The 55992-nt window shown below is 46.5% G+C and carries 71 protein-coding genes and 1 tRNA gene (2 of these 72 cut by a window edge); 6 read left to right on the top strand and 66 right to left on the bottom strand.

Annotation, left to right across the window (positions count from 1 at the left end; all coding sequences use genetic code 11):
* On the top strand, positions 1–1147 hold the 3' portion of the coding sequence (locus tag AC4E8D_RS10175) for an S-layer homology domain-containing protein (RefSeq protein ID WP_490206194.1). It extends 2474 nt beyond the left edge of the window; 1147 of the gene's 3621 nt are visible here — the last part of the coding sequence; its start codon lies beyond the left edge, outside the window; its stop codon occupies positions 1145–1147.
* Between the two features lie 235 nt (positions 1148–1382).
* On the opposite strand, the gene AC4E8D_RS10170 is transcribed toward AC4E8D_RS10175, so the two are convergent.
* Both AC4E8D_RS10170 and nrdR read right to left on the bottom strand, forming a co-directional pair.
* Positions 1383–1455: transfer RNA gene (locus AC4E8D_RS10170), tRNA-Ala, on the bottom strand.
* A gap of 184 nt (positions 1456–1639) precedes the next feature.
* Positions 1640–2107 carry a transcriptional regulator NrdR gene (gene nrdR / locus AC4E8D_RS10165; RefSeq protein WP_036609807.1) on the bottom strand — a complete coding sequence of 156 codons (468 nt, stop codon included), beginning with the start codon at positions 2105–2107 and terminating at the stop codon, positions 1640–1642.
* 116 nt (positions 2108–2223) lie between these two features.
* Here nrdR and AC4E8D_RS10160 point away from each other — a divergent pair, with 116 nt between their 5' ends.
* The gene (locus AC4E8D_RS10160) at positions 2224–2445 is read left to right on the top strand and encodes an alpha/beta-type small acid-soluble spore protein (protein ID WP_017689472.1); all 222 of its coding nucleotides are present in this window, start codon (positions 2224–2226) and stop codon (positions 2443–2445) included.
* 82 nt (positions 2446–2527) lie between these two features.
* On the opposite strand, the gene AC4E8D_RS10155 is transcribed toward AC4E8D_RS10160, so the two are convergent.
* The 12 genes from AC4E8D_RS10155 to AC4E8D_RS10100 all read right to left on the bottom strand — a co-directional run bounded on the left by AC4E8D_RS10155 (position 2528) and on the right by AC4E8D_RS10100 (position 15713).
* Positions 2528–3091 (bottom strand): lytic transglycosylase domain-containing protein, encoded by a 564-nt coding sequence (locus tag AC4E8D_RS10155; RefSeq protein WP_036609809.1) that lies wholly within the window; start codon positions 3089–3091, stop codon positions 2528–2530.
* Positions 3088–3684: a dephospho-CoA kinase gene (gene coaE / locus AC4E8D_RS10150; protein WP_339307715.1), complete on the bottom strand. Its 597-nt coding sequence runs from the start codon at positions 3682–3684 to the stop codon at positions 3088–3090. The genes AC4E8D_RS10155 and coaE overlap by 4 nt, the downstream gene beginning before the upstream one ends.
* Before the next feature lie 9 nt (positions 3685–3693).
* On the bottom strand, positions 3694–4467 hold the full coding sequence (locus AC4E8D_RS10145; protein WP_405131930.1) for a manganese efflux pump: 774 nt from the start codon (positions 4465–4467) through the stop codon (positions 3694–3696).
* Between the two features lie 142 nt (positions 4468–4609).
* Complete coding sequence (mutM, locus tag AC4E8D_RS10140) at positions 4610–5437, bottom strand: DNA-formamidopyrimidine glycosylase (protein WP_036669994.1); 828 nt, start codon at positions 5435–5437, stop codon at positions 4610–4612.
* A 118-nt stretch (positions 5438–5555) separates the two neighbouring features.
* Positions 5556–8210 (bottom strand): DNA polymerase I, encoded by a 2655-nt coding sequence (gene polA, locus AC4E8D_RS10135; RefSeq protein ID WP_405131929.1) that lies wholly within the window; start codon positions 8208–8210, stop codon positions 5556–5558.
* A gap of 236 nt (positions 8211–8446) precedes the next feature.
* Positions 8447–9106 carry a phosphate signaling complex protein PhoU gene (gene phoU, locus AC4E8D_RS10130; protein ID WP_101313351.1) on the bottom strand — a complete coding sequence of 220 codons (660 nt, stop codon included), beginning with the start codon at positions 9104–9106 and terminating at the stop codon, positions 8447–8449.
* 63 nt (positions 9107–9169) lie between these two features.
* Entirely contained in the window at positions 9170–9925 is a 756-nt protein-coding gene (pstB, locus tag AC4E8D_RS10125; protein ID WP_221823161.1) for a phosphate ABC transporter ATP-binding protein PstB, read from the bottom strand.
* Between the two features lie 229 nt (positions 9926–10154).
* A complete protein-coding gene (locus AC4E8D_RS10120; protein ID WP_405131928.1) occupies positions 10155–11336 on the bottom strand; it encodes a methyl-accepting chemotaxis protein in 1182 nt (393 codons plus the stop codon).
* A gap of 152 nt (positions 11337–11488) precedes the next feature.
* Positions 11489–12217: a response regulator transcription factor gene (locus tag AC4E8D_RS10115; protein ID WP_036609823.1), complete on the bottom strand. Its 729-nt coding sequence runs from the start codon at positions 12215–12217 to the stop codon at positions 11489–11491.
* Between the two features lie 116 nt (positions 12218–12333).
* Complete coding sequence (gene pnpS / locus AC4E8D_RS10110; RefSeq protein ID WP_405131927.1) at positions 12334–14154, bottom strand: two-component system histidine kinase PnpS; 1821 nt, start codon at positions 14152–14154, stop codon at positions 12334–12336.
* A gap of 43 nt (positions 14155–14197) precedes the next feature.
* Positions 14198–14545 carry a cupin domain-containing protein gene (locus tag AC4E8D_RS10105; RefSeq protein WP_237176126.1) on the bottom strand — a complete coding sequence of 116 codons (348 nt, stop codon included), beginning with the start codon at positions 14543–14545 and terminating at the stop codon, positions 14198–14200.
* 298 nt (positions 14546–14843) lie between these two features.
* Complete coding sequence (locus AC4E8D_RS10100) at positions 14844–15713, bottom strand: SDR family oxidoreductase (RefSeq protein ID WP_339307705.1); 870 nt, start codon at positions 15711–15713, stop codon at positions 14844–14846.
* A 389-nt stretch (positions 15714–16102) separates the two neighbouring features.
* Here AC4E8D_RS10100 and AC4E8D_RS10095 point away from each other — a divergent pair, with 389 nt between their 5' ends.
* On the top strand, positions 16103–17662 hold the full coding sequence (locus AC4E8D_RS10095) for a histidine kinase N-terminal 7TM domain-containing diguanylate cyclase (RefSeq protein WP_490206193.1): 1560 nt from the start codon (positions 16103–16105) through the stop codon (positions 17660–17662).
* A 262-nt stretch (positions 17663–17924) separates the two neighbouring features.
* Here AC4E8D_RS10095 and AC4E8D_RS10090 read toward each other — a convergent pair whose 3' ends face one another.
* From AC4E8D_RS10090 to AC4E8D_RS10070, 5 genes are all read right to left on the bottom strand, one after another.
* On the bottom strand, positions 17925–18350 hold the full coding sequence (locus AC4E8D_RS10090; RefSeq protein ID WP_017689485.1) for a hypothetical protein: 426 nt from the start codon (positions 18348–18350) through the stop codon (positions 17925–17927).
* Positions 18351–18485: 135 nt separating this feature from the next.
* Positions 18486–19427 carry a malate dehydrogenase gene (mdh, locus tag AC4E8D_RS10085; RefSeq protein WP_076318370.1) on the bottom strand — a complete coding sequence of 314 codons (942 nt, stop codon included), beginning with the start codon at positions 19425–19427 and terminating at the stop codon, positions 18486–18488.
* A 15-nt stretch (positions 19428–19442) separates the two neighbouring features.
* Positions 19443–20735, bottom strand: coding sequence for an NADP-dependent isocitrate dehydrogenase (gene icd, locus AC4E8D_RS10080; RefSeq protein ID WP_036609828.1), 1293 nt, complete (start codon positions 20733–20735; stop codon positions 19443–19445).
* A gap of 147 nt (positions 20736–20882) precedes the next feature.
* On the bottom strand, positions 20883–21995 hold the full coding sequence (gene citZ, locus AC4E8D_RS10075; RefSeq protein ID WP_017689488.1) for a citrate synthase: 1113 nt from the start codon (positions 21993–21995) through the stop codon (positions 20883–20885).
* A 440-nt stretch (positions 21996–22435) separates the two neighbouring features.
* Positions 22436–22657, bottom strand: coding sequence for a helix-turn-helix domain-containing protein (locus AC4E8D_RS10070; protein ID WP_490206192.1), 222 nt, complete (start codon positions 22655–22657; stop codon positions 22436–22438).
* A gap of 178 nt (positions 22658–22835) precedes the next feature.
* Between AC4E8D_RS10070 and AC4E8D_RS10065 the strand changes: the two genes are divergently transcribed.
* The gene (locus AC4E8D_RS10065; protein WP_490206191.1) at positions 22836–23048 is read left to right on the top strand and encodes a helix-turn-helix domain-containing protein; all 213 of its coding nucleotides are present in this window, start codon (positions 22836–22838) and stop codon (positions 23046–23048) included.
* A gap of 360 nt (positions 23049–23408) precedes the next feature.
* On the top strand, positions 23409–23672 hold the full coding sequence (locus tag AC4E8D_RS10060; RefSeq protein ID WP_490206190.1) for a hypothetical protein: 264 nt from the start codon (positions 23409–23411) through the stop codon (positions 23670–23672).
* A gap of 18 nt (positions 23673–23690) precedes the next feature.
* Here the strand turns inward: AC4E8D_RS10060 and AC4E8D_RS10055 are convergent, their stop codons facing one another.
* The 32 genes from AC4E8D_RS10055 to AC4E8D_RS09900 all read right to left on the bottom strand — a co-directional run bounded on the left by AC4E8D_RS10055 (position 23691) and on the right by AC4E8D_RS09900 (position 47774).
* Positions 23691–23918 (bottom strand): helix-turn-helix domain-containing protein, encoded by a 228-nt coding sequence (locus AC4E8D_RS10055; RefSeq protein ID WP_490206189.1) that lies wholly within the window; start codon positions 23916–23918, stop codon positions 23691–23693.
* A 466-nt stretch (positions 23919–24384) separates the two neighbouring features.
* Entirely contained in the window at positions 24385–25068 is a 684-nt protein-coding gene (locus tag AC4E8D_RS10050; protein WP_490206188.1) for an N-acetylmuramoyl-L-alanine amidase, read from the bottom strand.
* The gene (locus tag AC4E8D_RS10045; RefSeq protein WP_490206187.1) at positions 25055–25333 is read right to left on the bottom strand and encodes a phage holin family protein; all 279 of its coding nucleotides are present in this window, start codon (positions 25331–25333) and stop codon (positions 25055–25057) included. Before AC4E8D_RS10045 ends, AC4E8D_RS10050 begins: the two co-directional genes overlap by 14 nt.
* Before the next feature lies 1 nt (position 25334).
* Positions 25335–25730, bottom strand: coding sequence for a hypothetical protein (locus tag AC4E8D_RS10040; protein ID WP_336759453.1), 396 nt, complete (start codon positions 25728–25730; stop codon positions 25335–25337).
* A gap of 88 nt (positions 25731–25818) precedes the next feature.
* Positions 25819–25950 carry a hypothetical protein gene (locus tag AC4E8D_RS10035; protein ID WP_490206186.1) on the bottom strand — a complete coding sequence of 44 codons (132 nt, stop codon included), beginning with the start codon at positions 25948–25950 and terminating at the stop codon, positions 25819–25821.
* Between the two features lie 55 nt (positions 25951–26005).
* Positions 26006–26524, bottom strand: coding sequence for a hypothetical protein (locus tag AC4E8D_RS10030; RefSeq protein WP_490206185.1), 519 nt, complete (start codon positions 26522–26524; stop codon positions 26006–26008).
* A 12-nt stretch (positions 26525–26536) separates the two neighbouring features.
* The gene (locus AC4E8D_RS10025) at positions 26537–29311 is read right to left on the bottom strand and encodes a hypothetical protein (RefSeq protein ID WP_490206184.1); all 2775 of its coding nucleotides are present in this window, start codon (positions 29309–29311) and stop codon (positions 26537–26539) included.
* Positions 29265–29483 carry a hypothetical protein gene (locus tag AC4E8D_RS10020; protein WP_490206183.1) on the bottom strand — a complete coding sequence of 73 codons (219 nt, stop codon included), beginning with the start codon at positions 29481–29483 and terminating at the stop codon, positions 29265–29267. The genes AC4E8D_RS10025 and AC4E8D_RS10020 overlap by 47 nt, the downstream gene beginning before the upstream one ends.
* Complete coding sequence (locus tag AC4E8D_RS10015; protein WP_179198447.1) at positions 29473–29634, bottom strand: hypothetical protein; 162 nt, start codon at positions 29632–29634, stop codon at positions 29473–29475. The genes AC4E8D_RS10020 and AC4E8D_RS10015 overlap by 11 nt, the downstream gene beginning before the upstream one ends.
* Before the next feature lie 66 nt (positions 29635–29700).
* Positions 29701–30474 (bottom strand): DUF4352 domain-containing protein, encoded by a 774-nt coding sequence (locus AC4E8D_RS10010; protein WP_490206182.1) that lies wholly within the window; start codon positions 30472–30474, stop codon positions 29701–29703.
* Entirely contained in the window at positions 30471–31034 is a 564-nt protein-coding gene (locus AC4E8D_RS10005; RefSeq protein WP_490206181.1) for a stalk domain-containing protein, read from the bottom strand. The genes AC4E8D_RS10010 and AC4E8D_RS10005 overlap by 4 nt, the downstream gene beginning before the upstream one ends.
* A gap of 42 nt (positions 31035–31076) precedes the next feature.
* Entirely contained in the window at positions 31077–33155 is a 2079-nt protein-coding gene (locus AC4E8D_RS10000; protein ID WP_490206180.1) for a hypothetical protein, read from the bottom strand.
* A gap of 4 nt (positions 33156–33159) precedes the next feature.
* The gene (locus AC4E8D_RS09995) at positions 33160–33519 is read right to left on the bottom strand and encodes a DUF6711 family protein (RefSeq protein ID WP_490206179.1); all 360 of its coding nucleotides are present in this window, start codon (positions 33517–33519) and stop codon (positions 33160–33162) included.
* A gap of 12 nt (positions 33520–33531) precedes the next feature.
* The gene (locus tag AC4E8D_RS09990; RefSeq protein WP_490206178.1) at positions 33532–36552 is read right to left on the bottom strand and encodes a phage tail protein; all 3021 of its coding nucleotides are present in this window, start codon (positions 36550–36552) and stop codon (positions 33532–33534) included.
* Positions 36553–36954 carry a Gp15 family bacteriophage protein gene (locus AC4E8D_RS09985; RefSeq protein WP_490206177.1) on the bottom strand — a complete coding sequence of 134 codons (402 nt, stop codon included), beginning with the start codon at positions 36952–36954 and terminating at the stop codon, positions 36553–36555.
* Positions 36899–37204 carry a hypothetical protein gene (locus AC4E8D_RS09980; RefSeq protein ID WP_024632383.1) on the bottom strand — a complete coding sequence of 102 codons (306 nt, stop codon included), beginning with the start codon at positions 37202–37204 and terminating at the stop codon, positions 36899–36901. The genes AC4E8D_RS09985 and AC4E8D_RS09980 overlap by 56 nt, the downstream gene beginning before the upstream one ends.
* Before the next feature lie 23 nt (positions 37205–37227).
* Complete coding sequence (locus tag AC4E8D_RS09975) at positions 37228–37704, bottom strand: phage tail tube protein (RefSeq protein ID WP_477533677.1); 477 nt, start codon at positions 37702–37704, stop codon at positions 37228–37230.
* Positions 37705–37713: 9 nt separating this feature from the next.
* Complete coding sequence (locus AC4E8D_RS09970; protein ID WP_490206176.1) at positions 37714–38103, bottom strand: minor capsid protein; 390 nt, start codon at positions 38101–38103, stop codon at positions 37714–37716.
* Positions 38100–38489: a hypothetical protein gene (locus tag AC4E8D_RS09965; protein ID WP_490206175.1), complete on the bottom strand. Its 390-nt coding sequence runs from the start codon at positions 38487–38489 to the stop codon at positions 38100–38102. Before AC4E8D_RS09965 ends, AC4E8D_RS09970 begins: the two co-directional genes overlap by 4 nt.
* Entirely contained in the window at positions 38489–38815 is a 327-nt protein-coding gene (locus AC4E8D_RS09960; RefSeq protein ID WP_490206174.1) for a hypothetical protein, read from the bottom strand. Before AC4E8D_RS09960 ends, AC4E8D_RS09965 begins: the two co-directional genes overlap by 1 nt.
* Positions 38815–39180: a head-tail connector protein gene (locus AC4E8D_RS09955; RefSeq protein ID WP_490206173.1), complete on the bottom strand. Its 366-nt coding sequence runs from the start codon at positions 39178–39180 to the stop codon at positions 38815–38817. Before AC4E8D_RS09955 ends, AC4E8D_RS09960 begins: the two co-directional genes overlap by 1 nt.
* Positions 39181–39188: 8 nt before the next feature.
* On the bottom strand, positions 39189–39512 hold the full coding sequence (locus AC4E8D_RS09950; protein ID WP_490206172.1) for a hypothetical protein: 324 nt from the start codon (positions 39510–39512) through the stop codon (positions 39189–39191).
* A 30-nt stretch (positions 39513–39542) separates the two neighbouring features.
* Positions 39543–40418, bottom strand: coding sequence for a capsid protein (locus AC4E8D_RS09945; protein ID WP_490206171.1), 876 nt, complete (start codon positions 40416–40418; stop codon positions 39543–39545).
* Positions 40419–40454: 36 nt separating this feature from the next.
* Positions 40455–41048 carry a phage scaffolding protein gene (locus tag AC4E8D_RS09940; protein ID WP_490206170.1) on the bottom strand — a complete coding sequence of 198 codons (594 nt, stop codon included), beginning with the start codon at positions 41046–41048 and terminating at the stop codon, positions 40455–40457.
* 137 nt (positions 41049–41185) lie between these two features.
* Positions 41186–42310: a phage minor capsid protein gene (locus AC4E8D_RS09935; protein ID WP_490206169.1), complete on the bottom strand. Its 1125-nt coding sequence runs from the start codon at positions 42308–42310 to the stop codon at positions 41186–41188.
* Positions 42307–43803: a capsid protein gene (locus AC4E8D_RS09930; RefSeq protein WP_490206168.1), complete on the bottom strand. Its 1497-nt coding sequence runs from the start codon at positions 43801–43803 to the stop codon at positions 42307–42309. Before AC4E8D_RS09930 ends, AC4E8D_RS09935 begins: the two co-directional genes overlap by 4 nt.
* A 2-nt stretch (positions 43804–43805) precedes the next feature.
* Positions 43806–45140 (bottom strand): PBSX family phage terminase large subunit, encoded by a 1335-nt coding sequence (locus AC4E8D_RS09925; protein WP_490206167.1) that lies wholly within the window; start codon positions 45138–45140, stop codon positions 43806–43808.
* Complete coding sequence (terS, locus tag AC4E8D_RS09920) at positions 45133–45930, bottom strand: phage terminase small subunit (protein ID WP_490206166.1); 798 nt, start codon at positions 45928–45930, stop codon at positions 45133–45135. The genes AC4E8D_RS09925 and terS overlap by 8 nt, the downstream gene beginning before the upstream one ends.
* A gap of 518 nt (positions 45931–46448) precedes the next feature.
* Positions 46449–47009, bottom strand: a complete 561-nt coding sequence (locus AC4E8D_RS09915; protein ID WP_490206165.1) for a tyrosine-type recombinase/integrase — start codon at positions 47007–47009, stop codon at positions 46449–46451.
* A gap of 17 nt (positions 47010–47026) precedes the next feature.
* Positions 47027–47317, bottom strand: a complete 291-nt coding sequence (locus AC4E8D_RS09910) for a hypothetical protein (protein WP_490206164.1) — start codon at positions 47315–47317, stop codon at positions 47027–47029.
* Positions 47304–47483: a DUF3797 domain-containing protein gene (locus AC4E8D_RS09905; protein WP_301878333.1), complete on the bottom strand. Its 180-nt coding sequence runs from the start codon at positions 47481–47483 to the stop codon at positions 47304–47306. The genes AC4E8D_RS09910 and AC4E8D_RS09905 overlap by 14 nt, the downstream gene beginning before the upstream one ends.
* A gap of 69 nt (positions 47484–47552) precedes the next feature.
* On the bottom strand, positions 47553–47774 hold the full coding sequence (locus AC4E8D_RS09900) for a hypothetical protein (protein ID WP_490206163.1): 222 nt from the start codon (positions 47772–47774) through the stop codon (positions 47553–47555).
* A gap of 199 nt (positions 47775–47973) precedes the next feature.
* Here AC4E8D_RS09900 and AC4E8D_RS09895 point away from each other — a divergent pair, with 199 nt between their 5' ends.
* A complete protein-coding gene (locus AC4E8D_RS09895) occupies positions 47974–48312 on the top strand; it encodes a hypothetical protein (protein ID WP_490206162.1) in 339 nt (112 codons plus the stop codon).
* Positions 48313–48630: 318 nt separating this feature from the next.
* Here the strand turns inward: AC4E8D_RS09895 and AC4E8D_RS09890 are convergent, their stop codons facing one another.
* The 15 genes from AC4E8D_RS09890 to AC4E8D_RS09820 all read right to left on the bottom strand — a co-directional run.
* On the bottom strand, positions 48631–49011 hold the full coding sequence (locus AC4E8D_RS09890; RefSeq protein WP_079694211.1) for a hypothetical protein: 381 nt from the start codon (positions 49009–49011) through the stop codon (positions 48631–48633).
* A 22-nt stretch (positions 49012–49033) separates the two neighbouring features.
* Positions 49034–49240 (bottom strand): hypothetical protein, encoded by a 207-nt coding sequence (locus AC4E8D_RS09885; RefSeq protein WP_490206161.1) that lies wholly within the window; start codon positions 49238–49240, stop codon positions 49034–49036.
* Positions 49233–49523, bottom strand: a complete 291-nt coding sequence (locus AC4E8D_RS09880; RefSeq protein ID WP_490206160.1) for a hypothetical protein — start codon at positions 49521–49523, stop codon at positions 49233–49235. Before AC4E8D_RS09880 ends, AC4E8D_RS09885 begins: the two co-directional genes overlap by 8 nt.
* Positions 49524–49641: 118 nt before the next feature.
* Positions 49642–50076 carry a hypothetical protein gene (locus AC4E8D_RS09875; protein WP_490206159.1) on the bottom strand — a complete coding sequence of 145 codons (435 nt, stop codon included), beginning with the start codon at positions 50074–50076 and terminating at the stop codon, positions 49642–49644.
* Positions 50048–50428 carry a hypothetical protein gene (locus tag AC4E8D_RS09870; protein ID WP_490206158.1) on the bottom strand — a complete coding sequence of 127 codons (381 nt, stop codon included), beginning with the start codon at positions 50426–50428 and terminating at the stop codon, positions 50048–50050. Before AC4E8D_RS09870 ends, AC4E8D_RS09875 begins: the two co-directional genes overlap by 29 nt.
* A 19-nt stretch (positions 50429–50447) precedes the next feature.
* A complete protein-coding gene (gene dnaB, locus AC4E8D_RS09865; protein ID WP_490206157.1) occupies positions 50448–51761 on the bottom strand; it encodes a replicative DNA helicase in 1314 nt (437 codons plus the stop codon).
* On the bottom strand, positions 51754–52062 hold the full coding sequence (locus AC4E8D_RS09860; RefSeq protein WP_490206156.1) for a replicative helicase loader/inhibitor: 309 nt from the start codon (positions 52060–52062) through the stop codon (positions 51754–51756). Before AC4E8D_RS09860 ends, dnaB begins: the two co-directional genes overlap by 8 nt.
* Positions 51992–52963 carry a DUF4373 domain-containing protein gene (locus tag AC4E8D_RS09855; RefSeq protein ID WP_490206155.1) on the bottom strand — a complete coding sequence of 324 codons (972 nt, stop codon included), beginning with the start codon at positions 52961–52963 and terminating at the stop codon, positions 51992–51994. The genes AC4E8D_RS09860 and AC4E8D_RS09855 overlap by 71 nt, the downstream gene beginning before the upstream one ends.
* 9 nt (positions 52964–52972) lie before the next feature.
* Entirely contained in the window at positions 52973–53296 is a 324-nt protein-coding gene (locus AC4E8D_RS09850; protein ID WP_490206154.1) for a hypothetical protein, read from the bottom strand.
* Positions 53286–53672 carry a hypothetical protein gene (locus AC4E8D_RS09845; protein ID WP_490206153.1) on the bottom strand — a complete coding sequence of 129 codons (387 nt, stop codon included), beginning with the start codon at positions 53670–53672 and terminating at the stop codon, positions 53286–53288. Before AC4E8D_RS09845 ends, AC4E8D_RS09850 begins: the two co-directional genes overlap by 11 nt.
* A 140-nt stretch (positions 53673–53812) precedes the next feature.
* The gene (locus tag AC4E8D_RS09840) at positions 53813–54028 is read right to left on the bottom strand and encodes a hypothetical protein (protein ID WP_490206152.1); all 216 of its coding nucleotides are present in this window, start codon (positions 54026–54028) and stop codon (positions 53813–53815) included.
* On the bottom strand, positions 54025–54495 hold the full coding sequence (locus AC4E8D_RS09835) for a helix-turn-helix domain-containing protein (RefSeq protein WP_490206151.1): 471 nt from the start codon (positions 54493–54495) through the stop codon (positions 54025–54027). The genes AC4E8D_RS09840 and AC4E8D_RS09835 overlap by 4 nt, the downstream gene beginning before the upstream one ends.
* On the bottom strand, positions 54492–54773 hold the full coding sequence (locus AC4E8D_RS09830) for a hypothetical protein (protein WP_490206150.1): 282 nt from the start codon (positions 54771–54773) through the stop codon (positions 54492–54494). Before AC4E8D_RS09830 ends, AC4E8D_RS09835 begins: the two co-directional genes overlap by 4 nt.
* Before the next feature lie 102 nt (positions 54774–54875).
* The gene (locus AC4E8D_RS09825; protein WP_490206149.1) at positions 54876–55823 is read right to left on the bottom strand and encodes a hypothetical protein; all 948 of its coding nucleotides are present in this window, start codon (positions 55821–55823) and stop codon (positions 54876–54878) included.
* Between the two features lie 23 nt (positions 55824–55846).
* Positions 55847–55992, bottom strand: partial view of a phage antirepressor KilAC domain-containing protein gene (locus AC4E8D_RS09820; RefSeq protein WP_490206148.1) — the 3' end only. The gene runs 643 nt beyond the window's last position; only the last 146 of its 789 coding nucleotides appear in the window; its start codon lies off the right edge, out of view — the gene reads right to left on this strand; its stop codon occupies positions 55847–55849.

Genomic DNA, 55992 nt, shown 5'->3' with positions numbered 1-55992 from the left:
GATGAAGACGACGACTCCCACTGTGCCTGATTCTGGCGGCAATACGGGCAACACCGGAAATACCGGCAACATCGGTAATACGGGCAACACCGACAATACGGGCACCGGGACAGACGCTGGAACATCGAAGTTGGCCTACACAGTGAATACACCGAAGGATAAGCCCGCGGTCACAGACAAAAACGGCAACACCACCCTCCCCGGAGGCGGCGAGCTTACGACCAAAGGCGGGACGAAGATTAAAGTACCCGAAGGCACAACGATAGACTCAAACGGTAAGGTAACCATTCCAGCAGACAAGAGCGCCGAAGTGACACTACCCGGCGGCAACAGCACAGTGACCATTTCGGGCGGCTCGACGATCGCGAGCGACGGTACGGTTACAGTAGGCGGCAAAGAAGCGCATGTGAACCTGCCAAACGGCAACCAGGTGCATATCCACGACGGATCGAAGATACGGAGCGGCGGAACGGTTGTGGTAGGATCAAGCGGCGCAAGAGTTGGCTTAGACAACGGCATGTCGCTGAACATCCGTGAGGCTACGGAGCTGGCGTTTGATGACGCCACCCCACTGGGCTTCCACGTGCTATCGGGCAATCCTTTCAGGGATGCCAATATGGACGACTGGTTCTACAACGATATAAATTTCGCCTACACATACAATCTTTTCAACGGCACGACGTCCACAACATTCTCACCTGGAAGCGCAATGACGCGTGCAATGTTCGTGCAGGTACTGGCCAATCTTGAGGACGTAAACCTCTCCAGCTACACGGGTTCCCGCTTTAGCGACGTGACGAACGGACAGTGGTACACGGCGGCAGCCGAGTGGGCGGCCGAAAAAGGCATAGTCAACGGTACAAACGCAGACCTGTTTGACCCCAATTCACCGATGACGCGCGAGCAGATGCTGGTGATCCTGTACAACTACATGAAGTACAAGGGCTATGAGCTACCTGAAAGCCACTCTAAGTCCTTCACGGATGAGAGTGAGATCAGCTCCTGGGCGTTGGAGGCCGTTCAGACGCTACGGGGCATCGGCATTGTATTAGGCAAGCCGGACAACTTTTTTGCTCCCAAAGCCACCGCCACCCGCGCCGAAGTAGCCACGATCTTTGTAAGATTCGTCGAATATCTGGCTAACTGAAAGCGTATACAGAAAAATGCAGACCCTTCCGGTTGGACAATATCCAGCCGGAAGGGTCTCCTGTTTTCAAACTGTACTTTTTTTGACAACTCCACAGTCAGGACTTTAAACCCTCTATTTTTTCATCTAGAATATTCGTCCCCAAGTCCAAAAAATTCTAATTAATTAATGCATGTTCTGATTTATTTCACCACAAAAAAATGCCATCACAATAATGTGATGGCATTCTTGATTATGGAGCCTAGGGGGATCGAACCCCTGACCTCATCGCTGCCAGCGATGCGCTCTCCCAGCTGAGCTAAGGCCCCAGGATATGAAGTAGATAACTTGTCCAGCGCTGCTACGTTCCACAGGCGACTCCTATATCATATAAAATCCAGCTTTCGCTGTCAATCACTTTTTAAGATCCAAAGTGATTGGAGAAGAACAACCGATTTCTCTGGTACACACGGACTGGAACTCCAGACTGCTCTTCTCCCTTTACCAACTTCACTAATCCTCCAGATCGTCTTTGGACAACAGGGATTTCAGTTCTTTCATGAACATATTGATATCTTTGAACTGGCGGTATACCGACGCAAAACGGACATACGCCACTTCATCGACTGGAAACAACTGTTCCATCAACAACTCACCAATCTGGCGACTCTCCACTTCAGCATCAGCTGTATTACGCAGAGATTTCTCTACTTCAGATACCATCATCTCCAGGGTCTCTACGGAGACTGGACGTTTCTCACAGGCACGAATAAGCCCGCGGAGAATCTTGTCCCGGCTGAACTCTTCCCGGCTGCCATCTTTCTTAATGACAATCAGTGGAGTCTCCTCAATCATCTCAAACGTTGTAAATCTTCGGGCACACTGCTCACACTCACGGCGACGACGAATCGATTTTGCTTCGTTGGCCGGACGCGAATCAAGCACTTTGGTACCCATATAACCGCAATAAGGACACTTCAACTCAGATCACTTCCCACGTTTTACTTTTTACCACATATTCCCTGTCTTGATTTTGTAATGAAAAATGCATTGCCGACACATAATACTTTTACCAACCCGCGAGGAGGTGAACAGCAATGGCACAAAGCAATGGTAACTCCAACAACTTGGTGGTAACTAAAGCTTCCGCAGCACTCGAGCAAATGAAATATGAAGTTGCTCAAGAACTCGGAATCAGCATCCCACAAGACGGATACCAAGGTAACATGACTTCTTACGAGAACGGTTCGATCGGTGGATACATCACGAAGCGTCTGGTAACAATTGCAGAACAGCAATTGGCAGGTCAATACCAATAATATCTGCATCGTAATACGCTACACAGAGGAGCATGGAGCGGCCGGTGAATAACCGGCCTGCTCTGTGCTTCTACTTATATACTTAGAACGTATTATAGATCTTTACATACTGATTATAATAGTAAATGACTCTTTGTACATAGTGACGCGTCTCACCAAACGGAATATCTTTCACCGTATCGAACGAGCCATCCCACACACCATCTCTGAGCCAACTGTTCACTTTGCCTGGACCCGCATTATAGGCAGCGATCATGACCGCTTCATTGCCATCGAATTGATCGGATAGATTCCGCAGATACCATGTGCCTAATTGAATATTTCGTTCAGGCTCGTGCTTCAATTCCTCCAGCGAAGTGTCGGGAATTTTGGCTTGTTCCAGTATCCAATTCGCCGTGTCCGGCATCAGTTGCATGAGCCCAATGGCACCTCGCTTGGATTCCTTGCTTGTCTTAAAATTAGTCTCCACCTTGATAATGGAAGCAATCAGAAACGGATCAACCTCATAACTCTGAGATTGGGCACGGATCTCTTCCTTATAATGTATGGGATAGAACCATGCCATCCAGTTTGTATTCAGAAATAACACCAGTACAAAGGACACAAACATCAACAGCAGTACACGTTTCTTACGCAATATTCTCATAACAAACCCTTAGGCCGTAGATATGAGTCAATTTGCTGCTCCGTCGCAGACCATAAGCCACTGTTATCGATGACAATGTCTGCCAGCTGTTTTTTGCGCTCAATATCCATCTGTACATCCATTCGAGCCTCGGCCTGTGCTGCAGTCATTCCATCCCGACTCATCAAGCGATCTCGTTGTACCGATCTCGGGACATATACAACCATGACTTCCTCGAAACCGTCCTCCAGACCTGATTCGTAGAGCAAAGGAATATCAGATACCACAAGTTTATCCGGATACTGCAACGCGTATGCAGCAGCCCGTTCACGCATCTCTCTTCGGATCGCCGGATGTGTGATCGCCTCCAATGCCTTTCGTTCCTCTGGTTGTTGAAAAACAATACTTCCAAGCTTTTTCCGATCCAGTGTTCCATCTTCGTTCAGTATGGCTTGTCCAAACCGCTTAACAGCGGCGGCCAACACGGGATGCCCGGGCATCATAACTTCCCGGGCAATAACGTCTGCATCGATGAGCAACGCTCCCTTACTGGCGAGATAGGCGGAAACACTGCTTTTGCCTGTCGCGATCCCGCCGGTTAAGCCTATATTCATCGTTTCACCTCATAACAGCTTCATTATTCCCATAATCATTAACATTAGCGCTGGCAATACAGACAGTCTTCGCATCCAGCGCAGAGCTGAGAATCGTAGGCCAACCTTCATGCCGAGTGACAGAAACGCTCCACTAAACAGCGCAATAATGAGTGCCGTCCACAGTGTAGGGAATCCTAGAAGTGCCGCTCCCAATCCTGCCCCAAACGCATCCAGAGACAAGGCAATACCAAGCCACATCGCTTCCTGGGCAGATATACTTCCCGAGTTATCCATATCCGCCTTGGAGGGACTGCGAAGGATCTGAATGACAACGCCCAGCTTGCGCAGCTCCAGTGTAAATACCATTCGTTCCAGTGATCCACTTGAAGCCGACTGCTCCAGATCCAGTGCGAGCACCTGATTCCTGCCCTTTGAATCCGACAGTCTCTCTTGTGCTTCTCCCACCCCAGTTACCGTTGCTTCTGTTTCCCCACTCGTTCCAGTGTCTGTTTCCTGCTGTTCTTTGCCTTGCTTTCGAATAAGTTGCAATAGTGACCATGCACCAATACCTATCAATATAACGGCTCCCACAATCGAAGCGATATCCGGTGACACCACATGGGACAACAACACACCTACTTGCATCGACAAGGCAATAACCAATCCCGAACAGATCGAAATAACAGCGATAGATAACAGGGGAATCTTAGTCCTCCGTAACCCATATGTAATCCCGACTCCAAAACCATCTAAACTAAGCGCCAAAGCAAGCGCCAGCAATGAAATAAAATGATGCAGCACCCCGGACTCCTCCTCTGTGCGGTACTCGTGCCAACTGAAGATGCCAGTATGGGTATACGCCCGCTTATTTCTGCCATATCAGTATATGGAGGGAGGAATCCAAGGGTGCTATGATTTCATCATTTCGTTCATTCAGTTCATGTTACAGCAGCTGACAGTTCGGACAAAAATGCGTTCCACGGCCACCAACCACCGTTTTTTCAATTAACGTACCACAAGTTGTACAAGGTTCTGATTTGCGTCCATAGATTTTCAGTTGATGCTGGAACATCCCCATCTCACCCTGTCCATTCACATAGGACTTGATGGAAGATCCACCTGCATTCACTGCATCTTGCAACGTAGCCACAATCGCTTCATGGAGCACCGTTAACTGAGCTTCGGTCAGTGTCTTGGCAATGGTCTCGGGATGGATACCTGCGCGAAATAGAGCCTCGTCCACATAAATATTCCCGATACCGACCACATATGCCTGATTTAAAAGTACAGCCTTGATTTTGGTTGTACGCTTGCCAACCGCCTCGCGGAATGCAGTTACCGTAAAGGCTGGATCAAGCGGCTCCAGTCCCAGCTTCAGCAAAGGTTTGGACACCAGTTCCTCACCTGCATTAAACAGATGCATCGTACCAAACTGACGCACGTCCTTATAACGCAATTCCGTACCATCGTTAAAATGGAAGATCACATGTGTGTGTTTCTCCACATCTTCATGCTGCTCATACACACCGTACCTTCCTTCCATCCGCAGATGGGAGACAAGCACCAGCCCGTCCAGCAAAATACGCAAAAACTTGCCGCGGCGCTCCACCCCAATGACGGTATGTCCCGCGAGTTCCATTGCAAATGCATCTATGTCGTCCGGCCGCTGAATAATCCGCGGCAAGCTAACGGTAACATGATCAATCGTTTTGCCCACAATAAGTTGATTCAATGTTCTTCTGACTGTTTCGACTTCCGGTAATTCCGGCATGATGTTCTCACCTCCCCTATATTATAACGGAAGATGGCGCTCAGCGGGACCCTTTTCTTATATCTCGAACATGGAAGGGTCTATTGTAAAATACCGGAAAAACCGCGCAGTGCTTGATTTATTTCGCTTCGTACCAGTTATCACCAAAGCTGACTTCTGCTTTCAGCGGAACCGACAGTTCCAATGCTTTTTCCATAACAGAAGGGACTAACTCTTTCATCAGTTCCAATTCATCCGCAGGCACTTCGAATACAAGTTCATCGTGCACCTGAAGCAACATACGGCTCTTCAACTTGCGTTCCCGCAGCGCTTCATCCATCTGTACCATGGCCAGCTTGATGATATCTGCCGCTGTTCCCTGAATCGGTGTATTCATCGCCGTACGCTCTGCGAAAGAACGCAGGTTGAAGTTGCTGGCATTAATCTCTGGCAGGTAGCGACGTCGTTCCAATAACGTTTTGACGTAACCATCCTGGCGAGCTTCCTTCACAATGTCATCCATATATCGGCGTACACCCTGGAAGACTTCAAAATACTGATCAATAAACTGCGCGGCCTCTTTACGTGTGATATGCAGGTTCTGTGATAAACCATAATCACTTATGCCATACACGATACCAAAGTTAACTGCCTTGGCGGAACGACGCATATCCCCATCCACATCCTCAGGCTTCACGCCAAATACATCCGAAGCGGTCTTTGTATGAATATCCATATCATTGACAAATGCTTCCTTCAAGCGCTCATCGTCCGAAATGTGGGCCAGTACACGCAGTTCAATCTGGGAATAGTCTGCTGCCAAAATGGACCATCCAGGCTCGGAAGGAACAAATACCTTCCGGATTTTGCGACCTTCTTCCATCCGAATCGGAATGTTCTGCAAGTTCGGAAATTGACTGCTAAGTCGTCCTGTTGCAGCAATGGTCTGACGATAATACGTATGCACCTTGCCATCACGATTGGATATCTCTTTGAGCAATCCTTCCACATAAGTGGATTGCAGCTTGGCAAGCTGACGATATTGCAGAATATGCTTGACCACATCATTATAAGGAGCCAATTTCTCCAATACTTCCGCATCTGTGGAATAACCCGTTTTTGTTTTCTTCACCACCGGCAAGCCCAGTCTATCAAATAAAATCTCACCCAGTTGCTTTGGTGAATTCAGATTAAATTCCGTTCCTGACAGCTTGTAGATCTCAGCCATCAACCTGCTGATCTGTTCTTCAAACTCACTGCCCAAAGCCTGTAGATCGGCTGTATTGGCCTTGATGCCCTGTTTCTCCATGTCCGCCAATATGCGTGACAACGGCATCTCCAGTTCATGGAACAGCGAATTCATCTCATCGGTTTCCAACACCTGCTCCTGAAGTGGAATAATGGCTGCTACTGCGGCAGCTTTGCGGCACAGGAAATCACCCAAGATCTCCACTTCCGGTACCTTGTACTTAGCGCCTTTCCCCATAACCGTGTCATCCTCTACGAGCGACGGCAGACCATACTTGGTCGTGAGTCCACTAATCGTCTGGTTGGATTCCGTTGGATCAAGCAAATACGCAGCCAGTTGTACATCAAATGACGCACCAGCGAATTCGATGCCATGTGCATGCAGGGCCAGGTCTACACGATGAAGATCATAACCGCGCTTTGGCTGGTCTGAATTACCAAGCCATGCCCGCACTGGAGCCGCAGCCTCGGAATGAAGCAATTCGGGAGATATGAACGTATATGTTCCAGCAGAACCTAGAGCTAGTCCAATCAATTTCGCTTGGTGAGGGTTATCCCCATGTGTCTCCACGTGGAGTACATCAATGGAATCCAGTGAACTGAACAGCTCACTGATGTTGTCCTCTGTTGCAATGGAGGATTCAACTTCGGCAGCAGGAACCGCTTCCTGTTCAGAACCAATACTGCCACTGAACGACAGGCGTTCGAGCAGAGATTTGAATTCCAGCTTAGCTAGTGCAGGGCCAGCATGTTCTTCTTTTAATCCAGCAAATTGCATATCCTCCCACGTCTGCTCCAGCGGAACTTCCCTGTGAATCGTCGCAAGTTGTTTGCTCATCCGGGCATCTTCGGCGTGTGCCTCAATCTTCTCTTTCATCTTGCCCTTCAGTTCACTTGTGCCGTTCAGCACATCTTCTACCGATCCGAACTGGTGCAGTAGCTTCAACGCTGTCTTCTCTCCAACCCCGGGAATACCCGGAATATTATCGGACGCATCGCCCATCAGACCCTTGAGATCAATGATTTGCAGCGGCGTCAGACCATAACGCTCTTTAATCTGAGCAGGATCGTACAGCTCAATATCGGTTACCCCTTTACGCGTCAGCCCGATATGTACATGTTCGGAAGCAAGCTGCAGCATATCTTTGTCACCCGATACAACCAGCACCTGTCTGCCCGCTTCATCTGCCCGTTTGGTTAACGTTCCAATGATGTCATCCGCTTCGAATCCAGCGAGTTCAAACTGAGCAATGCCAAGTCCTTTCAGCAGCTCTTTGAGCAAAGGGAATTGCTCTGACAACTCTGGCGGTGTTTTCTCCCGTCCACCCTTGTATTCCTGATACCCTTCGTGGCGAAACGTGATTTTGCCTGCATCAAATGCAACCATGACATGTGTAGGTTTATGCTCTTCAAGCAATCTCAGCAGCATCGTAGTGAAGCCATATACCGCATTGGTATGCAGACCTTTCGAGTTGGTCAGAGGCGGCATTGCAAAAAACGCCCTGTAAATAATGCTATTTCCATCTATGAGAATAAACTTGTCCATTCCAGCACCTCGCGTATTATATGGTCAACCTCTTCAAATTACATCTACTCTCATGATACCATACCCACCTGTCACATCAAAAAGAATAGCCTCTTTTCACTTCATTTTTAATTGCAAAAAAAAGAACCTTCTCCGCAGACAGCTGTACGCAGCCTACCTGAGAGAAAGTCCTTTTCCATTCATATGATTGCATTACTTTATCAGTACTGATTCCCCAATTCCAAAGCAATGCTCTTCTATTGATTCAGATCCGGACGTTTACCTGTCACCAGGTACACCGTGCTCTCACCAATGTTGGTTGCATGATCACCAATACGTTCAATATAACGCCCAACCATCATCAGCAGCATAGCCTGTGAAGCCTGATTAGGATGCTCCGTCATTAACGTGTAGAGATCACTGATCATGTGGCTATACAGTTGGTCTACCTGATCGTCCGTTTGAGCCATTTTATAGGCCAGGTCTGTGTTTTCTTTCAGGAAAGATTCGATGGATTCATCGACCATGGATTTCACGATTTCTGCCATTTGCGGGATATCCACCAGCGGTTTAATCAGCTTCTGTCCATCCATCCGGAGTGTCACCTTCGCCACGTCGAGCGCAAGATCTCCCATACGCTCCAGATCACTGGAGATTTTGAATGCCACGATAATACGTCTGAGATCCTTTGCCACCGGCTGTTGTGTGATGATCAGTTTGGAGCCAAGTTCCATAATTTTGTCTTCAAGGGCATTCAGATTCGCATCATTCTTGATGATGACCTGAGCTTTCTCCGCGTTCATCGTTTGTAAACTCTCAATAGCACCATCCAATGCTGCTCCTACATGTTCACCCATTTGTTTGAGCAAGGTACGCAGCTCTTCAAGCTCCTGATCAAATTCTTTTCTGCGAATCATAGATTTCATGTCCTCCTTATCCATCATCTCCGGGTATGCCGGGATCATTCCAATTCAGCTCGCTTAACCGAACCTTCCAGATATATAATCCTCGGTCCGGGAATCTTGCGGTGTGGAGAATAACGTCTCCGTATCAGCTGCCTCCACCACTTCACCATTCAGGAAAAATACCGTGCGTCCAGATACCCGTGCCGCCTGGTGCATATTGTGGGTAACCATAACGATCGTATACTTGTGATGCAATTCCTTCACCAGTTCCTCAATCTTCAATGTGGAGATCGGGTCGAGTGCAGACGTTGCTTCATCCATCAGTAGAACGTCTGGCTGTACAGCCAGCGCCCGTGCAATACAGAGACGCTGTTGTTGTCCGCCAGACAGACTAAGTGCCGACTTTTTCAATACATCCTTCACTTCATCCCATAGGGCAGCATGGACAAGACTCTGTTCCACCAACTGATCCAGTTCAGCCTTTTGGGTTACCCCGTGCAAGCGCGGTCCATAAGCCACGTTATCGTATATGGATTTTGGAAAAGGATTCGGTTGTTGGAACACCATGCCAACTCGTTTGCGCAGTGTCTCCACTTCAATCTCATTACTGTAAATGTCAGAGCCATCCAGCATAACCTGTCCTTCCACACGAACACCCGGAATCATGTCATTCATCCGGTTTAACGTGCGAAGCAATGTCGATTTACCACAACCTGACGGCCCGATGAACGCAGTAACGGTTTTTTCCGGCAGATCCATCGATATATTTTTAAGCGCGTGATGCGTATCATAATATAAATTAAGATTTTCAATGTGAATGAGGTCCTTCATGGATGTTCACTTCTCCTTCGCTGCAGGGACACGGAAACTCCCTTTACGTTGAGACCGATACTGATAATCTTTCATCGCTGCTCGGCCATCTTTAATATCCTACCCTTTCATTGTAAAAACAGTATCACTTTCATGTTAACGGAATGTAAAAAAGACATCCTTAACCTTCATGATCTGCTTAATGGATCAATCTGATTGCTGATGCCTGCCTTAATGACTACCTTATAGTTTACTCACTATTCGAAACCATCTCATCCAGCTTCGTACGAATGTGCTCTGCAACTTCTCCAGCTTTCCCACCTTCCATGGCGATCTCTTCTGCTATACGAGACAAATCTCTCACTGCACTGTTCAGTTGTCGGAACGTTGCTCCCCCTGCAGTGACATGCACCGAACTGTCGTCAATCTCCGCTCCGCTTGCCTTAACCAGTTCAACAGTCTGAAGGGTCAATCCACCAATATTCTCTAGCAATGAAGACATGTTGCCCGCAACCTCACGGGTCTGTTTTGCGAGCGCTCGAATCTCCCCTGCAACAATCTGAAAACCTCTTCCATATTCTCCAGCATGAGCTGCTTCGATGGAAGCATTCAGGGCGAGGAGACCACTTTGATCTGCCAGGGAGCGAATGGATTGTGCCATGCCTGAGCCTGTTTTGATCGAATTCAGCATGTGATCTGCATGTTGACCTTGACTCTCCATATGCTGATGTACCCGGTTATAGGAAGCATCAACGTCCTTCAAACTCTCTTCCCCATGCTTGGACAATGCCATGATCTCACGTGCTTCATGTACAGTCTGATTCGCTGCATGCACCAGCTTGGTGACTGCATCGTTGATTCTCGATATCTCCTGTCTGCTCTCGGTTACCGTACGCACACGCTCTGCCGATGAAGCCTGTTGCAGCCTGCGGGAGAGGGACATCACATCACGCATCGTCAGCACACCAAGCAGCCTGTCTTGTTCCGTAACCAGCAGACAATCGTAGAAATGCTGTTCATTCCGTCCAAGTGCGATATCAATAATCGTTGAGGCTTCCATATGAATATCTGCTATAACCGGAGATGTATTCACTACTTGTATGACCGGCTTACGGTAGAATAGATCTGCGGCAAAACGGCCATTTAACATCCGATATAACGTCTCTCGCATTAACAATCCAGTAGGTTTCATCTGCTCATCACACAATACAATACATGGGTGCTCCTGATCCTGATTCATCATCGTCGCTGCTTCTCCACAGGTCGTATGGACCCCCGCGACAGGTACCTGACGATAATAGTCATGCAAATGGATTACAGACTCTTCAGCAACTATTGCTACTTCAGTTTGCTCCATTATGGGTGTCGTTAATTCTTCATTATGTAAAACAACATGAGGCTGGTCGGGTTTCACTTCGAGCAACATGGGCATAAATGCGCAATCTCCTTTACGTATTAGCTCCGTCTTGAGGTGGGAGGTATAGGTACAAAGTATCACTAATATAAGTCCATGCTACTCCCTCTACGTAAAGTAAAATCTTCCTTTATGTTAAATGAACGTAAAATAAAACTCCCCGATCATTGCTAACTTGAATGATGGGGAGTTTTTCTTTTGACAACCAATTTATAACCTACACCACGAATCGAATCAATATGAACCGATTCCGGGTCCAGCTCCAGCTTTTTACGTAATGAGCTGACGTGAACATCCACGGTTCGTTGACCTCCGATATAATCGAAGCCCCACACAGCGTTCATCAGATCATCCCTTGTCAGTACCACACCCGGCTTTTTGGCCAAATATAGAAGTACTTCGAACTCTTTTGGACGCAGACTGATGGATTGTCCACCCAATGTCACTTCATATTTCAGAGGATAAATCTCCAGCTCTCCCAGAATAATTCGTGAGCCATCCTTGTCCTCAAGCTGTGGTAAATCTTCACCATTGGAATAACGTCTTAATACCGCATCCACTCGGGCTAATAGCTCAGACACACCAAACGGTTTGGTAATATAATCATCGGCACCTGATTTCAGTCCCTGTACAACCTCGGCTTCACCGTTCTTGGCCGTCAGAATGATAACAGGTGTACTAACACCCTGTATTCTTAACTTGCTCAGAATGTCCAGACCATTCATGCCCGGAAGCATCAAATCCAGCAAAATGAGATCAAATTCCTGGGACAAGGCCCGATCATATCCTGCAGATCCGTGATCCTCTGCCGTAACGTCATAACCTTCCTGTGTCAGGTTATACGTGAGTAATCTTGATAATGTAGGTTCATCTTCAATAACTAGCAAACGCTGTGCCATGATACCCCTTCTCTCTTCATAGGTTGTCTGTTGCCACAACACTTTTTCTATCATAGCACTAATTTGTTAACGCGGTGTAAAACAATACACACTTTTTACATTTTGATACCAGACGCCTACATCTCTTCGTCTTGAATGAATGGAAGGATCACACGGAACGTTGTCCCCATGCCCAGTTCACTCTCTACAGACAATTTGCCATGATGCAGTTCCACCAGATGTTTAACGATGGAAAGTCCAAGGCCTGTGCCTCCCGAATTACGGGATCTGCCTTTATCAACGCGATAGAACCGTTCGAAGATTCGCGGCAAATCTTTTTTCGGTATGCCAATTCCTGTATCTGAAACCGCAAAGATGACTTCATCATCGTTATCCATCGTCACCTGTAACTTCACTCGTCCACCATCGGGGGTATAGTTGATGCCGTTCGATAACAGATTGATGAATATCTGCTTCATCTTATCCTCATCTGCTTCAATGTACAGTTCCTCCGGAACATGCATTTCCAGACGAATCTGCTTTTTCTCCGCCACCTTGGACAAGGTGCCCAGCACCATTTCGAAGAAAGAGTGTACATGGACAGGTGAGCATTGCAACGGTGCGCGTTTCGATTCAATTTTGGATAACTCCAGAATATCCCCGATTAATCGGTTAAGTCGATCTCCTTCATCATAGATGATTTTCAGGAATGATCTCTCTGTCTCCTTATCCTGTACCCCGCCGCTAAGCAGCGTTTCGGCAAACCCTTTGACTGCAGCAACTGGTGTCTTGAGCTCATGAGAGACATTTGCAACAAACTCACTGCGCATTGACTCCAATCGGCGAATCGCTGTCACGTCCTGCAACAGGAACAACATGCCCCGATACCCACCATCATCTTCAGACATCGGTACTCCATCAATACGGATCAGTTTTTCCTCCGGGTTGAACACACTCACTTCTTCATGCATCCGTTCTTTCAGTGCAACACTCTCTTCGATGGTACGTGTTAATTCGTAGTGTCTTTTCAATTCAGTATAAGGCTTACTCGTAACCTTTCCTGCCTGAATACCAAGCATACGCTCCGCTTCCCGATTGACCAGTGCAATGGATTGCCCTGCGTCGATCATGACAATTCCTCCGGTCATGTTCGCGAGGACACTCTGTAACAACGCTTCATTGTCACGAATCGTCTTCAGCTGTGACTGCAAGCTGTCTGCCATTCCGTTTATGGCAAGCCCCAGTTGTCCGATCTCATCTCTACGCGTTACATCAACTCTGGCATCGTATTCCAGTTTGGTGATCCGATGGGCCACTTTTGTAATATGCTCAATCGGGGAGGTTAATCCGCGTGCAACCCGATAACTGACAAACGCGACAATTAGGAACAATAGTCCAAGTGCAGCAAACATAATCATCCAACCACGCTGAAGCCCTTGATCCACAGCCTGTAGACTCATGGATAGACGAATGTAGCCATCAAATTTGCCGCTAGGGATTTCAATCATGTCACTTTGATCCGAATTCACAGGTAGTGCTACATACAGCATGTCTTGTCCCAATGTCTCACTGTAACGTATGGATTGGCCGTATCCATCTCCGACGGCACCCTTAATCTCCTCACGGTTCAAGTGATTATCCATGGATGCCGGATCACTCTCGGAATCCCCAATGACCATGCCGTCTTTATTGATGAAGGTTACCCGGGAATCCGTCAGACGATCCAGTTCCAACGCCCGATCTGAATAATACTTTCGTGTGGCTTCCGAGGTTGGATCACTTGCATCATGGAATGGAAAAGTTGCTTTGAGCAAATTAATCTCGCGCACCATGGTTTGCTCCAATGCGGCTATATGCGTAGTCTTAAACACTCTGCCCATCGTATATCCAGCCACAATGACGGATACGCCGATTAGCACCATCATAATGATGGCAAGGCGAATTCGGAACGGTCTCATCTATCTCTTCCTTTATGATCAGATTAATATCTTATGAATTGCTCTACATTGAATCCAGTTCAATTCGGTCCCCACGGGTACCTGGATTGGAAATTACGAGAAACTCCACTTCCTCGTTGCTCCGATTCATCATCTGATGCGGCATTCCGGGTGCAATCTCTATTCCTTCATGGGTTTCCAGCACAAACGTCTCTCCATTAAGTTCCATACACGCTTCACCGCTGAGGATGAAAAAAAACTGACGGCTTACCGAATGATAATGTCGTATTTCAGCCGTTCCTGCGGGCATTCTCTCATGAATGATGCTCAATTTTTCGTTTTGAACAAGGTGCCAACCATCGCACTGTGCACCCCATATATAATGTGCTGCATTCTGTTTGCTCATTTTCATATGACTTGTCCCTCCGAGTATAATTGCTCAATCTATCATATCACAGATTAGGGGACTCCCAATCTTTTAGTCAGTACTGTGTAATACGCTATTCAACTGCAGTCAGACAAGGCTAATAATAAAATATCATAGTAGTATCAACAGAGATGCCGACTTTTGTAAACAGGTGCTAAACCGCATCTTTGACATACATATTCACCTGATATCAAAAAGGCGCACCGCTCAGCCATGCTGAAAGCGATACGCCTCTCTATATAATCAAATTAATCCTATCCTGAGTCTAAACGTTCTTTACGTATTATCCGTTCACCACTTCGCCGCCATTTACATGTATCACCTGTCCGCTCACATACGAAGAATCATCAGAAGCTAGATATACATAGGCGGGAGCCAGTTCATCCGGTTGTCCTGGCCGCTTCATTGGCTGCGTTGCGCCGAACTCACTTACTTTTTTCTCATCAAATGTGGATGGAATGAGTGGTGTCCAGATCGGCCCTGGCGCAACGGCATTAACACGAATTCCCTTCTCAATCACATTCATCGACAGCGAACGAGTGAACGAAGTGATTGCTCCTTTGGTAGACGAATAATCAAGCAGTGTCGGGCTGCCGCGATAGGCTGTGATGGAGGTTGTATTAATTATCGTACTGCCCTGCTTCAGATGTGGAAGGGCTGCTTGTGTCACATAGAACATGCCGAAGATATTGGTACGGAATGTACGCTCCAGCTGTTCTGGCGTAATATCCTCCAGATTCTGCTGTGGATGCTGCTCTGCTGCGTTATTCACGACAATGTCCAGTTTGCCCAGTTCATTCACTGTCTGCTGAACCGACTTCTTCGCAAAGGCATCATCACCAATATCACCTGCAATCAAGATGCACTTGCGCCCTTCTTGTTCAACCTGACGCTTCGTTTCCTCGGCATCTTCGTGCTCGTTCAGGTATACAATGGCGACATCCGCGCCTTCCTTGGCATACGTAACAGCAACAGCACGTCCAATTCCGCTGTCACCCCCTGTAATAAGCGCCACCTTACCCGTCAGTTTACCTGCTGCCTTGTATTCAGGCTTCTCAAATTCCGGTCTGGGATGCATCTCTGATTCGATTCCGGGGCGTTGATCTTGATGCTGTGCTGGCATTGTTTTTTGATTTTGCGGTGTAGTTGACATCTAACATTCTCCTCTCAAAATGTGAACATATTTGGATTACAGAAGACATGGACATAACTGCACACTTCCTTGTCTTTCGTTCTCTGAAAAAAGTCTCATTCTGTAGGATGGCAGTAACAGTCCAGATTATTCTTCTGTGATCAACAGCAACTCAAGCCTCAGCGTGCTGTCTCTAATCGTTATTTACCACTCTCTTTGGATATCAAACAACCTATTTGCTTTAATGCCTGTTTTGCCAAAATTCGAAATTTATTCGAAATTAGACTGTTTCATGATACAAAGTGTATTCCTATGCTGCTTGGGCTGATGTACAATGTACAGTATACTGATGTGCTTTAACTCTCATTTTTATTGTTTTAATCATTCTAACCTAACATGGAGACCTGACAATGGAATCGCATATTAATACATATATAACACTCGTAGCTACTTCAGCCGTGCTGAATGTCTTTTTGTGTTTATATACCTATTTCAGAAGATCCGAGATCCCCAGTTCCAAAATATTCATTCTCTACACAGCAGCACTCTCCATATACACTTTTGGTTATGCAATTGAGTTGGCCAGCAACACGCTGGAACAGATGAAGTTTTGGACCACCGTAGAGTATATAGGCATGCCCTTCTCCGCATCTCTTGGCCTCATGTTGATGATAAAGTACACAGGAAAAACGTTATCCAAAAAGGTAACTGCCTCATTGTTTGTAATCCCTTCCATTACACTAGCTATGGTTGCAACCAATGACTTTCATCATCTATTTTATAAAAAAGTATGGCTGAGAGAAGATAGTCCCGTTCCTCTGATGGATATCGCAGTGGGTCAATGGTATGTTGTACACGGTGCATTCACCTTTTCCTGTCTGTTATGTGCCTGCCTCATTCTGATCGGACAATGGAGACATACCAAGAAGATGTATCGTCGTCAATTACTCACTCTCATTACTTCACAGATTATTCCTATGGTCGCAGCTTTTCTGTATTTGCTTGGTGTGACCCCCGGCGGGATGGACCCCGTACCCGTACTCATGTGTATCACGTCTGCTATGTATATCTGGGCGATTCTATCCTCACGTCTACTGACCATCGTACCCATCGCCAAAGACAGTATTTTCGAGAGCATGCGTGAAGGTGTTATTGTACTGGATAGGTTCAATCGACTGGTCGATTACAACCGATCTCTGCGTGACATGTTACCAGAGCTTGATACAACTATGATTGGCCAACCCTTGGATGATATCTGGCTTAATCTTGCTGGAAAGACGTTTCCCGTTGAATACGGAAGAGAAGGATTGCAAACCGATCTGTACTGGCAGTTAAATGGAGAGACCGTCTGTTATCAGGTCAGGACATCTTACGTGTATAACAAGGATGCACAGACTGTGGGCAGTCTAATTATGTTAATCGATATAACGGAACAACGCTTCTTGCAAGAACAGCTGAAACAACTGGCTTATTTCGATGGTTTGACCAAAATCTATAACCGCACTCAATTTTTGCATAGAGGACGGGAGATTTTGAGTGAAGCTCAGCTTAATCTACAACCTGTTTCATTTATTTTATTTGATATTGATTACTTTAAACGCATCAACGATACTTACGGGCATGATGTTGGCGATCAGGCCATCATTCATGTGGTCTCTGTTTGTAATCGATATTTAAGTCCTGAGATGTTGTTTGCCCGTTATGGAGGAGAAGAGTTTGTCATCGCCCTTCCGAATACCTCGCTTCAAGAAGCCGAGAAACTTGCCGAACAACTGAGAGTTGCCTTATTGAATGACCCCCTGGATGTTAAGGGAGTGCCTATTACACTGACCTCAAGCTTTGGTATTGCCCAGTACAATGGAGGGTCAGATTCGCTGGAGTCCTTGTTACGCGACGCTGATACTGCCTTGTACGAATCCAAGCGCAACGGTCGAAATGCAGTGCGTGCGTATACTGTGAGTACAACCTAACCAATGTAGACAGTGTCTGATGGAGTATGCATGCTGTTATGAAGGGTAGTGATCCCTCTAGTTCCAGTTCAAATACACCGAGGACCGCTGATCTCATCTCGGTAATAAAAAAATAGACAGCCAATGAGGCTGTCTATTTTTTATTTGTTTCAACGGAACACCATCTTACATATCATCTGGCTTGTCCTAATTACGTCTGCAAACGCTTAACCAACAACTAACAATACATCTTCGTAGGATGGATTAACCGTCCACAACGCACTTAGATCACCTGATTATTCACCATCAGGTACACCATGATTAGCAAGAATACAGCCAGAAGTGTACTGAACATACGGATCTTGCTTTGCTCAGGACCCACATCACGCTTGTTTTTCACACCTTCAGCAGCGAGTCGCAGCGGTTTACCCATAATTCCTCCAATAGCCGCAATAGCCAAGAGCAGAACAACAACAACAGCCATCCAGACATGAGAATACTCACCTTTGGTCATCAGGTAACCACCAGTAAGAAGTTGGATTACAAGTCCATACTGCGCGACTTTGTTCAAAGAACGAAGTGATGCGAAGGCTCCCTCTTGTGCTGCGGCATTCAAAGTACGGATTTTACCGACCACAAATGGCAGAATCAAATAGAATCCCATCGCCAGTGCTCCAACAATATGGAGCAGATACATAATCATTGTCAAAATTTTCATCCTCCTCAACATTTTCGGTGTGCTATACATCACATCCCATTATACTGGGGAACTTATCCAAAGAAAAGAAAACCTCCGGGTTTACCGGAGGTTTTCTTTTAGCTTCTGTTCAAAAAGTTTTCAAACTTACAGGTTTACTACCGAAATGACGTTGCGAACCGAATCAGCAGATTTGTCCAATCCTGCTTTTTCTTCCGCTGTCAGGTCAAGTTCGAATATTTTCTCAATGCCATTACCACCCAAAATGGTTGGTACACCGAGGAACAGATCATTATAGCCATATTCACCTTCAAGATAAGCGATCACTGGAATGATACGTTTCTTGTCCTTCAAAATGGCTTCGGTCATCTGAACAAGCGAAGCTGCTGGTGCGTAATAGGCACTGCCGTTACCCAGCAAATTCACAATCTCGCCTCCGCCAACACGTGTGCGTTGAACAATGGCCTCAATGCGGTCTGCCGGAATCAGCGTGTCAATCGGAATACCACCTACGCTCGAATAACGAACGAGGGGCACCATGTCGTCTCCGTGGCCGCCAAGAACGAAACCACGAACATCTTCAACAGATACATTCAGCTCTTGCGCAATGAAGGTACAATAACGTGCTGTATCCAGAACACCTGACTGACCGATAACACGGTTTTTAGGAAAACCAAGGGTCTGATAAGCTGCATAAGTCATCGCATCCACCGGGTTGCTTAGAATAATGACGATGGAATCAGGGCAATATTTTTTCACATTTTCACAAACGGACTTCACGATACCCGCATTCGTATTGACCAGATCGTCGCGGCTCATACCCGGTTTACGGGCGATGCCAGCGGTGATGATTACAATCTCAGAACCTGCAGTATCTTCGTAGTTGGAAGTACCGACGATATGACTGTCAAATCCTTGAACAGGACTTGCTTCCATCATATCGAGTGCTTTCCCCTTCGTCGGGTTCTCCAGTTGAGGAATATCAACCAGCACAACATCCCCGAGTTCTTTTTGGGCAAGCATTAATGCGGTCGTAGCACCGGTAAAACCGGCGCCGACTACTGTGATTTTTTTGCGCTGAATAGTCAAGATTCACATCTCCCCTTACAGGTTTTTAATGATTTGATCCGCGAATTCAGAACATTTCACTTCAGTAGCGCCGTCCATCAGACGTGCAAAGTCATACGTTACTGTTTTATTGTTAATGGATGTTTCCATACCTTTGTAGATCAGGTTAGCTGCTTCTTGCCATCCCAAGTGCTCAAGCAACATTACTCCGGACAGAATAACGGAACCAGGGTTCACGACATCTTTGTCCGCGTATTTAGGTGCAGTACCGTGAGTTGCTTCGAAGATAGCATGTCCTGTTACGTAGTTGATGTTTGCTCCAGGAGCGATACCAATTCCGCCAACTTGCGCTGCAAGTGCATCGGACAGATAGTCACCGTTCAGGTTCAATGTTGCGATAACATCAAATTCGCCTGGACGAGTCAATACTTGTTGCAGAGCGATATCGGCAATCGCATCTTTTACAATGATTTTACCAGCATCTTCAGCAGCTTTTTGTGCTGCATTCGCTGCATCTGTACCTTCGTTTTCTTTGATGATGTCGTATTGTGCCCATGTGAATACTTTGTCAGCGAACTCTTCTTCAGCCACTTCATATCCCCAGTTTTTGAAGGCACCTTCTGTGAATTTCATGATATTACCTTTGTGTACCAATGTAACCGTCTTACGGTTATGGTCAATTGCGTACTGCACTGCTGCACGTACCAGACGTTTCGAACCTTCGGAAGAAACTGGTTTGATACCAATACCGGAAGTCTCAGGGAAACGGATTTTGTTAGCACCCATCTCCTGTTGCAGGAACTGGATCACTTTTTTCACTTCTTCAGAACCTTCAGCATACTCGATTCCTGCATAGATATCTTCTGTGTTCTCACGGAAAATGACCATGTCTACCAACTCAGGACGTTTAACCGGAGAAGGTACACCGTCGAAATAACGAACAGGACGCAAGCATGTGTACAGGTCAAGCTCTTGACGCAGGGCTACGTTCAGGGAACGAATACCGCCACCGATTGGCGTAGTCAATGGTCCTTTGATCGCTACGATATACTCACGAATGGCTTCCAGTGTATCATTCGGCAACCACTCACCGTATGTATCGAATGCTTTTTGTCCAGCAAACACTTCATACCATGCGATTTTTTTGTTGCCATCATAAGCTTTTTCAACAGCTGCATCCAATACACGTTTGGAAGCTTTCCAGATATCACGGCCTGTACCGTCACCTTCGATAAATGGAATGATTGGATTACTAGGTACTTGAAGTGTACCATTATCAATTTGGATTTTTTCGCCTTCAGTTGGGTGAGCAAATTTTTCTAATTTCATAGTTAAAATTCCTCCTAGGTTTCGTATATGCAGTATTCATCATACCACTAGTCTTGTTGAGAGAAGGGTCCTGAGAGCCTAAGCCAGTAAAGCCTCTGCTTTCCAACCCTTCACCCCGTCTATATTATTATACCGTTTTTGCGGCTATTAGCGAAGTTCAATAGAAACGTATTTCTGTTCTGTAGGGCCAGTGTACTCCGCACGTGGACGAATGATGCGATTGTCCGCAAGCTGTTCCAAAATATGCGCAGTCCATCCAGACACCCGGCTGATCGCAAAGATTGGAGTGAACAATTCCTGTTCGATCTCCAGTTGGGTATATACAGAAGCAGAATAGAAGTCTACGTTAGGCTTCAGTCCTTTTTGTCCTGTTACCAGTTCCTCGATCTTCACAGACATATCATACAGGCGCGTATCATTGTTCATCTCGCCAAGTTCCTTGGACATCTTCTGTAGATGTTTGGCACGTGGATCACCGTTTTTGTACACCCGATGTCCAAAGCCCATGATTTTTTCACGATTATTCAGTTTTTCCTGAATTGCCGCTTCAAGTCGATCAGGCGTACCAATCTCATTCAACATTTTCATAACGGCTTCGTTAGCACCGCCATGCAGTGGTCCCTTCAGTGCGCCAATGGCGGAAGTTACACCAGAATAGATGTCCGACAGCGTCGCAACCGTTACACGGGCTGCAAATGTCGAAGCGTTTAACTCGTGATCCGCATGCAGGACAAGGGCTTGATCCAATGCTTTCACTGCGGTCTCGGATGGTTCTTCACCAGTCATCATATATAAAAAGTTCTCTGCGATGGAAGCGCCTTCTTTTGGAGCCACAGGTTCTTTACCCTGACGGATACGGGCGATGGCTGCCACAATCGTTGGCAACTGTGCTTGCAACTTAACCGCTTTGTTCTCATTCGCTTCCGTTGTCATCTCATCCGCTTGCTCGTCGTACAGTGCAAGTGCAGAGACAGCGGAACGAAGTGCTGCCATGGTGCTGACGTTTTTCGGATACAATTGGATTTGTGCAATCAACTCGCTCGGAATCGGCGCGTAATCGCTCAGGCTTTTACGAAGGGATTTCAGTTCATCCGTTGTTGGCAATTTACCAAACCACAACAAATAGGCAACTTCTTCAAAGCTGGCATGTTCAGCCAAATCGTCGATATCGTAACCACGGTATGTGAGCACACCGTCTACAATAGAACTGATCGAAGAGGTTGTTGCAACGATGCCTTCCAGACCTTTGGTAGCTGTCATATTACATCTCTCCTTTAATAAGCGAAATCAGGAACCATTCCAGAGTGCATATAAGTGCCAAAGTGCACCTATTCTCTTTTTGTAAACATTTTCATTTTAAAATTAACAAATATTTCAAACTGCGGTTTTCCTATCTGTCAATCGGTATTTACTTATAACATCATACTGGATTTTGTCGTTTATGTGAACATGATGAGAGTTCATTCGCACATCAAACTTCTTTATCGGACCGATAATCATTAGGCTGTTGCAATCGGTTTCACCATGTGTCATATTGTTTCAATTTCTTTGATACATTAAGGTTTTTTCAATATTTGTTGTTACGTTGTGTTTCACTTAGTTACATTCTGTTTCACCTACTTTGTGGGTGATTTGTGGTGGGATTATATTAAAAAAAAGCAGGGGAGACCTCCTGCTTTTTGTGCGTCTATTCATAGTATTTAATTTGAAAAGTCCAAGTTATGTAGTGCCGTGTTGTACAATCTCCCGACATTGACGGCTGTTTCTATATCCATTTCTGACGGTTTTGTTTCGTATGTTAGTAATCTTTCCTCTGCGATATTAAGAGCCCTCGAAGCTTCAGCCAATGATAAGCCTAATCGTTGACGGGCCTTTTTTAAGTTGGTCTTTTCTACTTCATCCTCGGTGACATTTAAATACATGTTGCGCACCCCTTCTCTGTTGTTTTCCGAAAACGAGAACCTATGTTCTTATTTTAATCCATAATCCCTATATTTTCAATATTGGGAAGGATCAGCGTGAAACGCTTTTCTCATTAAACCCTCTGTGCTATACTCATTTCGTCATACAGGAAATATTTAGCTTAAAGGAGCATCTGACGTGAAAGTCTCCCGTGGGAGATGCCGACTGAAGATATTGCTCAAAGAACGTCGTATGAAGCAGATCGATCTATCCAGAAAGACAGGGTATAGTCCGCAACTTATATCTAATTGGGCTAACAATCAGGATAAGATGTCTGCCGATATAATGCTACACATCGCCTATGTACTGGACTGTCCAATGGAAGAATTATACGAGATAGTCTTTGAGTGAGCCTGTCGGCTCTCCTGGGGTAAATATATGGTTCAACCATAGTTTTTTTATTGAACCTCTCACACTTTCCTCCTCCCGATACATATGTAAATGATACCTTTTCCTCATGACAATTTGTGTCATAATGTGTCGAACGTCCTGTAGGTAAAACCTTACATCTGTTAGCTTCTTCAAACTGGGAATTGACTTCGCTTCAAAGATATACCTATCATTATACACAGAACACATGTTCCTGTGAACCAATATCATATTGTCGAATATATTCTACATTGTATAGTATATTTGTATTGTCAAGGATGTTTTTTGGGATGTTTTAGGGATGATTTTCAGCATAATTCTACATGAGAGGGCCACATACCAATGAACCTTTACAGAATGGAAGTTATGGCTAATGGATTCTCGCTTCACGTTTTCTATAGTGAAACTGAGGAAAGAGGGATTAAACAATGCAAGGAGTACGCAGCCGCGTTTCAGCGGAAGGTTAGCAATATGGAACTCAAGGTCATCATTCAGAAGAGGGACAAGCAGGAGAACAGATGGCATTACAAGGGTGTGCCATTCGAGTATTATAAAACACTTACGAAAAAGCCTTTAAAGCAAAAAGAGAAAAACCCACCGGAATAAGCTGGTGGGCTCAAATATTCATTCATATGGTCTATACTTCTCACGCAACTGTTCCGCCTCTCGCTTACGGCCCTCAACATCCGATTTGAGAAAGAGACGAACTGACCCGGACTCTTTGACTGGCTGCAATTTACCACGCTGAACTAAGGACAGTAGATTTTGCTTGGACACGCCAAGCAGCTCCACTGTTTCAGCAGATGTTAGTACGTTCTCTTGTATGATGCGGATCAGATCGTCCCGTTCCATCAAATCACCTCGTAATCAATATTACCATTGTAGCGACACTTAGACCCAGCGAAAGCAAACTGATGATCAAAGTCACTTTAGTTATTTTTGACATACTCATGATTATACATGCTCCCTTCTTGTCATGCTATACTAAGGGAAGAGAAGGATTAAGGAACTCACACGGTCGGCCTTTGGGATTAACCGACCGTGCTACCCTCAAGTCCCGCCTAACGGCGAAGGACTATGATGAGGTTGACTACTGCGGTAAGCAAGCTGACAATGGCCGTGAGAAGCGTAACCAGCTTGTCCACCGGGAGTTCCTTTTTCTTTCTCCTTTTTTTCTTCATCCTTGTTCTCACCTCCCATAAATAATATACCATATCTATTTACTTTAGTCAATAGGTTTTATCTTCATGTCTAAGAACGCAAAAAAGGCCCCGCCAGATTAACTGGTAGGGCCTTTTAGATTTCCAAGCGCTTGGGTTTATTCAATTGTAAGCGTAGCGGTCTTAGACTTATTGTCCCATCCGATCTTAGCACCAATAGATTCTCCCACGGCTCTTAGCGGAACAAACGTTTCCCCCTTGATCAACACACCATCTTTGATCTTCTTCCCATTCACAATAACGGTTGCCTTATCCATAGCGGCTTCATCCTCTTTCTGTTTATCGATCTGCCCAAGCTTCACATTAACTGCAGCCTTGAATAGGGACCAGCCTGTCCATTTACCGCCATCATACATCAGACGTGGGCAGATCTTACCGGACCAGTCAAAGTGGCGTCTCAGCCGATCCACGCCCCACCCACGCTCCCTCAGCATCTTTGCCACCAGATCCGTGGCGTTTTCCAAAGTCAGAGCATAATTGCCTGACTCACAGATTTCTAAACCGATTGATGTCCTATTCCCTGAAGCGGCTCCGCTGCCGTCTCCAGCATGCCAAGCATTCTCCATAAGCGGAATGCATTCAACCGCTTCTTTCTCGTCCACAACAATGTGATAACTGGCCTGACGGGCATTTGTAGGATTGGTGAGCCAAGCACGTTCATTCGCTGCAGAGCTCTTTGCATTCCCTGTGTTATGAATAGTGATCGTTGTTGGATTCATGGAGATTCCCGAACGACGACTATTTGGTGTGGATCTCGGGATATGGTCTTTACGATAGTTCATTATGATTCGACCCCTTTTTCGTCTGCTTTACCAACTGATTACCGTAAATCGCCACAGCACCAACCAAGATGCCCTGTACCACGCTCTCAACACTCAGACCAAGCATCAGGATAGAAAATACAATAGCTACACCGGAAACGATATAAATGATAGTCCAATCCTGTACCTTCGGCGTTGACTTCAATACATACCCGATCACCCAGCAGGCTGCCAATACGATCAGCAGCCGGCCATCAATCAACCCTTGAATAATGTCCCATTCCACACTACATTCCCCCTAACTTAATTCCGGCCCATACAGCCGCGATAAGAAGTCCAGTCAATCCAGTTAATGCCGCACCATACACGGTACGTTTTAGCCATTTTTGGTCCTCGTCATGCTTATTTAAACGTGTCAGCGCATCTGCCGCATTGCGCTTGGCTTCATGGGCTACATCGGTTGTCTTCTTCAGTTCAGCTTCAAGTTCAACGAGTCTCAAAGCCGTTTGCTGTGCTGTCTGCAAGGCTTCTTTGGAAATCTCTCTAACCTCTGCTACACCTGGAGCCAAAGCCGCCAAAGGTTTTAAGGCTTCTTCAATCCGGGCCAGTTGAACCTTCAAATCCACAATCGTATTTACATCCTGCACCTGCATGTCGTTCACACCTCCTGGTATGGCTTCCATACGCCAATCCCCCGTCTCTATCTAATATGAAAAAGCCCCCTGACCACTCCAGAGGGCACAAAAATAGCGCTCCACATGGGAACGCCTGTTACACGATATTTCCGTTTTGGTCCATGTCTCCGGCTTGCAAAGCAGCGGCCACTTTATCACGGCTGCCTGCTGGTACTTGCTCCAGCTTGATCAGGTTTTTGTGGATCATCATTACGTATACTGCTAACATAGACTCACCCCCTCTCATGAGTGCTACAGCCCACCGAATCAGCAGCCAAGCAAGCTTAACCCTCATCCGGTGACACCACACTTAACACAAGCATATGCAACTCCATAAGGGCAAGCTGATTGGCGTTGCTTTCCTCTGCCAGACGCTTATTCTCAGCTTCCGCTTCGATTAGGCGTTGCTGAAGCATATCCATCTCAGAAGGTTCTTCTGGCTGTGGTTTGGTCAACTCGTCGATTTCTTCCTGACTTAATCCCTCCACCCACAGCTCAGGAAATGTTTCCTGCGGACCATCCTTCATAGCGTCCTGATATGCTACCCATGCCGCTAAGTCAAAACGTGGACGGAACAGGCCAGCAGAGACCGGTACGCCAACGATATACCCCGCAATCTCCCTGTCTACCTCTTCCTCGTCCTCTTCCGGCACATCAGGCTCCACAGGCTGTTCAGGCGCATCAGGAATAAATACCACTGGCTCTGGTTCGACATAAAAAGGGACGACACCGGAAAAGGCATCGTCCACCAACTCGTCCTCCAAATAGAGTCCGTCTGTATTTACTTTAGGTACGGCTTTCATATGATCCCTCCTTTATTGTTCAGCGGCAAACGGCGGTATAAACATTGATACGTATGTTCCGTCAATGCCAGTGTTAAAGTAGATCCCGCCATCAACTCCGATAGTCATCTCACCGAATTTTGCAGCTCCTGTAATAGGTAACCTGAGTATAGATTTTGGTCGGTACCCTATAGGCAACTTAAAGACCATTGCTCCAGCTACACCAAGTTTAACAAGTCCTCTCAAGTGGACATAGCCATCGCTGTCCCTTCTATATCCTGCTCCGTCCTCTGAACCACCATAATTAATCCAGTTATTGAGCAGTGTAGGCGTTATCCATGCAGGAGCGTCCTTCTCTGCCTTCTTGCTTTCAAGGACTGTTATCCGAGTCGTGTTTTCTTGAAGCGTTCGAACAGCATCCAGCAACAGCCCCTTTTCATTCTCTGCATACGTTCCAGCGAAGTCTACAGCAGGATATTTGTCCAGCATCAGGTATGTGACACTGTAAGCTGCGGAAGGATCGTAGGCTGAAAGAACAGCTCGTTCCGCTCCATAGGCATCTAACGTATTCCTAACCCAAGAAGGATCGAATTTGCTGTCCTTGAACAGAGTGAGAATTTTGCTTGTCCGGTGTTTCAACCTCGTTTGTTCAAAACCCGGAAAAGCTGAGTTAATGTACGTCCCATAATCACTTATTTGAGGCTTGGCACTCTCACGTAACACAATACCTGAACCGACCTCGACCTGATTAGCTCCCTGAACAAAAGTTAATTGCCCCTCAGATGTGATCGGTTCCACGACTGGCGTTGCAAGCTGGTATAGGAGTTGGTATGGAGTCCAATTTGGCACATTAGTAGTCGGCAAGATATATGCCGTCTCTCCTCCTGAATCTTGGTATCTCAAAATGTTCTTCCATACCTTAGTCCCCGTACCATTATAAGGACCCCAATCGCCATTATTCGCCATGCGCCAGCCCATGAAATACGCCTTAATCTCGTCGGTTGTAGGCGTGTATGAGTCTCCCCATCCGCTGTCTGTGTTGGCAATAGAAATTTGGAAATTGTCAAAAATTGTACCGGTGGTTGCGCCTATATTCAAGTTATCCGCTGCAGTACTAACCGTCACGTAATCCGATTCCTTAATTACTTTTCCGTCATATTTAACCATTCTTCCAGTTGTATCTACAGCAGGTGGACCATGCAATAAAGCGTTAATTAACTTAAAACCAGTCCCATTTCCCCATAATGCATAAGTGATTGCTCCGTTCACATCGAACTTATGCCACTTCTTCAACTTGAAATACTTCCCATCTCGCTCAAACACCATATCCGGGTTAGCTCCTGTATCTGGATTGGCGTGCAGCTCTGTTTGTAGCGCAAGCATGGCGTCTTCACGTGGTTTGAATGTTTTGGCTATATTTCCGATGACAAGCATTGGATTAGTGAAAATACGACTTGTACCTGCTTGCCAGGTCCATTTAGTTGAGTCGAATTCATCTGTGTATGCAGTTACGCCCGACAGAACCACGCTCAAACGCACAGCAGTAGCAGCCATTTTTATTGTTTTGGATTCTCCCGGCTTAACGAAAATCCCCTGAATCCTTGTACCCGCGCTATTGTATGTTGAAATACGCATGAAGCCTGTGGAGCTGACCGGATTGCTTAAGGTGTAATCCTGATTACCGATCACATCTATATTGTAAGAAGCGAACGCATCACTTCCGATTGCGGAAGAAACCAAAGTTCCCATCAAACCATAGGGATCGGTATCGTTGCTTGTATGTCCGGTTTTCGTCCATTCATAAAACGGTGATATCAAATTCTCCCCGTACCGGATCACATAAGGGTTGAGTACTCCAAAGATACTAATCTGGCTTTGGTAGTTAAGAACCGTCCGGCCTTGCAGCCCCGCCAGCTTAAACGCTGCATCCTGTTCTGCCTGAACTACGTGGATACCTGGTTGGAGTGTAATAGCTGCACGCTCAGGCGTGTTCAGCCTACCGTCTACATACTCCTGCACTGCATCAGCCTTCGCCTGCGCTCCTGCCTTCGTTTCCCCGTCCACTCGGACAAACTTGGCATCTGCGCCGCTCATTAGGCCGCTGTCTCCGTCTGTCACAGCATCTGGAATCACGTCAGACCCACCAGTAACGTGGGATGATGCATGGGCACCAGGAGTGGCCGTTCCCGTAGCTGTGACCGTTACCTGTTTGGTAGACGGATTCGTTGTAACGGCAATCCCGGTACCACCCACAAAAGTAACTGTATCGGTCTTGCTGGAAGCTTCTACATCATTCACCTTGGAAAATGCATTTTGATTAACCTCTGCACCTTCAGCAATACCATCCAGCTTGGCATGATCCTCAGCAGTAACGTGAATATCAGTATCCGCTGCGTGGCTGTCCAGATTTGATTGTACGGCGTCTGTCTCTGCCTTCCGGGCAATGTCATCTGCCGCTACTGGAGCCGTCACCTTGGCGCGGCCTGCTGCGTCACGTTGCATGAGGGTGTCGGGGGTTGCGGCGTTGGTGCTGGCATCAGATTTGAGCTTGTCGGCCGCACTCATAAACCCCGCTGCATTCCCTTTTGCTGTCGGGTGCTCATCTGCCCCGCGGGCCTTGTGGGCTGCCAGATCAGCAGAAGCCGCGGCAATAGCAGCCGCCTTAGCAGCATCGGCTTTTGCCTGGGCATCTGCAGGAGTACCCTTGGTGTCCATTTCGGCCTGCACACGGTCAAAGCCGACATTTATCGTTTGAAAATCCTCACTGATCTTTTTCGATCCGACCAGTGTCCCGTACCTGTTTGCCATCGGTTTCAGCTCCTTTCAAAAAATGATCCACGTCCATCTTGATTGTGTTGAGTAAGGCAAGCTTCGATTCACTGTTGGGCATCGTATCAAGCAATGCCCGCAGAATATGTGGCAAATCATTAAACACGTTATCTACATCGATGGACAGCTCTAGCACTTTCCTAATTTTCACTTGTGCCACCCCAATTCATATTCTTCATGATTCCAAGCATGGTTGCTTTCATCTGATCATTGACCCGGATCGTGATAACCTCAGCTTTGTTCCGTTCGTCATGGGCAATCAATTCCTCACGGATGATCTCACGTAATCGCTGTTCTTCCATGCCTTTCACTCCTTTTTAGGCAACAAAAAAGAGCCCATGCATATGGACTCTCTGTAATGTTTGAATCTATTTTGTTTTGAACCATACTCCGCCTGATCCATCATACTTTCGTTCGAACGCAATCAACGGCGATTCATCATTCTTCTTAACCATGAACACTACCCAACCCTCATTGGAAGATCCAGCATAAATGCTTGCATCTATCTTCGGATCAGGAGTTACTACCGACTGATTATCATAAGCTGTTCCGGAAGTAGAAACTAGCGTAAAATCACCGTTCCAGAGATCAACGGCAGTATCCGCTTTAGCATTTCTGGTAATTGTCACTTTCGCTTTTGCAAGCATATATTCGTATCCGGCAGCGGGTTCATCATTGAACATGTTGGCTTCATGAATCATCTGCCATGCCTGTTCACCACGAATAACTTCCTGGATGTTTATTGTACCGCCGTAATCGCTCAGTATATCCTTTACAGTAAACGGAAGTGTCGTGCCAACCGATGCTGGATTTGCTCGGTTATTAGAAGTGGATGAATTATTGCCACTAGTATTGTTGTTTCCAGTATTGGTATTTTTGCTCGGTGCTGTTGAAGAGGTGTCACCAATAATAATTTTCTTACCTTCAACTTTTATGGATGTTCCAGTTGCTTCAGCAATAGCTCGTACAGGTACGTAAGTAGATCCGTTAATAACAACAGCATCCGCTATCTTATTACCATTCTGTTCAACTGAGAATAGTCCTTGCACCTTCTGACCCAGCAAACCAGATGAAGCCGCCATCACTGTAGTGCTACCAAGCAATAACGTCACTGCTAAAACTCCCGAGATGACTTTTTTCATTTCGCGACCTCCAACGCTTCCTCAATTAGCGCAAGTTCTGACTCGTATTTAGAGATCTCTGCATTCAGATCAGCGACTTCCTCTTTCAAAGATTGGTTTGCCTGGGCTGACAGCTCACCGCCACCACTAGATTTCTCTGACTCGGCAAGCACAGCCGCTTTTTTATTTCTCACTTCAACCAGAGGTGGCAATATTTTAGTATTGTACTCATTTTTCATAAGTTCGAGGTACTCTTTCGATTTTCCTGAATATGCGTTAGATACTGGCAATGTCGCTTCTGCGCTGCCAGATTCAACGTTTCCCGAGGTAATTGTGATTGTTTTGCCCGACACTTGTACATCAGCTCCTAAAGCTTCCGAAAGAGCACGTGCAGGCACGTTCGCTCTCGAATCTATTACTGCGCCTTTTTCAGAAAGAGACTTACCATCTACAACAATGTTATATTCACCCGTCACTTTCTTCCCAACAACGCTTTTAACAGTGTCAGCAAAAACACCTGCAGTTGTCGAAAAAACAAAACCGATTAAAATTCCACCGGCAATATATGCAACCTTTTTCATCTCGCGACCTCCGTATTGGTTCAATTTACCTATTATGATACATTACGGGGTAGTTGTCGTAAAGGTTCCACCACCAGTATTCGGCAGATTCTGATTATTGCCGTGATTGTGATGTGAAGTGGTTACGCTGTGTCTGTGCGTGCTGAAATTCGACATTAGACTTGATAGTTGAGTTTGCATGCTAGTCAATTGACTCTGCAATCCTGAAATATCTGCAATATCAATCCCGATGATATTCGCAAAAGAAAAATCAATATTCCCCTGCATGGACAACCATCCACTCAACGCTCTAATCAACATATCCGACTGTCCTATTAGCGAGAAGCTACCGCTGGAGGCATACAACTGACCCATAAGACTCTCAGACTCATTAAAGAACGTAAGCCCCGCCATTCCCGCTGCATCGTTATATCCAATGCTAACTCTCTTACGATTAGACGCATCTATTGATCTCCAGCCTGCCTGATCGATTTCAATTCGTCTACCACTCTCAGCAGTCTTGAGCACAGAACCGACAATGGTAGATCCGTTTATTTGGACACCGTTTATAACGGCTGCCGTAATCGTTCCACTGAATTCCCCGCCTACAGCAACCATATGGCCAGATTCATTAACCGAAAATGAATTGCCTATTTGAATACTTCCGCCTACAAAACGCCCCCCAGTGACAGTGCCGCCGAACGTTCCATCAACACCTTCGAGCGTTCCGGTGAATGATCCACCAGCCGCCTGAAGGTTTCCACTGAATACTCCATCCGTGGCTTCCAGCGTCCCGTTAAACTTATACCGTCTGCTTGGGATGTCGAAATAGATTGCATCTTGACCATCAGCCTGGAACGACATCTTATCACTGTTCAGAATCACCTTACTGGCATGGTCCTCGCGTTCAATGGTCAGGCCCTCAGTTCGGGTAATGGTTGCCCCGTAATAAGATTTCCCTTCCTTGATCGCATCTTTGTTCAGCTTATTGACGGCAGCGGTTAACGTACCATCCACCACAAATTCACTCTGCTGCTCAGAAACAGAAGGTGCTTCCAGCGTCATCCGTAGACCACCAGCAAAGTTGAACACTTGATGAAGAATGACTGTCTTGTACCGCATGATGCCGTCCCACGGAATGTGTGTATCCTGCCATGTCGATACCGTCTCGTCCCAGGTTGTGCCTTCCTGCTGTTCAAACCCGATGACGTCACCCTGTTCTAGCTGTGGGAATCCCCTAGCGTCCATTGTGAGTGGCAGATAGGAGAACCCGTTCAAAGCTGCTAGAAGGCCGTTTGTGACCGCCTGAGTAGCAAAGGGATTTTCCACATACAACGTATGGTTATCATCACCTGTCCCGGCTTCGTACTGCAATTCATCTTCGGTGTTGTAGGTGACCACAACCCGTGTGTATGTCTTCACTGGATTGGTTTGCTTCACCTGTACGTAATCGGCCGTGGTCATATCAAAAACTGGAGTATCAGCAGCCGTGAACCGTTTGAATTTCACGGTACCCGCCTTGTCAATATAAATGCTTGCGCTATTGGCAGAAGCGATATAGGACAGCACCTGACGCATACTGTACCCCGCTGGCCCTGCCTGTATCTGATACGCTGGATTGATCACCACGCTGCTGTCATACGTCCAGCCCAGCCGGTTGCAAATCTCATTGAACACAGCACGTTGCGTAGTCGGATACGTCAAGGATGATATGTAAGCGACATCCGCAAAAACCAGCTTGTCATAACAGGTAAAGGTCCATACGTCATTCACTTTCTCCCTGCCATCAACGAAGAACTCACCCAGCGGCAGCCAATCTGTTCCGTCACCTGTCCAGGAGACATGCATATCCTGCCAAGGGTACTGCGCTTGTAGCCACGTCATACCCGCCATGGATAAGGACAGGTACGGCACGATTCGCGCATTTGCTGGGATGATTTCATTCGTTCGCAACCTGATCGTAAGTTTGCTCGGGATAGCCGTTCCGATCTCAAAGCCATCGTTCAGGCTCAAGCTGTTTTCAATACTAAAGTCCACAATTTTGCTGCTATCATATTCCTCTGACTGTACCAGAGCCTTGACGATAAATTCTCGGTCCGGCCGTCTTAAATAATCTGTGTAGAGCGGCGATATTGGATACATTTGATCACCTCTCTGTCAGCGTCAATTTGAGCCCGGACCAGTACATCACGCCGCCACTCATTACGGAAAACGGTGCAGGCCGATTGCCGACATACATCCGTTTGGTTTCATGCTTCCCTGTCATGGGATCTGGATAAGTACAATCAAAAAACACATTGGACATGGCTTGTAGGATGGAGGACATTTCTGCCCACGTCAGCATCCCCCAAGCCATGTCGATCTGCCGTTTGACCGCTATCCGGTCCCGGTTCAAGGTTCCGTTTGCTGTTCGTACGGATGAATTAGCGTCATCCAAGTCAAGCACCGTCACCTGATACGTGGAGGGATAAGCGGCTATTTCCTGACCATTAATTTTGATTTCCAATCTTCATCCCTCCTATGTCGTTAATGGTGAACGGCCTGTACGCCTTGTGATGTCGTTTATGGCACTCACAGCAGCACGCCCCAGCTCCGTACCATTGAGCTGTATGACGGTCTGTTTGTCATTGTTCCGCAAGGCATCCAATATCAGCAAAAGCACTTCCACCATAGGCTGATTATTTCCGCTGATCATGTCTTGAAGCTTGGACAACGGGGATACGACTTCGGGGTCAACGGAAGCTCCCCGGTTATCCCCGACCATGGCAAGGGTAGGCCCGTAAGCCAAACCACCTTTCGCCAGCTTTGGTATTTTCGGAAGCTTCGGAAGGCCAACACTGCCGCCTCCTACTTTATTTCCGAAAATCTCGAATTCTGGAATGCTTACGCTCAAGCTGTTAAATCCTTCAATGACTTTGTTGATACCGTCAATGATCATATTCAGCGGTGCTTTGACCAAGCTGTATAGGGAATCAAATATGCCGCCAAAGATATCCTTAACTCCGGTCCACGCTTTCTTCCAGTCACCTGTGAAGGCTCCCGCCACAAAGTCAATGATCCCTCCAAGTGTTTTAAGCAGCCCCTTGATGATACCGCCTACACTCTGAATGACTGTTGTCACGATGTTCAGTATGATGTTAAAGCCCTTTGTGAAGCTTGGTGCCAGCTTATCAATAACATAGCCGATCAATGGCACAATGAACTTGTTGTAGATGTCCAGCGCAGCGTTAACCAGTTTCATGACCACTTCACCGATTTGCTTGATGATCCCCTTGAGCGTGCCGTCCCAAATTTCATTCAGCTTTTTAAGGAACGGCTCTATGATCGGTTTCAACACGTCATCCCACAGCTTCTGGAACAGCTTTCGTGTGTTCTCCATCATCTCAGATATCTTGTCAAGGATATCCTTTCCATACTTCGCCCAAAGGTCCTTAACGATCTGGAGGGTATCCAGAACAATTTTCTTGATCAAGTCAAACACAGGTTTCAACACCGTGTTATAAATATCATTGATCATGTCCACGGCCCATTTGAATGTCTTGGCCGCTTCCTCAAATGCTTTCACCAAAACGTCTGTAAAGATCGGCACCAGCGTATCAATGATCTTTGCGGCAATAGGAATGATGAATTCATTTAATGCATAATCCACGAACGGCTTGATTGTGCCATTCAGCAAGTTATCAAATGAATCACCGATCTGTGGAATGATGTCCAAGAACAAATCCCGGAACTCTTCCAGTGCTGGATTCAACGTTCCGGCCCACAGTTCATTGATATGATTAACGGCATTGTCAAACGTCTTCGCGAAGGTATCAATCGCCCAGACCAGTGTATCCGTGAAAATAGGGACAAGTGTCTCGGTCAACGTGGCCGAAATAGGGATAGCGAATTCATTCAGCATGAAGTCAGTAAAGGGATTCAGTGTCCCATCCAGCAGGCTTTGTAACGATGCTGCAATGATCGGCATGTTAGTAACAAATGCGTTCTTCACCTTATCCAGACTTGGCAGCCATACCATGTCCCACAGTTTAATGGATTGGTCAGTTGAATTTTTAAATGTACGATCAAGTAAATCAAACGCCCATACGATCTGATTCGCAATCACCGGGGCGAAAGACTTCACAAACCCACCAACAATAGATGGAATGAAATTCCCTAAAATGTATTTTGCCATCGGTACCAGGACGCCATCTTTGAGCCGAAGAAACGTTTGGCCCATATTGTCAATGGACTTACCGATAGGGCCCATCATGTCCACAAAAGGCTGGAAAGCCGGAGCGATTCCCGCCCAGCCTGCGGATATGAAAGACCACGCTTGAGCAAAACGAGATTTGATATCTTCCAAGAAGGCTGCCACTTGCTGCTTGATCGGATCGATCTCAATCGACGGCGTGCCCAAGTCCAGGTCACCAAATCCAGCCAAACCACCCAAGCCCCCGCCTATTCCTTTGCCAGCTCCAGCAGCTTTAGAACCTGCATCATCCAGAGCGGACGCCGCGGATTGGGCCAGTGTATTGAGCTGATCGAATCCGGCCAAGCTGCCCTTCATATCTTTTCCGGCTTTCTTCGCCTTCTTGCCTGCCTTCTCAGCCGCTTTCCCTGTATCTTCTACAGCAGGAGCTGCCGCGGCCGCTGCATCCCCCATGCCGCCCATGGCATCTGTAGCTACCGTCATTCCGGCACCACCAGCGTTCACGGCGTCACCAAAGACCAATTCCGTAAATGCCTTGAAATAGGCCGCTGCAATCTGTAACTTGGCTATAACCCAATTGAGCCCTTTTACGATAGGGGCCAAGATGTTGATAAAGCCCGCACCCATCGTGCCTTTAAAGATGTTCCACTGTTCGCCCATAATACGAATCTGGTTCGCCCATGATTGGCTGTTACGGGCAAAGTCACCCTGTGCATCTGCCGTTACCTGTAACAAATATCCATACCGAAGCATGGCCTGTTCCGATTGCGTCATGGACAACCAGGACTTTGTGATGCCCTGTGACATCGCGTAGGCTTCCATATTGACCACGGACATGTTTACGCCCAATTGTTTCAACGGCTCAGTCTCACCGACCATACCGCTAAATACTTTGTAATACGCTTCGTCATTCGTGATGTTATAAAAAGAAGCCATGTCAGCAGATAATTCCGTCAACTTGACAGACATCTGTTTCATGGCTTCACCAGAAATACCGGATGACTTGAGCATGGCACCCATGGTGGATGCATATTTCTTCCCTGCCAGTCCCGACAAACCAAAGCTGTCAATCAGGTTCGATGACCAGTTGTTAATCTGGTTGGTCATGCTCCCAAACGTGACGTTGACCACGTTCTGCACTTCGGCCAGATCCGATGCCAGGTTAATGGCTTCTTTACCAAATTCTTTTATGCTATGAACCGCAAAAGCTCCAGCAATGATGCCGCCAAGGCCCCTAAAGGCCCCGCCGACAAGGTTGGTAGCTGTGCCAGCGATTCCGTTAAGTTGACTTTGAAACGGCCCATAATTGAGCCCTAGGTCTAAATCTACGCGTCCTGCACTAGCCATCTACCCACCCCCAAACATCCGGGCCATTGCCGCTTCCAGACTCTTCATCTCCTGATCTAACTTACTAGGATCAGTCAACTTCTGGTTTGCTTGCCGTTTACGCCAGTCATTGTAGATGCGGCGCTGATCCGCGCTGAATCCCTTGATTGTCTTCGGGTCCTTCTCCGCTCGGATAGTTACGATGCTTCCCAACGGTGTATCTGGCATAAGACCCCCAACCAATGTACAAAATTCTTCCCACGGCATATCTCCGTGCTGCCGGATGCGGATACCGTACTGTTTGGCAAGGCTGGCTTCGATTAGAGTCCAGTCCTCGCGCAAATCGTACCAGTTTTCCGGCGCGGCGCTATTGTCGAAATCGGGCAGCGGCTTCCTCGTAGGATAGGCCCTGCATGGCTGCAACCAGACCAGACATAAGCACTTTCAAGTTTTCAACGCTCATTTTTCTCACACCAATTTCAGTTACGGCTTTCTCACCCAAAGACCCTTGAATTGCGTTCAGAAGTCCTTTCACAGAAGCGTCATTTGCCAGTTCTTCAAAACCCAATACAGCTTCAACAGAATTGTTGATTGGATACTTTTTGTTCCCAATCTGGATTGATGCTACCTCGTCTTTTGCAAATTTATCTGTAAGATTAATAATGTTGGCCATCTTAAAATCCCCCTTGGTTTGAATTATGGTGTGGTTGGTGCTTTCTCAAAATCAGGCTTACCATCAGACAGCAGCTCGAATTCCAGACCGTCAATGTTGGTCGAATCGCCGCCTGCTGGCGTGGTCAAGTTAATGACGCAATTCATGGTCAACTTTGCTCCGGACGGCATGGTCCATTCGAAGATGGTTTCAACTTCTTGCCCCGTCCCCAACATCAAGCCTGCAACATAGTCATTACCTGGATCGCCATAGTTCCGCTTGCCGCTGAAGCTGAAGGATAGGGATTTACCCGTCACCGCCCGTCTCGTCCAACCCGCTTGGTCCATCGCACTCCATTCTTCGGTGTTACCGTCGATTGCTGGAGCAAAATTCTCCAAATCCTTGATTGTCTTCATATCCGTATCTGTAGACTCACGGCCTTTGATACCAACTTTGAAAATATTGTTATGAACCGGGAAAACACCAGTGCCCCCGAACAATTGCAAGTCAAGTTTTAGCAAATCAATCCCCTACCTCTCGTAATAAATCGTTGTCTCAATCACATATTCGTAAATCCCTGCATCATCCGTGCCCACATCAATAGGCCATGGTGTCCGCATCTCAAAGGCAATGACACGATGCCCCGCAATCTCCCCATCAGAACGACCAAATAGCGCAGCATAGACCTCATGGGCCTTACGCTCCGCTGTATCTGCGTTTTTACTCCAATGAACCAGGATGGATATAGACTTGTTGGTATAGCTGGTGTTCTCCAGCCCTCCGATAGCAATGTAAGGTTGTCCGGTGTTCAGGTTGTAGATCCCAATGGACTGTTCCTTTTTCCCATCGATCTTGCCAATGTACCAATTTGGGGAATCGATCTGCGTTTTCAGCCAATCCCGAATCTCGGACAGCATCATTTGATGAACCCACCCCCAAACTTCTTGACCAGCTTTTCAAACGTTTTGCGAATCCAACCTTTCTGTTCCTTCTGCCAAGCTTCCAGCCATAGCCCTTGGGCGTTGGCGTTCTTATCCCTGCGGAAGTTGTATTCTGGATGACAGTAAAGACGGCGCGCATATGGCGTGTCATAGACAATCTTCACCTGGCCCTTTTTCAGCCCAGTTTTGTCTACCCAAGCGCTTCGTTCCAACTCACCTGTTTGCTTCGGCACAACCTGAGCATTGGCAATCTCGGTCAAGATGCTCTGTTCCTTCCCGTTCGCTACGACTTCAAGCGCCTTGATCGGGGCATTTGCAAGTTCCCGCATAGCCCGGGGATCCATCGTCACTTTCACTTTAACCATCAGCTCAGCTCCAATTCCGTAGAAAAGATGCTGCCGTCTGGATGTTGCGGCCTTGAAGCGCTGAATATGATTCGATCAGTCCCACCAACCCGGACAAAGCCCTCAATCAATTCTCCTGGCAGGATATCGCCCCGGATGATCACCTTACCGGATAGCGTAACCAATCGGCGCTCCTTATCCAGCTTCTGACGCATCTTCTCGTCATAACAGGCAAGCCCGTCAAAGATTAATTCTTCTACAGGCTCCCCGTCTTCTGACAGCTTGGTGTGAAACACTTGAACCGGTGTCTTCAATATCCAATGTGGAAACGGAAACTTACCCCGCATCAACGTAGCCCCCTATTCATCAACCCTGTGGCTCTCAGCAGGCTTGTTACACCTTCGGTAGTCTTAACCCCTCCGGGTCCATCAACGGCCTTAAATGACACGCTGACGCTGCCTGCCGAGTATCCAGAGAGTGGGAAGTCCAAGTAATCCCCATATTGAAACTGAAAATCCGCTTGTTGGCACACCGCCTTAACCACGTTCCCCCGCTGAAAGGCTGTCAGACCTTCCAGTTTGCGTTGTACGATGCGATTATAGGTCAGGCTGTCTATTTGGTCGGATGCCCGACTAAGAGCCTTATTCAAGTCCTCAGCCGGAATCATGCCATCCCCATACATTTCATATTCTTCTACCGTTGCATATGACATGCCATCACCTACTTGTCATCAGGTGTAGTCGTGGCCGCAATCTGCTTTTTGAGTGATTTGATTTCCTTGTTCGCGTCATCCAACTGGGTTTGCAGCCCCTTCAACGCTTCTGGTGTACCAGAACCTGATTCCGCAATCTGATTCTTTAACTCTTCATTCTCTCTTAGCAAGGCTTCATATTCCTTCCAAGACACCTTTTTGCTTGAAGAATTCTCTACCACCTCAAGCGTATTTCCCGACTGTTCAGCGATATCGTAGCCGAGTTTAAGATAGGTTTCCCGGTCAGCATCGTCAATCTTCAACTGTGTATTTCCCTTTACTGCAATCAACATGTGATTTACCCCTCTCTATTGACCTGTATTTTAGGCTTGAACGTTCATTTGGATCGCTGCGGCTTTGCGCTCAATCAAGAACAGATCTGTGTAACGGCGGTTTTGGTACAGATACCCATCACCTTGTGTATGGCTACCTGGCTCCCACAGATAAACCGCACTGTGTTTGATCGGCGCCAACACGCACTCAGGATGAACAAGGATCAAGTTAATCTGTTTTGCACCCACACCCGCCACAGCACCGTTTGTGAAGTCATAAACCGTCTTCATACGGCTGGAAGGTACGGATTTCAACACAACCTCATCCAAGCTGCGTACTGCGCGGTCAATAACTCCACTGTTCTGACCCACGGTGACGACCTGACGAATCTTCTCAGCGGATTTCAGAAGCTTCATGTAGGTTGGAGTTACGTACATGATCCGGCCTTCCTGTGGTACCTCTGCTTCGTCCATGTTCATCATCATTTCGTCGAACACTTCCAAGGCATTGGCAACATCCAAAACGGTTGTGTCAGGTGTGTAGCCCATCGCCACATAGTCTGCATACATTTTGGAGAAGCGGTATTTATCAAGCTCAGGAATGGCCTGTTCCTTCTCAAATGTAGCTGTCAGATTAGCAGCAGCAACGACTTGATTCGTTTCATCTACGTTCATCGCGTCAACGAAGAACTCGACGTCACGGTCAAAATCCAAGGTCAGATTCACGAAACTATTGCTAACCGCTTGTCGGTTCCAGCCCCCGGAACGATTGTGGTTCTTATATCCTGCTACATCCAAACTCGGCACCTGGATTGTTTTGGTATTCACCCAGATCGCATTTTGCGTGGTCAGAGCATCGGAAGCCAACTCTTTCGTATACTTTTGCTGCAATGTGGTCAAAAAACTTTCTACATAGTTGAACGCCATGTGTTCATCTCTCCCTTAAATTAGTAAATTGGTTTATTACTTCGTTTCAGCAACTCCGAAAATATTTGCCAGTTGTTCATTCGTGGCTTGTCCTGTTCCTTGTCCCGGCGTGCCAACACGGAAACCACCACCAGCACCGCCACCGTTACCGCCGCCTGCTTCATCAGGCTTGAACAAGTAGGCATCCGATGTTTGAAGCCCCTTCAATTGCTCATCCAGCCCTACCACCTTGCCGTCATCGCCAATAACCAACTTGGCTTTGTCAATCATGCCCGTAACCACCTTCTCGTTATGGACCTTCCCGTTAAGCGCGGCAGAAATTGCATTGTTCATCTGAATATCCTTCAAATCTGCTTCGTACTGCTGCTTGGCTGTGGTGTTTTCCCCCTGAAGGCGGGCAATCTCAGCCTTGAGCGATTCCGAAGCGCCTGCATCCTTACTGAGCGTTTCAAGCTGTGCGTCCCGATCCGTGACGTCCTTCTCCAGCTTCTTCTTCACATCCGATAAGTCGTTGTACTGCGATTTGGGAACAAAGTGTTTTGGAAGCTCCTTGCCTGCATCCGTTACGATCCCGTCAATCTTTGAATCATCCAATCCCGCATTCTTCAACAACGTTTTCAGCCAATCCATATATCATCAACCTCCATAGATTTGTATAGCTGCTCTCCAGCTAAGGGAGTTAACCGATATGCTCCGGTTATTGAGCGGTGAGCCCCAAAAGTCTCATTTGGAGCCCATACAAAAAGCGCCCTCTGCAAAAGAAGGCGCTAATTAGGCGGTATTCTGAGTTTTTCACGTTTGGAATCCCTGCGTAAGTAATCATGCTCTTTAAGGTGCATCCTTATCTGAGCTTGCCATTGTCTAATCTTGGCCTTGTAGTTCGCTTGGTTCTCTTCGTCCACACTACCCGCTTCCAAGCGCTTGTACTTACGTATCTGGCGTTCCATGTATCGCTGCTTCTGTTCCGCTTGATAGTTAGATACCGCCTTCTCATCGTCAACTGGCTTGGGCAGTGAACTGGTTCCCACAATGAACGTGGTCATGTTATGGCGACAATTCGGATGGAACAAGCCCCCAGCTATGGCGGTACTCAGTAGCGGATACTTCCCATCTGCAGCCGATCCCCCGGAATACACATCGTCAATGAACACCTTGCCCTGATAAGGCAGACACAGCTTCGAACAGTTGCCATGTGAAGATATGACCACGGTTCGAATGCCCAGTTGATCCCGTTTGGCACCCTCTCCAGCAAATACAGCACGCTGGGAAGATGTACGCAACGCCATTTCCGCATAAGAAGCAATGTTCACCCGCCTTCCATTAGCATAGGTGATATTGTCAAACCCCTTCTCCAGAAACTCCTTGGTCGCCATATCTATAGCCTGATTCAGCGAAGCAGCCCCACTGTTCAGGTATACCTGGCTCTTATATATGGTCTGTCTGTACACGTCATCTGCTTGTCTTAGCATGGCATGACGGGCAATTTGCAGATTGTTTTGTGCAGCATCAGCCAGAGCGTTAACCCGCTTCTCATTGAGTTTGAAGAAGCTTCGGTCCGATCCATCCTCGGGTTCTATAGAAGGCTTTTTGCCAGTAATCTTGTTCCACAGGCCCTTTACCGTGTTCGCCACACGATCAGCCCCACGCCGCCAGGAGCCTTTAACCTCTTCCTCGGCTGCCTTCTTCACTTCTGGCTCATACTTCTTGGATATCTGGCGTGTCTCCTTGCGGTACTGCTGGATGTCTTGCAGCTTGCGTTGCTGCCATTGCTCCCATTCCTTGCCTTCCTCTTCTTCATCAAGCTCATGACGTTTCAGGTTACGCTTCATGGACTTGATCAGATCCATTTCCATGTCAGAGAAGATTTGACGGATGTCATATCTCTTCTTCATACCTCATCCTCTTCTGGATCGTCATCATCCTCGGTATCCGGGGGGTCATCCCGATTCAGTGCCGGTTCGTCTAAAGTGTAGCCTTGTTCTGCCTTTAATCGGGCAACCTCAGCGGCCTTCTCTTCCTTCGTCCAGGTGTCACCATACATTTCTTCCACCGCACGTTCTACGCTCATCACACCGAACGTCCGGGCCTTGCCCACTGTCTCTACCACGGCGTCAAAGGATGGACTGGCATATTCCCCGAACTTAACAGATACTTCATACTCGCCTGCCCCCCGATTCTGCATCGTGTCATGCACCTTCAATACAGTTTCCACCAGACGGGGCAACACCTCATTCAGCGCATCAATGATCTTCCCACGGGTGTATAGTGTGGCTTTCTCCTTCTCCCGCTGCGCTTCTGCATTGTCGGTCTTCTTCAAGTCAATGCCCAGCGTGGACGGCGACATAACGCCCTGCAAGCACATGTCCAGTGCGCTTGCATATGACCCCACGAATGCTTCATACAGGATTTGCGGCTGTAACATGGTGATTTGGTCTTTACCGTCCTCAGACATAGATGTCCCAATCTTGATAAACTGATTATCAAATGGGTTGGCACGCATTGGAGCCCCCGTTTCAGGATTCTTCGGAACCAAGTCGTCTGGAATGTACTTCTGCACCCTCCCGGCTCGTATCGCGTCCCACCATTGACTCACCACCTCATCCAATGCGTCAAAGTTGTCTGACTTGCTATCGAACAAGGATTTCCCTCGCCCCTCCCACTTGGAGCTGCGGAAGAACATGAGCGGTACGGCCATAATAAACTTGCCATCGTATTCGATGTTCGCCAGTGCTGCCGTCTCAGGCAATGCAGTAAGCGGCACGCCTTTTCCGTAAGCGTCATAAAGCTGATACCGGATGTATCCACGGCCATAGGTTTCTTCTAAGCGGTAATCCTTGCCCTTTAGCGTGTGATCCGTAAAGAAAACAACCTCATGCAGCCTGCCCCGGTTCCGTCTATACTCCACCTGATCCCCGCTGTAGAACTCAATAATGGGGTATTGGGTAACATCAGTATCCACGGTGATTTTATATGCTCCATCCCCGGCCACCAAAGCGTCTATGATGTTCTGCCCCAACAACTCATCAAACGCATTGTCTTTGCTGATATCGTCCCATGCGGTTTTCTTATCCACCTCAACTGCTTCCAGATCAGCAACAACGATATCCGATAGACGTTCCGCAATCATGGCAGGCATTCCGGAATGGATTTTCCTAATCGCCATGTTCTGACTGGGCACCGCTGCCCAGAAACGGGCCTTGCCTACCGCATCCGTTCCGGTTTGTTTGTAAAACTGATCCAGCTCAGACGCATCACCACGGAACCATAAGCGGTTACGCAGTACATTCGTCCGATATGATAGTGGCTCTGTGATTGTGACACTTCGATTCTCCGGCGCTGGGTTAATACGCAGCATTTTCATGACCATATTCTTGATCCACCCCATTTCTATACCTCCAGTCTCTTCTTGAACGGCTGAACGGCGTATTCGCTACTATCCAAGCAGTCCACCGGGTAACTTCCATCATCCGTCCGCACCCATTCACCTTTTTGGCGCTCTGACTCATCCCATGTGGCATTCTCAATGGCTTCGATCCATTTTTTAAGATGAGACATAATCTTGTACCGCCCTTGATTCATCAGGAGGTTTGTTAACCTGATCCGGGCAGTAATTCCCTCTTTCTTGTATGAGGGTTCAACTTTTAAATAGATCCCTCTGCGCTTTAACTCATTAGTCAGGGCCTGCCGGAACAGCTTGTCAGCAGATTCAGCAAAGATATGGGCATACGTCAAAAAGGCCGGATAGGTTTCCGACCACTCGACTATCTTTTCAACGATCTCCTTGGCGTAACGGTCATGTGTGTAGCCGTTCTCCTTGCCCTGCTTGTGGTAATATCCATCCATCAGTATAACCGTGCCATATCGCGGCGTGAATCCAGTTAGCGTGGCAACCGTGGCGTCAGTGCCCCCAACGTCTATCCCAATGGAAAACTCAATGAACCGTTCTTTCCTTAGCTGCTCCCTGGTAATGATGACATCCTTGACAGTGTACTGCGTGTATATCCGTCCTGTAGCTGCCGTCCGTTCACCCTTAATCTCTGACTTGTACCACAGACTGGACTTGTCATAAGTGATCAGCATGGCCTTGAGACGGTCGTTTGGGATACTCAGGTTATCGAACACGGTGAAGTGCTGATAATTGTACCCTGCGTTCTGCCCTTGCTTTAACAACTCATCCTGAAAGTCCAGAATGTCCGCATAGAACCAATGGGCTGGCGGCTTGGGGTTAAGGTCGAAGAACAATTGCCGCTTCGTTGATGCCAGCGTCCGGTCAAATACTTCCTTGACGAACGATGGATGGCACTCGTTGACCTCCGTCACATAGGCTGTCCCGTAGGAGTTACCCTTGATCAGCGCGGCGTTGTTTGCCTTACCGCCGCCTGCAATAATAACGATCTTCTCGCCCGTCTTGGTCTGAATGAAGAGTGCTGCACGGTCCTTGTATTCACCTTCACGGCAACGGCCCTTGAACAGCCATTGCAACCCGAATCCATTGGAGTCTATGGCGTTCATCTTCGTGGCTGCCATACTCACACCAGCCACCAAATGGAGCTTATCCGGGTGAACCTCCAAGCACATGGCATAGGCAATCAGGTTAATGATGTTCTTGCCTGCACGCTTGCCGCCCTCAGCTACGTTCAGCCATGAGTCCTGGCAACGTCTGATATATTCCGACTGCTTCGTATTAAATGGAGCATATGGGATCAGGGCTGTATCAGTCATCGTCTATCACCCGTTCCGGCACAGGGTTGTTGATCAAGTCAGCCAAGGCGGTAATTTGTTGGTTCAGGTCAAGCTTGCTGTTATCTGGCACCTTGCCACGCATCACGGCAATACTGGCCTTGATCTGCTCCAGACGCTGTTTCTGGACCTCGTTCACCTCATCGGGGGACGCCATCCGCAAAACATCCTCATATTTCTTAATGGAGCTAACCAGCGCCGTCCATGCAGCAGCCATGGCTTTCAGGCTGTTTGCTGATCGATCCCACGCAAACTGGAATTCGTATTCCTGTTCAATTGGTATTTGTTCAATGTTCGGTTCCTTCTTGGTTCCCGTGTTATGGACTTCGAACTTCTGTTTTTTGAGTTCCTTAATCATCTCATCCTTGCCCGTTACGTGCTGAATCTTCAAGGCACGTATGATGTTGGTAAGTTGGATGCGTATGCCTTCCCACAAGATGTCCAACGTGGAAAGCTCGGCTGTCGTGTCATAAATCTCTTGCGTTTCTTCGTCATCTGGCAGAAACCTGCGGAATAGCCCATGCTTAACGGCCTTGTCATTTCCGTATGGCCCGCCGTGCCCACCTCTATTGCCTACTGCGTTCTGATTGCCCTTGGGCGCTCCTGGGCGTGGCTCAGGCTGCTTCTCCCATTCATCAAGGCTTTTCCATTTACGAACAAGACCAGCACTGATTCCAAGCTTTTCGGCAATCTCTCCTGGCTTCATTTCCTTGCCACTGGCGAACCACATCGCTAATGCTTTCTTGCGGTCCGGGCTTCTCTCTCTCGCCATTACATAATACACCTCACCCCTGACATCGTTTATGCAATATTTATGCACAGACATGTGTTCAAAACCCGGTCTTTTGTACATATGTACTTTCCCACAACCACGCCGAAAACCCTGATTTGACGGGCTTTTTGACAGCTAACTGAATTGTGCGAATATACATAGTTTATGCATAAACCCGAAAACCCGCGTCATTACTGGATTTTTCGATTTTGCCCATTTTGATTATTTCCCGGCTTATTGCCCTCAAATGGGGCGTTTATTCATCGTTTATACAGCCATAATTGAGTCGGTTTTCTTAGAATCAGTCTAAATAGACAAACTTCTAATTGTTTTTCTTAATCAACCAACACAATAATAACCCAAAATAGGGTCATTATTAACCATTTTCTGGATCAGGACTGAAACATAAATACAATAGTGTTTCACTCGGTTTAGAACTGGCAATCAGCGTCATTTCAGATTCAAAAGCCATTTCTATAATATGAGTGCAACGAACGCCATATTGTGATGCACTCATATTAGCGTAACAGCATAATTGCCCTGTCCATCATGTCCTGAGTCAGTCCGATATAGTCCAATGTTTCCCGCGGATCGCTATGCCCGAACATGTCCATTAGTAACGCTAGGTTTTCAGGGTTCTGCATGTACAAGCGGTATGCCCATGTCTTCCGTAGCGTATGACAACCGATCTCTTTCAGGCCAAATTCCTTGGCTGCCTTATTCAAGAATCGGTATGCTGTCGTCCGGTCAATCGGTTGTTTCCGCATTCGGCTAACTGTCTTGACCTGACGGCTAGGAAACAGGAAATCCAGATCCTGCATAGTGGAAATGTACTTGTCCAGATCCTGCCGGATACTCGGATGAATGATGAACCGTTTGGCATGTTTGTTTTTCTGTTCAACCAGGTTAACGTGTGATCCCTTTACATCAATAACCCTCAGCCTGCATAAGTCGGATACACGCAAACCGCTATAGATGCCAATACAGAAGAACAAGTAATTTCGTATGTTGCGTATCCAAAAATAATCCTTCATGCCATCAATAACCCGTTCATCGCGGATCGGTTGGACTTTTTTCATGTCACCACCTCACTGGATTAACAGCGGCTGCGTGCTACCGCAAGAACCGGCTTACGATTGATTACTTGATGCTTGAGCGGAAGCATGACCGGATTTCTCGGCAGCTGGAGAGGTTTGATCCTCTTCACATCGTGTTCGTTCAACTCCTGATACTCCTGAACATATTCCCAAAGGCTTATCATTTCACGTATCGCCGTTCCAAGTCGCTTCATATGATCCCTTAAAGCATCTGCCGCGGCAGTAATTGCAATTTTTAATGATTGCTTCAATTCATTACTCACTGCATCGAACGTTTCATTCTCCTTCAACCTCGACACCGTCCTTTATGGTCACTTTCCAACCGCATTTGCAACTTCGATGGAACAGGTTTTCATCAATTTTGATGGTTCCTTCTCCGTTTCCTACATAGGTGTTACCACAATCAGGACAAGCCGTGTACTTATGGGCCAGTTCAAGGGCTGTTGCTGCGTCCATTTTGCTTTGTCCTCCTTTTTAGACACAAAAAAAGCCGCCATTAAAGGCGACTCACTTCCGCATCAATATCTATTGAAACTTCTTGTACTCTGTTATGAAATGTTCCCAACGATCATTATCAACTTTGTTCCCTATCTCACCTTTTTCTTGATCAGGGAAGAACACTACCCGATTTAAAGGATCGATCCGGGTCACCTTGCGAACGTTCACAACTGTCTCATCAGAGATAATTACAAATCCGGGTGTATTAAGAATGCGTTCCATTTGTGCTTGTGCAAATTTTTCATTCATGCTGTCATCCTCCTAAGTGCAATTGGAATACCCGCCAATCATAACCACTGGAGGACATCGTAGGCAATGGAAGATTATCCAATCCATGCGTCTTATTCCACATACCTTATTAATGAATTTTTTTCAAAGGTAGTTTGCGGGCGAACACCATAATGTTAAGATGGAATTCACAACAAGTAAATTTTAGGAGATGATTTTAATGCAAAATATTGGTGCTAGTTTCATAATGGACATCTACAGTTGCAGATGGGGACACAAGGACCCATACACACTAACTAAGACTGAGAACGGCTGGAACATTTCTTCTAACAAGTTTGATTCTCTTGAGAGCGACAAACACGGTAGTCCTGGTATTGTTAAAGTCCTTGATACTGAATCTATAGCCTATCCTCACGATATTGGATACTTTCTTTCAGATCTCTGGGATGCTTCACAACTCAAAACGAAAGAAGAAACCCAGAAGCTTTTCAACCAACTCGCTGAATGGATTTCAACTTCAGAAGAAACCAAGCCAAATTTCGGCCCATTGCACGTTTAATCAAAACGAAAGCCGCTCTATAATCAGAGTGGCTTTTTTTGTCATGAAAACCTCTATTGTACGGCCTTAGTAGGAATCGAACCTACACAATCCAATAGGCCATAATAAAAAGTAGCGGTGATCATAACCGCTTTCCCCGCAACCCGCACCCCTGACGATTCACGTCTAAGGATATAGAATCCCACAGCACGGTCGAGTCCTGCTGGGATAAGGGGTAGCAGGGACACCCGGGCAAAAGCCCTATGTCCCTACTTTAATTTGCACTAACCGTCATATGATTGTCATGATACAGTCAATTTACCGTCAATATTTTAAGGTTTATATGATTCCGCAATCTTTCAACGTATTGGCAACACACCTGATACCTTCCGTGATGCGTCGATCTACTGTTCTTTCACTCATCACGCTTCGAAAGTTAATTACAGTGTGCTTCCATTTCCCGCCTTTGATGAACCGATGTTCGATAATTCTTCGGGCTTCATCGTCCTTGATCGTGCGAATTGCCATGTCTACCACGCTGATTTTCTCATTGTAGGCATCATATTTGCCTTTTTGCTCTGGCGTCAATACCCTCATTGTTTCAAACACGCTTTTGCTTGCCTTCCATTGGGGATAATCTTCGCGGAGCAACTTAATTGTAGCTTCGGCATCCTTATCAGTGGCGCTTGGAAACAGTTCTAATTGTTCTACAGCGTCCATATGATCCCCCTTTTGCACTATATTACATATAATCATCAAGAGTCGCTTGGCTTTCTGTGACCACTTCCGAAGCATCTTGAATTAGCCCTTGATCCAACCACGCTTTTGGTGCGCTTGTCTTGTATTGCGGCCATATCGGTTCCCCAGCTCGGGAACGTGTAGGGTTCTCGCTTTCGGCTTTCTCCGTCCATGCCCATTGGGTACGCGCTGTTACCATATCGTTACTCATGAGTTGCTTCACCTTCTTGTTCTACTGGCTTATTTTCATGCAACCATCTGTATATCACCTTTAAAGCCGCGCCTGCCCTGTCTGGTGTTCTTGCCATGCTCAAAATATCCGTCACTTGCATTAACAACCGTATTGAGCTGGTGCGCTTGTTCTTCTCCTCTTCAAGTTCCTTACGAAGTTGATCGTTCTCAATGAACGAATCTTCCAGCTCATCCATCAGCATGGTTGGATAGGGTGTTCTGGCTTTTGCCAGCTTCCGTTTTACATCAATTATGCTTTTCATAGCTAATCTCTCCCCTTTAATTTCTTCGCAGGCCGATTCTGCGGTACCGCCACGTCATTTATAAATGGGGGTTGGTGTGTTTACACCCCGAAACGCTCTATGCACACTTTACGTCCGTCTACGAGTCTGTTCCTGTATTAACCGTGTGTCTTAACTTGGCTCTATCGAAATGGTTTTGAAGATCCTCACGACTTCTCACAGTGTAGTGCCGTGCAGCTTGAGTTTTTATTACTGACCGAATTTCACGTTTGCCCTGGCTGAATTCATGAAGCAGCCCCAGCCGGACAACGATTTCATGTAGCACACGCCATTGTTCGTTGGCTTCCTTGGCACGGCGGCGCGTTCTTCTGTTCGCCTGATACTGACGCATCAGTTCTTCCGGCTCCACTTCTTCTGGACCAAGAAACTCGAATGCATGTGATAAATCCGTTGCTTCACCATCGCAGAATCCAACACAGGTTACCGTATTATCAAATTGAGCCTTGATATGCTTGACCAATTCATGAAGCTGGCTTGCTGCATCTTTAGGCGTCATTACCGTTGTGTCGTCCATGCTCCCTGTCCTCGCTTTCCTTGAGCCGTTTACATAGCCCATCGTATTTTTCCATAGCGGGTATCCGGCGTGGATCGTCAGGGGCAAGGGCATCAATAAATGCCGCACCCTTTATCATCCGTTCCCGCAAACGTTCCTGATAATAGCTGACCAATTCACGAAATATCCGGTCGAAGTGATCCAATATTTCATCCTGAGTCTGAGCTATACAACCCTGACTTTTCAGGCGGGTGAATGTGAGTTCGTCAATGTTGCCGTTTTTCAACGCATTTTCCAAATGGCTGATTAAAATGATCTGATACCGCATGATGAGTCTTACATTGTTTTCAATCTCCAAATGATCTGCTGTCACATTCACACCGCCTTTCTGATCAGTAATTAATCCGTGCTATATCTACGAACTTGCTAAAATTCTTCATGTACACCATTTCCGCGACACCTGTTCCTGTATTCCGGCCTTTGGCAACGATGATTTCCACAATATTTTTTTTCTCAGTTTCGGCGTTGTAATAATCGTCACGGTACAAGAAGTCGATTTCATCAGCATCTTGTTCAATGGAACCGGACTCCCGAAGATCAGACATCATGGGACGCTTGTCCTGCCGCTGTTCTACGCCCCTACTGAGCTGGGACAGCACTTCTACCGGACAATCGTTGTCCCGCGCAATCTGCTTCAAGGAACGGCTGATATAGGCGATTTCCTGTTCACGGCTTGAGAATTTTTTGCCCGGATTGATCAACTGCAGATAATCGATTTGAATATAAATATCACCGTATTCCTTCTTGAGCTGCTTCGTCTTTGCGGCTATCTGCTGGATTGTAATTCCCGGCGTGTCATCAATTACAATAGGCAAATCACTCAGGATGGCCCGTGCGTCTGTGTAGTCCTCCCAGCTTTTAGGGTCCAATAGCCCAGTGCGTAACATAGTCCCGTCCAGTTTCGCTATATTTGCAATCAATCGTTCACCTAATTTCTTACCTGGCATTTCAAGGCTGAATATCCCGGTGGTCACGCCATGCTTGGCAGCCGCTTTTGAGTTGTTAAGCATAAAAGCTGTCTTCCCGACACTGGGCCTAGCAGCCACAATAATTAAATCCTGCTTCTGTCGCCCACCTGTGAGTCTGTTCAGATCTGAACCGCAAGTGGGCACGCCTGTAATTCCTTTGGATTTGCTTCGTATGTCCAAATCGTCATCATGACCATCCATGACTTCACTGATTTTCACCATGCCGCGTCCAGAAGGGGAACGTTCGGACAACTCTTCTGCTCCAGCTTTGATCCCTGCAATCACTTCTAGCGGATCGGAAGACGCTTCAAGCAGTTCCCGCTGTTCATTCAGCATCCGCAAGGTCTGTCGCTTTAATCCAGCTTCTTGGACAAGAGCAATGTACTCATGAAAATTCGCGGTAGTTGGCACCGCTTCTGCCAGTTCTCCAAGATACGTCAACCCGATCACATCACCCGTTATCCCTTTGGCGTTCAAATGGGTGTACAAGGTGACTAAATCAACAGCCTTCTGTTCTTCATGAAGGTCTACTATCGATTCAAAAATGGGTTGATGCTTTGCTGAAAAGTCGTCAATCGTCAGAATTTCAACTACAAGTGCCGCGGTTTCTTGTGTCCGATCAAGTAAGATACAACCCAGAACCGCTTGTTCAGCTTGTGGGTTGAAATGGTTATCCATTCGGCTCACCGTCTTTCAGAAGCGGTACCGCGTTCTCTTCCCAAAACTCCATCAGTCTTAACCGTTCCTGCGTCTCTACCCGTAGAAGATTATTTGCTGCAGATGTATTGGCCCGGATATCAGCTATCGTTGGCGGCCATTTGGATGTTTTGATGTGATGTTTCAAATTTTGGAGTGCTACAGATTGAGGTATGTCTGAAAGCATTTCTATCCACAAGTTAACAATGTCATTATTCAGTTGTACCTGTGGGTAAGCTGTAATAATCAGTGACATCAATGCGATTGTTTCCTCTTCGGTCATGTCGTCCCTCCTGCATTCGTGAAAGTAACAAGTCTTTATTTTGACTGAATTTGTCTTTGGTCTGGTTGTTGTTGATTGGTGCCTTTGCTGGTTGTACTGGAGGTTCCAAGAAATCGGTATAGCGTTCGTTCTTGGGGTCTAAAAATGTTGAACCGTGAAGCATAAATCTTTCCTCAGTTCCGTTTATTCGGCAGTGAGCACTATAATTTTCTGCACACTGGATCAATACCAATGAATCTTTCTTCGCTTTGATTAGTCGCAACCATTTGTTATACGCAACCTTCTTGCCTGTTTTCCGTGGGTATACTAACCAGAACTGTTTGAAGTCGTCCGAATAGTCACTATCATCCGATTCACTGTCAGGTGAATTGGTACGTATGTTTTTATTATTTTTTATTGATTTACTTTCCTTTACTTTCCTTTGTGCACTTTTCTCAAGGGAAAACCCTTCTCTTGATTCGTTTTCCCCTGAGATAACTCCGTTTTCACCTGTATTTTCTCCTGATTCAGAAGAGTTTTCCCCATCCTTATCCTTCTTGGATCGCCACTTATCACGCATTTTTTCTACTTCACTATGGCGTTTTTTCACACCGTTACTGGTAATGCATTGGCGTGTTTCATAGATTTGTCTATCAAACATTCCAATCTCAAAGGCGGCTTCCAACATTGGGTGAAATTGCTCTTGTGATATCCCTAATTTCTTGATCAGGTTTGTACGGATCGTGAAATTAGACACGTCCAATTCACCATTAGCACTCCTATAGATGCGTTCAAGAAGAATGAAATAAAAGGCGTACCCATCATTCCCATACAAGGCCATCATAGCTTCAACCTTGTCATCACCGACCGCATCTGTGTCATGAGGGAAATAATCCATTCCCTCTTTTTTTGGCCGGGCCATCCGCTTCACCTACTCTTTTTCAAATTGATCTTGCGTGCCGAATGCAGCAGCCAGTAAAGACCGGACAGCATCACCTTTAGGCCGTTCCTTATCACACATCCGACGAATGAACTGAGAGACAAATTCATATAATTCATCACGATCTACGTACTCTAAATACGTCATCATAGATGCTTGAAATCCACTGCTCCAAATGTCATAAGTCCACCACTGGAAACGCATGTGATGGTACTTTCCTGCAAACTCTGAATCCGGTTTAAATGGGCGCGTAAGGGAACGAATAAGTTCATGACTGACCGATTCCACGTCAACGATCGTTTCATTAGATCCCAAGACTCTCACCCTCCCAATCATATTGAGCTGAAATGACTTCGAATCCCTCAATACGAACCGGCTTGCTATACCAGGTATGGGTGGCTTCTGAATCGCTGGGCCACGCCATGATGGAAGCTATTTCATTGGCTGAATCGTACATAGGTGCCACTTTAATGTTCGTCCCTTCTACCTGTGGCAACCCACGGATAGCATCACAAACCAAGCCCAATACATATGTCCATACATCTACTTTATTTTTTAACGTTCCACGTTCGCTGATATATATATGAAAGTTGTTCAGTACCGGATAAAGACCCTTTGTTTGAATGCTTTTAGCCAGTTCTTGAACCTTTGTTTCGCGGCTTAATTTCGCAAAAGGAACAGCCGTTTTCATATTGTTCACCCCTCAAATTTGGGGGCAGCCCTTGCGCTTTTCAAAAATATGATGTTATAATGTGCGCGAAGGGATGCCCCTTTGAATTAGGTTACCTTGATATCCCCGCCAAGAGATAGATCAAGGCGAACCATAAATGACTATCTAAGATGATTAATAGAAGCTGTGTACGCCGATGTAATGGCTGACATGGCTTCTTTTTCGCGCACATCAACAATGGTCAGTACCTTCGTAATATCTTTGTTCATCTGATCTTTCGTATAATTTTCATCAGTACTTACAAGATAGATGATATCCAACAACTCTTTCTTCATTTCCCAATACGCCATCAGTTCAGTGTGTTGCCCTTCCGTCATACCGCTCTACCTCCCACAATTATATTGTCGTTACCTTTCAAAAACGGTTTAAGATTAATAGATTCATACTCATGCAGATCGCGGAACAACCCTTTAATCTCTTTAGAGATTTCTTCCTTGCTGAATAAGTCATCAGCTTCTACATTTTGAATCAATTCAGCTACTCTTAACTTAATTTGAATGAGTTGGGATAAGTCATTGAAATCAACTGATTTTATATGCAACCGGGCACGGTATACATCACTAGCCAGTCCAGAATATACGTGATTGCAGTTGGTTCCATAGCTCTGGCAGAGACTTACGAATTCATCTATGGCCGCATGACTGGCATCAATCTCAAGTTCACTGATTCGAGTCGCTTTGATTCCTGTTTTACGTGCCGCATCCTCCAACGAATACCCGAAGTTCTCCCGTGCTTCCTTCAATGTCAACTTTTGAGCAATAGAGATTCCGTCAGCTCCCTTCATTGCAGCACCTCCGGTTGCCCTTGAGTCTCAGGGAAAATGTTGGCGCGGTAATCATCATTCGCTAGGCAAATGGCATCACGAAGTCTGTCCACATCTGATGCACGTTTCAGCCATCCAGCAGCACTTGCAGGGTTATCACCTTTCTGCGTTTGAGCCATGCCTTTTAATTGAGACTGAACAGACAATTCCTCAAGAGAATCGAATACATCAAGCATGTCGCAAAAATCAAGAGTTCGAAGAACGGCTATAAGTGCAATTTCGTTTGGTGATAATTTCATATTACTTAGCTCCTTTAGATTGTTTTTGGATGTTACGTACAATGATGGAGTGCTGCATGGGGTGACTGAACCAGATACGAGCAAGTTCCGGCAACGTCATAGTTACTTCACCACCCTAAGATTGGGCTTGTTTGGCACCATATCAACAATATCCCCGTACTCATCAAGTTTAGATGTGAATGTCTGGATCGGTTTGCCTGTAATCTCTTCCAAAATCCCAAACGTATCAATCATGTCTTTGCCAGTTTCCTTTTTGTGCTTGTCCATCACTGAAAACATGTGATGCATGAAAATGTCCATCAAATAGCAATCACGTTCATGCTCAATTTTTTGTATGAAGATGATTTCCTTGAACACTTCGTAATCGATTTTCTCAGGGATTCTGGAGTATACTTCCTTGAACGTTTCGCGTCTGCTACCATCCCACCACTTTAGGCTTTTATCAATAGTGATTACCTGTAACAGTTCATCTCTTGTGATCGTGGAATTTTTGAAAATAGCTTCAACCTGTATCATGAAATCGGTCTTGTTACCAGTCAAAGGTTCATCTAAAATTTTCTTAAACTGCTTCCAAAAGTCCAGAGTCTGCCAGATCAATAAACCAGCTTCTGCAGATGGATTTTCTTTAATATGTTCTTTGGCATCTTTTCCAATTGACTTGATTTCGTCCAGCAAAACACGCCCTTCATCTTTCAAAGAACTAAATTTAGTTAGAACCTTGATACGGCGTCTTCCGTAAATTCTCAATGCAGCAAAAACATTGGTCGCCTTATAAGACGGAAGCGCTAGCATGGAGTTGATATAATTTGAGAATTCGCGTTCATCCTCACTACCTTCGCCATAATATTCAACCATTTCACGTTTAAAGATTTCGACATCTTCTTTGGAAACTTGCCGTGCCCAGTACCCACCAGCAACACGTCCAATTTTGATGTTATAATCTAACAATTCAAGATCCAGTTTGTTTCTTTCAAGAGGGAAATGCTCAAGAAATTTATTTGCCTTAATCACCCATGCGTTCATTTGTTGTTGGATTTCAGCTCTTTTCATATTGTTCATCCTCTCAGTGTGGGTTAGATTCCCTGTTCTTTTTTCAACCGATCAGCAACATACACTTGACCCTTGACAGTCACATATGGTGTTCGCCATGTGAACGGTTCGCCGCTCGGTTTCTGCTTTACGCCTGTAACAATTTCGAACAACTCCTGTTCAATTGCCC

The sequence above is a fragment of the Paenibacillus sp. SRL342 genome (assembly GCF_984798905.1).
The sequence above is the reverse complement of the archived record's forward strand: the minus strand, read 5'-3'. Positions and strand labels throughout refer to the sequence as shown.

Bases quoted from the DNA above. Each gene is read 5' to 3' on its own strand.
- AC4E8D_RS10160 (WP_017689472.1), top strand. From the start codon at position 2,224: ATGGCACAAAGCAATGGTAACTCCAACAACTTGGTGGTAACTAAAGCT.
- AC4E8D_RS10155 (WP_036609809.1), bottom strand. From the start codon at position 3,091: ATGAGAATATTGCGTAAGAAACGTGTACTGCTGTTGATGTTTGTGTCC.
- coaE (WP_339307715.1), bottom strand. From the start codon at position 3,684: ATGAATATAGGCTTAACCGGCGGGATCGCGACAGGCAAAAGCAGTGTT.
- mutM (WP_036669994.1), bottom strand. From the start codon at position 5,437: ATGCCGGAATTACCGGAAGTCGAAACAGTCAGAAGAACATTGAATCAA.
- polA (WP_405131929.1), bottom strand. From the start codon at position 8,210: ATGGACAAGTTTATTCTCATAGATGGAAATAGCATTATTTACAGGGCG.
- phoU (WP_101313351.1), bottom strand. From the start codon at position 9,106: ATGATTCGCAGAAAAGAATTTGATCAGGAGCTTGAAGAGCTGCGTACC.
- pstB (WP_221823161.1), bottom strand. From the start codon at position 9,925: ATGAAGGACCTCATTCACATTGAAAATCTTAATTTATATTATGATACG.
- AC4E8D_RS10120 (WP_405131928.1), bottom strand. From the start codon at position 11,336: ATGCCCATGTTGCTCGAAGTGAAACCCGACCAGCCTCATGTTGTTTTA.
- AC4E8D_RS10115 (WP_036609823.1), bottom strand. From the start codon at position 12,217: ATGGCACAGCGTTTGCTAGTTATTGAAGATGAACCTACATTATCAAGA.
- pnpS (WP_405131927.1), bottom strand. From the start codon at position 14,154: ATGAGACCGTTCCGAATTCGCCTTGCCATCATTATGATGGTGCTAATC.
- AC4E8D_RS10105 (WP_237176126.1), bottom strand. From the start codon at position 14,545: ATGAAAATGAGCAAACAGAATGCAGCACATTATATATGGGGTGCACAG.
- AC4E8D_RS10100 (WP_339307705.1), bottom strand. From the start codon at position 15,713: ATGTCAACTACACCGCAAAATCAAAAAACAATGCCAGCACAGCATCAA.
- AC4E8D_RS10095 (WP_490206193.1), top strand. From the start codon at position 16,103: ATGGAATCGCATATTAATACATATATAACACTCGTAGCTACTTCAGCC.
- icd (WP_036609828.1), bottom strand. From the start codon at position 20,735: ATGAAATTAGAAAAATTTGCTCACCCAACTGAAGGCGAAAAAATCCAA.
- citZ (WP_017689488.1), bottom strand. From the start codon at position 21,995: ATGACAGCTACCAAAGGTCTGGAAGGCATCGTTGCAACAACCTCTTCG.
- AC4E8D_RS10070 (WP_490206192.1), bottom strand. From the start codon at position 22,657: ATGTATTTAAATGTCACCGAGGATGAAGTAGAAAAGACCAACTTAAAA.
- AC4E8D_RS10060 (WP_490206190.1), top strand. From the start codon at position 23,409: ATGAACCTTTACAGAATGGAAGTTATGGCTAATGGATTCTCGCTTCAC.
- AC4E8D_RS10055 (WP_490206189.1), bottom strand. From the start codon at position 23,918: ATGGAACGGGACGATCTGATCCGCATCATACAAGAGAACGTACTAACA.
- AC4E8D_RS10050 (WP_490206188.1), bottom strand. From the start codon at position 25,068: ATGAACTATCGTAAAGACCATATCCCGAGATCCACACCAAATAGTCGT.
- AC4E8D_RS10040 (WP_336759453.1), bottom strand. From the start codon at position 25,730: ATGGAAGCCATACCAGGAGGTGTGAACGACATGCAGGTGCAGGATGTA.
- AC4E8D_RS10035 (WP_490206186.1), bottom strand. From the start codon at position 25,950: ATGTTAGCAGTATACGTAATGATGATCCACAAAAACCTGATCAAGCTG.
- AC4E8D_RS10030 (WP_490206185.1), bottom strand. From the start codon at position 26,524: ATGAAAGCCGTACCTAAAGTAAATACAGACGGACTCTATTTGGAGGAC.
- AC4E8D_RS10025 (WP_490206184.1), bottom strand. From the start codon at position 29,311: ATGGCAAACAGGTACGGGACACTGGTCGGATCGAAAAAGATCAGTGAG.
- AC4E8D_RS10015 (WP_179198447.1), bottom strand. From the start codon at position 29,634: ATGGAAGAACAGCGATTACGTGAGATCATCCGTGAGGAATTGATTGCC.
- AC4E8D_RS10010 (WP_490206182.1), bottom strand. From the start codon at position 30,474: ATGAAAAAAGTCATCTCGGGAGTTTTAGCAGTGACGTTATTGCTTGGT.
- AC4E8D_RS10005 (WP_490206181.1), bottom strand. From the start codon at position 31,034: ATGAAAAAGGTTGCATATATTGCCGGTGGAATTTTAATCGGTTTTGTT.
- AC4E8D_RS10000 (WP_490206180.1), bottom strand. From the start codon at position 33,155: ATGTATCCAATATCGCCGCTCTACACAGATTATTTAAGACGGCCGGAC.
- AC4E8D_RS09990 (WP_490206178.1), bottom strand. From the start codon at position 36,552: ATGGCTAGTGCAGGACGCGTAGATTTAGACCTAGGGCTCAATTATGGG.
- AC4E8D_RS09980 (WP_024632383.1), bottom strand. From the start codon at position 37,204: ATGGCCAACATTATTAATCTTACAGATAAATTTGCAAAAGACGAGGTA.
- AC4E8D_RS09970 (WP_490206176.1), bottom strand. From the start codon at position 38,103: ATGATGCTGTCCGAGATTCGGGATTGGCTGAAAACGCAGATCGATTCC.
- AC4E8D_RS09965 (WP_490206175.1), bottom strand. From the start codon at position 38,489: ATGGTTAAAGTGAAAGTGACGATGGATCCCCGGGCTATGCGGGAACTT.
- AC4E8D_RS09960 (WP_490206174.1), bottom strand. From the start codon at position 38,815: ATGCGGGGTAAGTTTCCGTTTCCACATTGGATATTGAAGACACCGGTT.
- AC4E8D_RS09955 (WP_490206173.1), bottom strand. From the start codon at position 39,180: ATGTCATATGCAACGGTAGAAGAATATGAAATGTATGGGGATGGCATG.
- AC4E8D_RS09950 (WP_490206172.1), bottom strand. From the start codon at position 39,512: ATGTTGATTGCAGTAAAGGGAAATACACAGTTGAAGATTGACGATGCT.
- AC4E8D_RS09945 (WP_490206171.1), bottom strand. From the start codon at position 40,418: ATGGCGTTCAACTATGTAGAAAGTTTTTTGACCACATTGCAGCAAAAG.
- AC4E8D_RS09940 (WP_490206170.1), bottom strand. From the start codon at position 41,048: ATGGATTGGCTGAAAACGTTGTTGAAGAATGCGGGATTGGATGATTCA.
- AC4E8D_RS09935 (WP_490206169.1), bottom strand. From the start codon at position 42,310: ATGAAGAAGAGATATGACATCCGTCAAATCTTCTCTGACATGGAAATG.
- AC4E8D_RS09930 (WP_490206168.1), bottom strand. From the start codon at position 43,803: ATGGGGTGGATCAAGAATATGGTCATGAAAATGCTGCGTATTAACCCA.
- AC4E8D_RS09925 (WP_490206167.1), bottom strand. From the start codon at position 45,140: ATGACTGATACAGCCCTGATCCCATATGCTCCATTTAATACGAAGCAG.
- terS (WP_490206166.1), bottom strand. From the start codon at position 45,930: ATGGCGAGAGAGAGAAGCCCGGACCGCAAGAAAGCATTAGCGATGTGG.
- AC4E8D_RS09915 (WP_490206165.1), bottom strand. From the start codon at position 47,009: ATGAAAAAAGTCCAACCGATCCGCGATGAACGGGTTATTGATGGCATG.
- AC4E8D_RS09905 (WP_301878333.1), bottom strand. From the start codon at position 47,483: ATGGACGCAGCAACAGCCCTTGAACTGGCCCATAAGTACACGGCTTGT.
- AC4E8D_RS09900 (WP_490206163.1), bottom strand. From the start codon at position 47,774: ATGAATGAAAAATTTGCACAAGCACAAATGGAACGCATTCTTAATACA.
- AC4E8D_RS09895 (WP_490206162.1), top strand. From the start codon at position 47,974: ATGCAAAATATTGGTGCTAGTTTCATAATGGACATCTACAGTTGCAGA.
- AC4E8D_RS09890 (WP_079694211.1), bottom strand. From the start codon at position 49,011: ATGGACGCTGTAGAACAATTAGAACTGTTTCCAAGCGCCACTGATAAG.
- AC4E8D_RS09885 (WP_490206161.1), bottom strand. From the start codon at position 49,240: ATGAGTAACGATATGGTAACAGCGCGTACCCAATGGGCATGGACGGAG.
- AC4E8D_RS09880 (WP_490206160.1), bottom strand. From the start codon at position 49,523: ATGAAAAGCATAATTGATGTAAAACGGAAGCTGGCAAAAGCCAGAACA.
- AC4E8D_RS09875 (WP_490206159.1), bottom strand. From the start codon at position 50,076: ATGGACGACACAACGGTAATGACGCCTAAAGATGCAGCAAGCCAGCTT.
- dnaB (WP_490206157.1), bottom strand. From the start codon at position 51,761: ATGGATAACCATTTCAACCCACAAGCTGAACAAGCGGTTCTGGGTTGT.
- AC4E8D_RS09860 (WP_490206156.1), bottom strand. From the start codon at position 52,062: ATGACCGAAGAGGAAACAATCGCATTGATGTCACTGATTATTACAGCT.
- AC4E8D_RS09855 (WP_490206155.1), bottom strand. From the start codon at position 52,963: ATGGCCCGGCCAAAAAAAGAGGGAATGGATTATTTCCCTCATGACACA.
- AC4E8D_RS09845 (WP_490206153.1), bottom strand. From the start codon at position 53,672: ATGAAAACGGCTGTTCCTTTTGCGAAATTAAGCCGCGAAACAAAGGTT.
- AC4E8D_RS09840 (WP_490206152.1), bottom strand. From the start codon at position 54,028: ATGACGGAAGGGCAACACACTGAACTGATGGCGTATTGGGAAATGAAG.
- AC4E8D_RS09835 (WP_490206151.1), bottom strand. From the start codon at position 54,495: ATGAAGGGAGCTGACGGAATCTCTATTGCTCAAAAGTTGACATTGAAG.
- AC4E8D_RS09830 (WP_490206150.1), bottom strand. From the start codon at position 54,773: ATGAAATTATCACCAAACGAAATTGCACTTATAGCCGTTCTTCGAACT.
- AC4E8D_RS09825 (WP_490206149.1), bottom strand. From the start codon at position 55,823: ATGAAAAGAGCTGAAATCCAACAACAAATGAACGCATGGGTGATTAAG.